Raw genomic sequence first — 57,671 nt, 5'->3', positions numbered from 1 at the left:
TTCTCCTTCTGCTTCTCTGCCTTGTCCTTGTCCAGCAGGGAGCTCCGCGTCTCCTGCAGATAGAGGCTCCCCTCGCCGACGGCCTGGAGTTCGGCCTTCTTCAGGCGAGCCTTCTCCTTGGTCAGGAGCGGCGGCCGCACGGCGCACGTCCTGAGGTCGACGCGGGCGAGATCGCCCTTGTCCGGCACGTAGCCGTAGAGCGCGGAGCCGTACTCGACGATGCTCGTGTTCGAGCTGAAGAGCTCCGAGGTGCTCCCGCTCTCGTCCCCGGTACGTACGTCCACCGTGCGCAGGAAGCTCCCCGTGGCATACGCGACGTACTCCCCCGGCGTGAGGATGCGGACGCCTGTGGTGGAGTCGTAGGGGCCCGTCTTGAGGAGGTTGAGCGACTCGAACGGGCCCACCTTGGCCTTCCACTTCTCCTCCGGCGCCCCTCCCCGCCGTTTCCCGCCCGCCGCCGGGCTCTTGGACGGCCCGGCCTTCGCCTGTGAGCCGTCGGGGCGCAGGGCGAGCCAGGTGCCGCCGCCCGCGGCGGCCAGGGCCAGGACGCCTCCGCCGGTCATGAGCGCGCGTCTGCGCGAGAGGGACCCTTGGGCCTCGGAGCCGGGCTCGGACTCGGGAGCGGGCGCGGGGAGCCGCTGGTACTGGATGTCCCAGACCGCGTCCCCGCGCCGCAGGATCTCCGCGAGGAGCGCGTCGGGGAGGCTGTCGGCGAAGGACGTGGCGTCCGACGCGCCCAGCAGCGCGCGCAGTTCGGCCGTGTCGGGGCGGGCGGCCGGGTCCTTGGCGAGGCAGCGCAGGAGGACCGGGCTCAGCGGCTCCGGGACGCCGGAGAGGTCCGGGTCGGCGTAACGCACCCGGTAGAGCAGGTCCGCGGGCTGTCCGCCGCCGAAGGGGCCGTGTCCCGAGGAGGCGAACACCAGCACGCCCGCGAGCGCGAACACATCGCCCGCCGGGGAGTGTTCGCCCCCGGTCGCCTGTTCGGGCGACATGAAGGCAGGGGTGCCCGCTGCCGCCCCCGTACGGGTGAGCCGGTCGTCGCCCAGGGCACGCGCGATACCGAAGTCGATCACCTTGGGGCCCGTCGCCGTCACGAGAATGTTCGACGGCTTCAGGTCGCGGTGCACCACTCCGGTGCCGTGCAGCTGGGCCAGGGCCTCGCACAGCGCGGCGCCCAGCGCGCGGGCCGCCTCCTGTGGCAGGGGTCCGCACAGGGCCACCGCCTCGTCCAGCGGCGGTCCGAGCACGTACTCGGTGGCCAGCCACGGCACCTCGGCGAGTGGATCCGCGTCGACCACCCGTGCGCCGTGCCACTCGCCGATCACCCGCGCCGCGTCGGTCTCCAGCCGGAAACGCGTACGGAAGTCGGGGCGTTCGGCGAACTCCGCGTGCATCGTCTTGAGCGCGACGGTCTCGCCGTCCGTGGAACGGGCGAGGTAGACGGTGCCCATGCCGCCGCTGCCGAGGCGGGCGATCAGGCGGTACGCGCCGAGGTGTCGCGGATCGTCGTGGGTGAGGGGTGAGGCCATGGTTTCAGTCCACCGGGAGCGCGTAGAGGGATGATTCGGTGGCGACGAGGATCAGTCCGGGGGCCTTCGCCACGACGACGCCGGGCCGTGCGCCGATGCCGTCTTCGTCCCTGGGCGCTCCCCCTTCGCCTTTCTGCACGGCGGCGAGCCGCCAGAGGGGCCTTCCCCCGGCCGTGTCGAGCGCGAGGATCTCCGCGTTGCCGGAGAGCAGCAGGGTCTTCCCCGAGGCGCTGATCTCCATTCCGCCTTCGTGCGGCACCGTTCCGGGCGGGAGGGGCAGTCGCGCACGCCATCTCCTGCGGCCGTCCCGTGCGGCGACGGCGTAGACGTAGTGCTTCTCGTCCACCAAGTACAGCGCGCCGTTCCCGTGGACGGCCTTCGCGTCCACGATGCCGTGGACGGAACGGGTCCAGCGCTTGGCGCCGGAGCGCAGATCCCGGGCCTGCACGCGCCCCTCCGTCGGTCCGAGCACGAGCAGACCGCCGGGAGCCGCCATGCAGAGGCCCGAGGGTTCCACCTCGATCCCCGGGTAGCTCCGCCGCCACCGCTCGCGGCCGGTGCGCATGCTGAGGGCGAGATAGCCGTGGTACTTCTCGTCCGAGTTGCCGAGCGTGTTGGCGTTGGGGAGCAGCAGCTCGCCCTTGCGGACGACGGGAGGCGCGTCGAAGCCGCCGAGGGTGGACGTGGCGCCGTACGCCGGGTGGATGTCCTTGCGCCAGCGTTCCTTGCGGTCGCGGAGGCGGTAGGCCACGACGGCGTACTCGCTCTGGCCTGCCTTCTTCTCCTCGCGTCTCCCCATGAAGAAGAGCGTGCCGTCCTGCACGGCGATCACGGCTTCGAAGCCGAGGGCCCCGTCCTCGTACCGCTTCTCCTGCCACTTCACCCGGCCCGAACGCGTCGAGATCAGGCTGAAGACGTCCATGTCGGCGAGCACCGCCGTGTCGTCCCCGGCGTAGTGGAGCGACCGCGCGGACATGTCGTCGCGCGACCACTGCTGCTTCCCCGTGGCCAGGTCGAACGCGAGGACCCCGCCGTCCGTCGCGAAGAGCGCCCGGCGGGGGCCCGCGAGGACGGGCGGTTCGGTGTCGCCGACGCCGTCCGTCTCGATCTCCCGGCGCCACAGCGGCACGGGCGCCACGCCGGAGACGGCCAACGGGTCGCGCGGCCGTACGGGATCGGCCCGGGTCGCGCGCCAGCCGCCGACCGCCGCCGCGCCGAGCCCCAGCCCGAGCGCGCCGTACGTGGCCCCCGTGAGCAGCGCGCGGCGGGAGGGCGAACGGCGCGGCGCCGCGGTCTCCGCGCCTGTGCCGCCGTCCTGCGGAGGGCCCGTCGGGGCCGGGGCGAGGGCGGGGGCGAGGGCGGGGGCGGCCGGAACGCCCGCGTCTCCGCCCGGATGCCGCGCCGCCTGCTCCTCCAGGGCCCGCAGGACGGATGCGGGCGGCTCCGGCGTGCCGGGGCGGGCGCCGCCGGGTGGGGCGAGCTGCTGGAGGAAGGCGTCGGCACGGGGCCGGGACGCCGGGTCGGGCGCGAGCCCGGAGGTGAGGAGGGGGCGCAGGCGCTCGGGCAGTTGGCGGGGCGCGGGGGCGCGCTGTCCCGTCGCCGCGTACGCCAGCACGGTGGCGAGCGCGTAGATGTCGCCGAGCGGCTGCGGGGTGCCGCCCGTGCGCTGTTCCGGGGGCAGGCTCTCGGGCGCGACGCCGGGCACGGAGTGCCGGGGCGTCCCTTCCGGTGACGCGGCGCGGACGAGGCCGAAGCCCGTGAGCGCCGGGCCCGACGGGGTCAGCAGCACGGACTCCGGCGAGAGACCGGCGTGCACCAGACCGTCGCGGTGCGCCCAGAGGAGCGTCTCCGCGAGGGCCGCGCCCAGCGCCCGTACCGTCTCCTCGGGCAGCGGACCGCCGTGCGCGTCGAGCGCGGCGGGAAGCGGAAGTGCGGGCCCGACGCCGTACGCGACCCAGGGCAGCGGGGACTCGCGGGGCGCCACGTGCGTCACCGGGGCCGTCCAAGGGCCCTTCAGACGCGTGGACTTGCCGGCCTCGGCGCGGAAGCGGAGCCGGTAGCCCGCGTCGTCCGCCACCTCCCCCGGCAGTACGGCCCGGACCACGTCCACGCGTCCGGTCCGGTCGTCCTGGCCCAGGAACCAGCGCGGTCCGTCAGCGGCTGAGGCCGTGTCGAGCGTGGCCACGATGCGGTAGCGGTCGAGCTGGCGCGGTATCTCTCCCTGCGGAGGTCGCATGCGCTCTCTTCTCCTCAGTCCAGCGGGAGCGTGTAGGCGTCGTTGCCGCTGAGTACGAGCGCCAGCTCGCTCGTGAGCGCGACCGTGCGCCGGTGCACGCTACGCCGCGCGCCGGGCCTCAGATCGGTGAAGCGCCACAGCAGGGTGCCCACCTCCGCGTCGAAGGCCTCCACCTCCACGGGGTTCGCGGAGAGCAGCACACGGCCGTCCGGGGCGGGCCGGGCCTCCGGCATGCCCGCCTTCGCGACGTCCCCGAGGTTCTCGAAGGAGACGCCGAGCTCGGCCCGCCACTTGCGCTCGCCCTTCTTGACGTCCACCGCCCACACGTCGAACCCCCCGTCCGTGACGAACACCGTCTCCTTGTGCAGGACGGGCGGCCCGAAGGAGGGGCGCTTGCCGCTCAGGGGCTCGGTTCCCTCCGGCCTCTTGGCGGTCCGCAGGCTCCACCGGGGGCGTCTTCCCGCGCCCTCCAGGTCGTAGCCGCGCAGGTGGCTCCCGTCGGCGACGACGAGCATGCCGTCCCAGGAGGCCACCGCTCCGTCCCGCCCGGTGGCCCCGTCGTACGTACGTGCCCACTCCTCCTCCCCCGACTTCCGGGAGAGCGCGGTGACTTCGGTGCGGCCTTCCCCGCCGTCCTGGGAGCCGGAGGACGAGCGCAGCAGCAGGGAGTCGGGCAGCAGGTGGCCCTGGACGTCGGCGGGCGTTCCGGAGGGAAGGGGCACCCGCCATTTCCGTCGTCCCCGTTCGACGTCGCACGCGACGATGTGCCGGTCCCCTTCGGCGAACCAGACGGTGTCGCCCTCCGTTCCCAACAGGTTCGTCCGCCCCTTTCCAGTCCGCCAGCGGGGCTTGCCCGTACGGGCGTCGAGCGCGGTCAGGCCGTCGCCGGGCACCAGCAGGAGGCCGCCGTCGGCCAGTAGGGCGGGTCCCGTCGCGGCCAGGCCTTCGCGCTTCCACCGCTCGTCGCCCGTGGCCAGTTCCAGCCCGAGGACGCTCTTCTTCCCCAGGACGACGCAGATCCCGCCGTCCCAGATCAGGGGATCCGTGCCCGGTGCGGCGGAGAGGCCGAGGCGGCGGTGCCAACGGGGGTTCGGCGGCATCCCCTCCGCCCGCTTGCGCGAGCGCCGCCCGGCGGCGAGACGCTGTGCGGCCGTCGGCTCGACGGGTTCCTCGCCGGTGGCCGCCCATGTCGCCGTGCCGCCGACGGCGAGCCCGGCCGCCCCCGCTGCCAGCCCGGTGAGGACGCCCCGTCGGCCGGTTCCGTGCGCGGGAGGCGAGGCCACGGTGGTCGACAGAGCGGGTGCCTCGGGCGGCGAGGGCGGGAACTCCGGTTCCTCGGGCGCCCGTTCCCCCTCCGGGATCCGCGCCCCGAGCACCGCGGACGCCTGCACGGAGAGGGCGACGGCGATGCCGCGCGGCAGCCAGCCGGGCCGCAGCAGGTCTTCGGCCCGGTCGGTGTCGGGGTCGAGAACGGTCGCGGGGCCGACTCCGGGCCCCGGTCCCGACGGAGTCCGCCCGTCCAGCAGGCGGGTCAGCAGTTCCGCCGCGGTGGGCCGGTCCGCGGGGTCGGCCGCCAGGCAGGCGCCGACCGTGCCCGCGAGTGCGGCGGGAAGCCCGTCGAGGGAGAGCCGCCCCGTGCGCTCCGTGTATCCCGTACGCCCCGTCGCCGCGTAGGCGAGGAGCGCGCCGAGGGCGTAGACGTCGCCCGGCGGCCGGGGGTGTCCTCCCGCCGCCTGCTCGGGCGGCACGAACTCGGCCGGGAGCCCGGGTATGTGCTGCCGGGCCTCCCCGTCGGGCCCCGCCGCCCGTACGGCGCCGAAGCCGGTGAGCCGCGCGCCGTCCCCCGTCACCAGTACGGCGCGGGGTGAGAGCCCCGCGTGCGCGTGTCCGGCGGTGTGCAGCCGGTCCAGGCACTCGGCGAGGACCGCGCCGAGCGCGCGTACGGTGCGCTCGGGCAGCGGTCCCCCGTGCGCGGCGACGACCTCGGGGAGCGGGATCCCGGGGGCGAAGGGCGAGGCGTACCAGGGGAGTTCCCCGCCTCCGGAGGCAGGAGCCACGTCGGTGACGCGCTCGACGCGCGGGATGCGCCGCTCGCCCACCCCGCGCGCCCGTTCGGTCTCCGCGAGGAAGCGCGCGGCGTCGGCCTCGCGCTCCGGGAGCGGCGTGGTGACCACGACGGTCCTGTGCCCGTCCGTGCTCTTGGCGAGGAACCGCCGCTCGGCGGCCGGGACGGCGCTCGCCTCGCTGTCCAGCCGGAACAGCGGCGCGTACGGGCCCAGGCGGCGCGGGTCGTCGTGGCGAAGGGGTTCCATGCTCTCTCTCGTCGACGGCTGCGGTGGGGGGGGGTGGGGGCGCGGCTGCTGCGGTCGGGGCTCAGATCACCGGCATCGCCGTGAGGGTCTTCCCGTGCAGGACGAAGACGCGGTTCCCGGCCGCCGCGAGGTGCCAACTGCCGCCGCTTCCCTGGCTGTAGGGCCAGGCCTCCTGCCCTCCTCGGGTGTCCGCCGCCACGACGCCCTGCGTGCTGGCGTCCTTCGTCGAGTCCTTCGCGCACCACACCGTACGGCCCTGTACGACCGGTGCCGCGGCACGGGGAAGCTCGCCCGAGATGTTCTGGCCCAGGGTCCACTTCTCCGCGCCGTCCGTCCGCGTACGGGCCTTGAGGAAGGCGCCGTCCACCGCGTACACCGTGTTCCCGGAGACCACCGGCGCGCCCCAGCCGGTCGCCGCGTCCGCGCGGTGCCCCCAGGCGCGCTGGCCGCCGGACAGCGTGAGGGCGGCCAGTTCGCGGCCCCCGAGGTACACCGTTCCGCCGTGCACGGCGGGTGCGAGCGCCACGGCTCCCTTCTCCCCGGCGGCGCGCCGCAACGGGCCCCAGACGGTCTTCCCCGTACGGGCGTCGACTCCGGCGACCCTGCCGTCCGTTCCGCACACGACGAGCCTGCCGCTGCCGGCCGCCGCCCTGCCGGGCCGTTCCGCGGACTGCCGTACGGGCGCGGGCACGGTCCAGCGCGTCTTGCGGGACGCGGTGTCGACGGCGCGCAGCCTGCCGTCGGACGTCACGAGGTACACCGTCGTGGCGTCGGCGGCCAGCAGCACGGCGGCGCGGGCCGGGGCGGCCCAACGGCGCTTGCCGTCCTCCGCGTTCAGGGCGAGGAGCTGCCCGTCCTGGGTGGCGGCGAAGAGGACCTCGGCCTCGTTCCGCCCGCTCCGGCCCTTCACGGGCGCGACCAGGCCCCCGGTCGCCTTGGCGGCGGGCGACTTCCAGCGCTGCTTGCCGCTCCGTACGTCGTAGGCGTGGAACGTGCCGTCCGGCCCGCCGACGACGACGAGGTCCCGTACGGGAAGCGGGGCCGGGGAGTTCTCCCCCGCGGCCTCGACGGGGCCCCACAGCGGGTCGGGCGCGCTGCCCTGCTCGTACGAGGACGCGGACAGCGCCTTGGCGTCCCACGCCGCGCGCCCGTCCCCGTCGCCGTCGCCGCCCTCGCCGTCCGTGTCGTCCCCGCCCAGCAGCCAGGCGGCCGTACCGCCGCCCGCCGCCAGCACGGCGCCACCGGCGACGAGGCCGGTCAACAGCCTGCGGCGGGAGGGGCGGCCGGCGCGGCCGGGGCGGGAGGAGTCGGCGGCCGGGTCCGTCCCGTTCGCCGGGAGCGCCGCCAGCCGGGCGGCCTCGCGCTCCCGCGCGGCGATGTCCTCGGCCAGCGGGCCCGCCGTCCACGCGAGCCCGGCGTCCCGGGGCGGCGCGAGCGCGGTGGCGATCTGCTCCGGAGTGGGGCGTTCCGCGGGGTCCTTGGCGAGGCAGGGCGCGACGTAGGCGCGCAGGTCGGGCGGCAGCCCCTCCAGGCGCGGCTCGCCGTGCACCACCTCGTACTGCACGGCCGCGACATGGTCGCCCGTGAACGCCCGCTGCCCCGTCGCCGCGTAGGCCAGCACGGCCCCGAACGCGAACACGTCGGCGGCCGGGCCGACCCGGCGTCCCAACACCTGTTCGGGCGGACCATAGCCCGGGGTGACGGGCGCCTGCCCGGTGGTGGTGAGCGTCAGGCCGTGCTCGGGGCGGGCGATCCCGAAGTCGATCACGCGGGGGCCCGCCGACGTGAGCACGATGTTCGGCGGCTTGAGGTCACGGTGGACGAGCCCGGCGGCGTGCACGTCCTGGAGCGTGCGCGCCAGCGCCGCGCCGAGCGCCCGTACGCCCGCCGCGTCGAAGGGCCCGAACCGGGCGACGGCGTCGTCCAGCGTCGGCCCCGCGAGGAACTCCGTCGCGATCCACGGCTGCCCGCCCGCGTGCGGGCCCCCCGCCTCGGTCCTGGCGTCCAGCACCCGCGCCACGCCCTCGCTGCGCACGGCCCGCGCCGTCTGCGCCTCGCGGACGAACCGCTGGGCGAGATTCGGGTCGTGCGCCAGCTCGGTCCGCAACACCTTCAGCGCCGCCGTACCCCCCGCCCCGTCCCGCCCCAGGTAGACCTTGCCCATCCCCCCACTGCCCAGCACGCCGATGAGGCGGTAGGGGCCGAGGCGGAGGGGGTCGCCGGTGCCGAGCGGTTTCACGGGGTGGACTCCTTGGACGGGGCGGTCGGGGCGGACGGGGCGGACGGGGTCACTGGAGGGGGAGGGCGACGAGGTACGACTGACCGACCGCGAGGAGACGGTCACCGCGCTTGTGGGCGCGCAGGGCCACGTTGCCGCTGTCGCCGGGTCCCTGGTACGTCCACACCTCACGGCGCCGTTTCAGGTCGATGGCCCGCACCCACTGCGTTCCGCTGCCGGACACGTAGAGCAGCTCCCGTCCCTTCACGGCCTCCGCCAGACCCGGGTCGAGGCCCGTGATCCAGTCGGCCTTCATCTCCCAGCGCAGCTTTCCGCTGCGGCGGTCCAGCGCGATCAGCCCGGTGCCGCGCTCCAGGAGGTACAGGAGATCGCCGTCCACCACGGGGACGCCGTAGCGCCAGTTGCCCTCGTCCTCGCCCGAGTTCTCGCGGCCCTCTCCGAAGGTCCACGCGACCTTTCCGTCGGCGACGCGGACGGCGACGAGCCGCCGGTCTCCGACGAAGAGGAACGGTCCGCTGTGGGCCCGGACCGTGGCCTCCACGTTCTTGAGGCCGGGGTGGTCGGGAAAGTGCAGCTTCCACTTCTTGCGCCCGGTACGCGCGTCCACGGCCAGCAGCGTCGTCTCGTCGCTGAAGACGACCTTGTCGCCCGCGGGTGTCGCGGGTACCCGGATGACGCCTTTCCTGCGCCATCGGATCTTCCCCGAGCCGGAGTCCACGGCCAGCCACTCCTCCCGCCCGGCCTTGTCGTCCTCGCCGCCCTTCTTGCCTTTCTTGCCCTTCTCCTTGCTGCCGCCCTCGCTCGTCCCGCTCAGGTACAGGACGCCGTCGGCGACGCCCACGAGCTGGGCGTCGCCGGTCAGACCCAGCTTGCGGAAGTCCGTGATGGCCGGTTCACGGAAGGAGCATGTCTTCGGATCGGCCTGGAGGACCTTTCCCAGGTTGGCGGCGTACAGCTCCCCGCCCTGCGTGAAGACATCCCCGGACTGGTCAAGTTCCGAGGTCGTCCCGCTCTCCTTACCGCTGCGTACGTCGATCGTGCCGAAACCGCTGTTCGCGGAGTAGGTGAGGTAATCGCCCGCCACCAGCAGGCTGCCCCGCGTCAGGCCCGCGAACTTGAGCTTCCACTTCTCCTTCGGCGCGCCGCCCGGGGCCGTGGGCGCCGCCTTCGGTCCGTCGGGCTTCTTGGCGGACGGCCCGGGCCCGTCGCCGGGGCGCAGGGCGAACCAGGCGCCGCCACCGGCGGCGGCCACGGCGACGGCACCGCTGCCCAGCAGCAGCGCGCGTCTGCCCGGCCCCGAACGGGCCCCGGGGGTACGGGTGGTGGCGGGCTCTTCGGGTCCGGTGTCGGGGAGGGGCGGCGGCAGCCGCTGGTACTCGACGTCCCAGACGGCCTCGCCCCTCCGCAGGATCTCCGCGTGCAGCACGCCGGGGAGCCGGGCGGCGAACGGGGAGGAGTCGTCCCGGTCCAGCAACGTGCGCAACTCGCCCGTGCCGGGCCGCGCCGCCGGGTCCTTGTCCAGGCAGCGCAGCAGCACTCCCGCCAGGTCCGCCGGAACGCCGGACAGGTCGGGTTCCGCGTACCGCACGCGGTAGAGCAGATCGGCCGCCTGGCCACCGCCGAACGGCCCGTGCCCCGACGCCGCGAACACCAGCACACCCGCCAGCGCGAACACGTCACCGGCCGGCGGGTGCTCGGCTCCCGTGGCCTGCTCCGGAGACATGAACGCGGGCGTGCCCGCGGCGGATCCGGTCCGCGTCAGCCGGTCGTCGCCCTCCGCACGGGCGATGCCGAAGTCGATGACCTTCGGCCCGGTCGCCGTCACCAGGATGTTCGACGGCTTCAGGTCGCGGTGCACCACGCCGGTACCGTGCAGCTGTGCCAGCGCCTCGCACAGCCCAGCGCCCAACGCCCGTACGGCGTCTTCCGGCAGCGGCCCGCACAGCGCCACCGCCTCGTCCAGCGGCGGCCCGAGCACGTACTCGGTGGCCAGCCACGGCACCTCCGCCAACGGATCCGCGTCGACCACGCGCGCGCCGTGCAGGTCACCGATCACCCGCGCCGCGTCGGTCTCCAGCCGGAAACGCGTACGGAAGTCGGGGCGTTCGGCGAACTCCGCGTGCATCGTCTTCAGCGCCACGGTCCGCCCGCGCGGCGAACGCCCGAGGTACACCGTGCCCATGCCGCCGCTGCCCAGCCGGGCCACCAGAACGAACGGCCCCAGCCGCTGCGGATCGTCATGTGTGAGAGGAAAGGCCATGGCGTTCAGTCCACCGGGAGTGCGTAGAGGGCGTTCGGAGTGGTGACGAGGACCATGCCGGGCACCTGTCCCACGACAGCGCCCGGGGCCGCGGCGAACGACTCGTTCCTCGAAGGCGGTCCGACGCCCTCGGCGGCCACGGCGGCGAACCGCCACAACAGCTTTCCGTCACTCGCACCGAACGCGACGACCCCCTCCGAGGAGGAGACCAGCAAGACCTTCCCCGAGGCGCTCAGTTCCATGGGGGACTCCCTGGTCCGTCCCGCGCCCAGCAGCATCGGCGCACCCGGCCAGCGCCGCCGCCACTTCCTGCGACCGTCGCGGAGATCGAACGCGTACATCGTCTCGTCGTCGTTGACGACGTACAGGGTCCCGTTTCCCAAGGCACTGGGCGCACTCGCGTGGCCCTGCACCTTGCTCCTCCACCGCACCGAACCGGTGCGGGCGCTCCTCGCCTCCACGTACCCCTTCTTCTTGCCGGTGAGGATAAGACCGTTGGGGGCGAGCCTGTTCAGCTGGGTCGCGGAGACGTTGATCCCACGATGGCCCCGCTCCCATTTCCTGCGGCCGTCGCGCACATCAAGGGCGAGATAAGTGAAGGGCTTCCCGCCGGAGTCGTAAGGGTTGTTGGGGAGAAGCAGCGTTCCCCCGTCGACGAGGGGACCCACGTCCAAGTCCTGGGGATCCATGGACGATCCGTATCCGCTCGGGAGGGTCCGGCTCCACAGCTCCTTGCGATCGCGGAGCCGGTAGGCCACCGCCTTGACCGTGAACTCCGTGTCTGCGGTCTCCGTCCACGTCCGCGTGAGGAAGTAGAGCGTGCCGTCGTGCACGGTGAGAATCCTGTCCACGGAATCTTCGGCCTTGCTGCCGTACTTCTCCTCCGTCCACTTCGCCTTTCCCGTATGAGCGCTGACGAGGGAGAACGAGTCCTCCTCCCGTAGCAGCAGCAGACCGCCCCCCACATGGACCGGTGGCTCGCTGAGGACCATGTCGTCCCGGGACCACAGTCGCTTCCCTGTGACGAGGTCGACCCCGGTCGGCCCGCCGGTCTCCACGACCAGCGCCGCCCGGCGGCGTCCCGCAGGAACGAGCGACACCCACTGCTTGCCGCCGTAGGACGCGAAGCGCCACAGCGGTGCGGGCGGTGTCCCGGGGACGGCCAGCGGATCGCGGGGCGGTTCGGGGTCGGACCGGGTCGCCCGCCAGCCGCCGACCGCCGCGGCACCGGCCCCCAGGCCGAGCGCGCCGTACGTGATGCCCGCCAGCAGCGCGCGACGACCCGGTGAGCGCCGGGGCGACGGCCGGGTCTCCGTTCCGCCGGACGTGGGAGCTGACGGGGTCTGAGCCGGATGACCCGGCTGTTCGGGGACGTACGGAGGTGGCGGCGCCATCGAGCGATGTCGGTTCGCCTGGTCTTCAAGCACCCACAGGATGGAGGCGGGCGGTTCCATGCCGCCGGAGGCGGGCGTGCCGTGCGGCGCGAGTTGCGCGAGGAGCTTGTCGGCCTGAGGCCGCGCGGCAGAGTCCTGGGCGAAAGTGGCCCCGATTACGGGGCGCAGGCTCTCCGGGAGGCGGTGCGCGGCGGGGGCGCGTACGCCGGTCGCGGCGTACGCCAGCACGGAGCCGAGCGCGTAGACGTCGCCGAGGGGCTGCGGGCGGTCCCCCGCGCGCTGTTCCGGGGGCAGGCTCTCCGGTGCCACGCCGGGCACCGCGTGCCGCGCGGCGCCTTCCGGGGAGGCGGCGCGGACGAGGCCGAAGCCGGTGAGCGCCGGTCCGGCCGAGGTCAGCAGCACGGTCTCGGGCGAGATCCCGGCGTGCACCAGGCCGTTGCGGTGCGCGTCGAGGAGCGTCTCGGCGAGCGCCGCGCCCAGCGCCCGTACCGCCTCCTCCGGCAGCGGACCGCCGTGCGCGGCCAGCGCGGCGGGGAGGGGAAGCGCGGGCCCGACGCCGTACGCGACCCACGGCAGCGGGGACTCCGGGGGTGCGAGACAGGTGACGGGCGCGGCGGAACGGCCGTTCAGCCGACGGGACTTCCCCGCCTCCGCCAGGAATCGCAGCCGGTAGCCCTCGTCGTCCGCCTCCGGCCCCGCAGGCACGACCATCAGCACCACCAGTTGCCCGGTCGTGTGGTCCCGGGCGAGGAGGTGGCGCACACCGCCGCCCTCCCCGAGGTGCGTGTCCAATGCCTCGGCGACGCCGTAGCGGTCGAGCTGGCGTGGAAGTTCGCCCAGCGGGGCTCGCATGCTCTCCTCTTCTCGGGTGTGCCCGGTCTCGCCCGGACTTCCTCAGGGCTGCCTACTTCAGGGGCAGGAGGTACGCGTCCCTACCGCCCACGATCAGCGCCGATTCGTCCGTCAACGCGACCTGGTGGCGGCGGAGCGCGCCGTGGGTCCCCGCCCCGACCTGGGTGAAGCGCCACAGCGCGGTGCCCTGCTCCGCTCCGTAGGCGGCGACCTCTGAGCTGTTGACGGCGAGCAGGGTACGGCCGGAGGGGCTGACGGCCGTCACGGGCGGGCCCGTCGTCTTCAGGGTGTTGCCGTACGCGAAGCGGGGATTGGCGGTCCACTTCTCCTCGCCGTTCCGGATGTCGAAGGCCCTCACGATGTACAAGCTGTCGCTGACGAAGACGGTGCTCCCGTGCACCACGGGCCGGGCGAAGTACGGCGGCGTGGTCGGCCCCTCGTAGAGCCCGTCCGCCTTCGGGGCCCGCAGGCTCCAGCGCGGCTTGCCGCCCGGGCGCTGCAGGTCGTAGCCCTTCAGCCGGGTCCTGGCGGCGACGACCAGGGTTCCCTCCCCGGACACCACCGCCTGCTCCCGCGCCAGGAAGACGTCGTCGTACGTGCGCGACCACTGCCGCTCGCCCGAGCGCCGCGAGTAGGCCGTCGCCCTGACGCTCTCGCGGCCGGGGCCCGGTGACCGCACGACCAGCGCGTCGGGCAGCAGATGTCCCCCGGTGTCCTTGGACATCCCGTCGGGCGCGGGCGCGCTCCAGAGCCGACGGCGCCGGGCCACGTCGTAGGCGACGATGTGCCGTTCCCCGTCGAAGAACCAGACGGTGCCGCCGTCCATGCCCAAGACCTGCGGCCGTGCCGCCTTCGCCGTCCCCCGCGTCTCACCCGTACGGATGTCGAGCGCGGACAGCTCCTTGCCGGGGACGAGCACCAGACCGCCCCCGGCGGACCGAACGGGCCCGGAGGCATGGAGATCCTCGCGCCGCCAGACCTCGTCACCACTCGTGAGGTCCAGTCCGACCACGGCGGAGCCGCCCCGTACCACCGCGATCCGGCCTCCCCGGAGCACGGGCTCGTCGCCGGGCGCCGAGGGGAGGTCCAGGCGGGTGTGCCAGCGCGGGTTCGGAGGTGCTCCGGCGAGCCGTTTGCGGGAGCGCCGCTTCGCGGCGTAGCGCTGCGCCGCCGTCGGCTCGGGCGGGTCCTCCGCTGTCGCCGTCCACGTGGCCGCACCGCCGACGGCGAGCCCGGCTGTCCCGGCCACGAGCCCGGTGACCAGGGCCCGGCGGGAGGGGCGGGCCGCGCCGCTCCCCGACCGGGTCAGGGTGCCGTCCGGCACGGCGGCGGGATCCGGCACCGGTACCGGCACCGGCTCCGGCGCGACCGGAGCGACGGCGACGTCTTCGGGGATCTCGGCGTCCAGCACCTCGGCGGCCTGCACCGCCAAGGCCGCGCTCACCCCGTACGGCAGCCACCCGGGCCGCAGGACGGCCTCCGCCCGGCTCGCCTGCTGGTCGAGGACCGTCCCGTCGAACACGGTCGCGACCGGCGGCGGTTCGGCCGGGGCCTGCCCGTGCCCGTCGAGCAGACGGTCTACGAGTTCGGAGGCGGCGGGCCGTTCGGCCGGGTCGGTGGCCAGACACGCGCCGAGCACCTCACGCAGCCCGTCCGGCACTCCGTCGAGGGCGGCTCCGGCGCGGCCGGTCGCCGCGTAGACAAGCAGCGCGCCGAGGGCGTAGACGTCGCCGAGCGGGCGGGGCAGCCCACCGGCTGCCTGCTCGGGTGGCAGGAACTCGGGCGCGAGTTCCGGGGATCCGGTACGCGGCTGCCCCTCGGGCGCGGCGGAACGGACGACCCCGAAGCCCGTCAGCCGCGGACCGCTCGCGGTCAGCAGCACGGCCCGCGGTGAGAGGCCCGCATACGTCTCGCCGAGGGCGTGCAGCCGGGTGAGCGCCTCTGCGAGGGCCGCACCGCACAGCCGTACGGCCTGCTCGGGCAACGGTCCCGAGTTGGCTGCCAGTGCCTCGGGCAGCGGAAGCCCCGGCGCGAAGCGCGTGGCGTACCAGGGGATGTTCTCGGCGCTCGCGGTGCGCCCGGCGATGTCACCGATGTCGGCGACGGGGGCGAGGTCGGCGACGGGGGCGAGCCACGGCACGCGGCTCTCGTTCGCCCGTCGGGCCTGCTCGGCCTCCGCGAGGAACGCGGCTAAGGCGGCCTTCCCGCGCAGCGGGACAGTGATCACGACGGTACGGGTCCCGTCCGTGGCCTTGGCGATGAAGCGCCGCTCGCCCCAGGGAAGCCCGAGGCTCTCGTCGTCCAGCCGGGACAACAGTGCGTACGGGCCGAGGCGGCGGGGGTCGTCGTGGCGGAGGGGTTGCATGCTCTCTCTCAGGGAGGGAGGGACAGGACGCGCTCCGAGGAGGCGACAGGACAGCTCTCTCGCTGTCCCGCCGCCTCACGGCGTCCGTGGGCGACGGACCTGGCCGTGCCGCTCCTACCTCTTCATGAACATGTCGTCCAGGTCGAACAGGCCGGCGGCCTTCTTGTCGGTGGCCCGGTAATCGCCGCTCGCCATCCTGACCGCACCCGCGATACTCGTGAGGCGCCTCTCCAGGTCGTCGGCCTTGGCGTTCCACATCTTCTGGACCCGGAGGTAGTTCTCGTTCGACATACCGTCCCAGCCGTCACAGATCTTCTTGACGACTCCCATGACCTTGGCCAGGTCCGCGCGAAGTTCCCTTGCCTCTCGGTCAAGGTCATCCGCTGCGGCGTCAAGGCTGGCGTATGTGACCTTGAGGTGATCGCCGTGATCTCCCGCCATAGCAACTCCTTCATCGTGACGTGCGTTTCTCGACTCCGCGCCGGACGGAATCGGCACTGCGGGCGCCTACAAGCTGCTACAGGCCGTAGAGCTTTGAATCCTGGATGCCTCCCGCACGGCCTTCCGCCACGGACTGGCGCGTGGAATCGGTCACGAGATCATCGCTCTGGAGCTTCTTCAGCTCGTCAAAAATCGCCTGGTCGTTGCCCGACCCGTACTTGCTCGTGCCCTGCACGCCATCCGTGAAGGCAGCAAGGATGCGGTTGAGGGCAGCCAGGTCGATCTTGAGGCCGTCCTGCACCTTGTCGAACGCGCCTCGACCGATACCCCTCCACTGATTCTCGAGATTGTCGATCATCACGTCGAGCTTCTGCATCCGGGTCCTGACCGACCCCATCATCAGGTCCAGCTCGTCATCCAGCTTCAGAAGAGCGGAATGGCTTAGCTCCTGGCCCTGCCCACCGCCACCGCCTTCAGCCATGGCTACCTCCTCTACGTGTCGACGAGCACGAAACGCCCGTCGTCCGGTTCATTCCCTACGCGCCCGCGCCCAGGCGAACGCGCCCCCGCTGAGAACGATCACCAGCGCGACCGCCCCGAGCGAAATCCACAACACGTTGCTGCTGCCATCATCCGAACTGGAGTCTGCCACCTTCACCTTGTCAGGGGCATCGTCTTTGTCGGATCCCTTGCCCGGCGAACTCTTCTGCCCAGCACGGGAATTGATGGTCTTTTCCCCTGTAAGCGGGCTGATGTCCGGATCGCCGGGATCGCCTTTGCCTTCCAGAAGATTGATCCGGGGCCGCACACCGCCGTACCCGAGGTACTTGCTGCGCCCCTTGCCCTTGTTGGTCCCGCTGGCGGTCTTGATGAGCACGCGCAGCACTTGATTCGCGGTCCAGTCGGGGTGCTTGGCCCAGAGGAGGGCTGCGGCGCCGGAGGTAATTGCGGTGGCCGCGCTCGTTCCGCCATTCCCCTTGACGCAGTACTTCTTCTTCTTGCCGTCGCACCATGCGGGAACGTCGAGGCCCGGCCCGGCGAGGGTGGTGTCGCGACCATGCGTCGAGAAGTCCGCCACCTTTCCGGACTTACCCATCGCGGCGATTCCCGCCACCTCGGGGAGTGCTGCCGGGTATTGCCGGAAGTTCCCCCCCTTTCCCTCATTTCCGGTGCCAGCGAAGACCAACTTCCCCTTGCTGACCGCGTAATCAATGGCTTTCCGTGTGACCTGGTCGGGTCCACCCGCGAGGGACACGTTGATGATCTGGGCATCACTCTCGGCGGCAGCCCGGATGGTTTCGCCCATGAAGAGCACCGCGCCGTTCCCCGCACGCCCCGCGGGGTCGCCGCCCGTCTTGAAGGAGAGAATCTTCGCCTTGGGCGCGATTCCCTTGACCGAGCCGTCCGCGCCGGTTCCGGCGATGAGTTGAGCCATCGACGTCCCGTGTCCGTCGCGGTCCTTCATCTCATCGCGAGGGCCACCGGACAGGTCCTTCCCCGGAAGCACCTGTCCACGCAGAGTCGGGATCGAGGAGTCCACGCCGGAGTCGACGACGGCGACCTTGACGCCCTCGCCCTGGCTGACCTTCCACATCTCCTCGGCCTTCATCTGGTCGAGGTACCACTGCTGGGACTGGATGTCGTCGGCCACCGCCACCGAGGGCGCCAGACCGGTCAGGCACGCGGTCCAGACCCCGGTGGCCGCCGTCGCCGCGAGCAGACGGCGCCATCCGAGGCGCGAGGTCCGTGAGTTCTGTTCCGTCATCGCTCTCATCCGGGCTACTCGATCACCGGCGGCACGCTACCTCGCCGTCCGTTCGTCCACGTCTCGTCGTCCTCCGTCAGGTAGTCCGGACGGCGCGGCCCTTCCCTGTCCCTCTCCTGGCCCCTCGGCTGCGCGCCGGAGACCAGGCCGGAGCCGCCGGGCGTGAACTCCCGTGAGCCGCGCCCCTGTCCAGGCGTGCCGGTACGGGGCGTGCCCACGATGCCTCCCGGCGCCGAGGCGATCCTCCGGCCGGACCCGCCACGCGTTCCGGTGCCCCCCGCGCCCATTCCCGCGGCGCCCGCTCCCATGGCTCCCATCGGCATCATGCCCATCGGTCCGCGCGCCGAGGCGCCGTTCTGGCCGCCCGCCGTGCCGCTGGGGGTGCCGCCGACGATGCCGCCCGGCGCCGAGGCGCGCGACGCGCCGCCGCCGGTGCCGCGCCCGCCACCGGCTCCTTGACCGGCGCCCGGACCCATCGGCGCGTACGGCATGCCGCCGCCCATCATCGGCGTACGGCCCACGGGGCCGGTCCCGCCACCGGTGGTCGTGGGGCCCTGCCCCGTCGGTACGGCACGACCAGGGGGGCCACCCACAGTCCTGCCCTGGGCCGTTGTCGGCGGCGTCACCGGCATCGGGGCGATCGGGGCCCTGCCCGTCGGACCGGGCTGGCCGATGGGCGGTCCGGACGGCACCACGGGTCCGGGGCCGTTCGGCATCGGCCCGATCTGCGACGGGTTGGCCGTCGGCGGAGGACTGTTGGGAGTGACCGGGTCGATGGTGCTCGTCGGCGGGAGGTTCGCACTGTCGATCTCCGTGCCGACCCTGGACGCGGGGGCCGAGGCTCCCACCTCGGAGGGGTCCAGCCTGTTGAGCGGATCCTCGACGGTCCCTCTCGGGGGAAGATCGGTGACGTCCGGGCGACCGCCTCCGCCGATTCCGGCTGACACGTCCTGCGGATCCGCTCTCCCGATCGGTGCGACGCCACCGCCACCTGCCGGGGATCCTCCACTGATGGTCGAAGGGGCGCTTCCTTGCCCCGCCGGAGCGCCGTTCGCCGCCACAGCGCTCGGACCTCCGCCACCCTCCGAAGTCCCCGGAAGGATGCCTCCGCCTGGCAACGGCCCGAACTCCGGCCTGTCCGCCTCCGCCTTCCGGATGTTGTCCAGCGAGATCGCGTAGTACGACCCGAGCTTGTTCAGGTGCTGGATGGCTTCCTGCCGGTCCTTCTCCGCGGCGATGCCCTCCGGCGAGCTCGGGTGCACCGCGCGCTGGCCGAACAGGTTCGGGGAGGCGCCCTGCCCGGTGAAGGTCGGGGTGCTGCCGCCATTGTTCAGGAGCGGGGTGTTGCCGCTGCCCGTCAGCTTGCCGTTGCTGTCCAGCGAGGGCTGGTTGCCGCTCCCCGTCAGCAGCGGGGCCGGCATGTTGGGGTTGCCCGGGACGCGCGCCGGGGCGGGGATGTCGTTGACGGTGACGACATCGCTCCGCTTGGGCATCTGGCTCTTGACCATGGACAGGCCGCAGCCCGCGGCGTTGAGGTGTGTGCCGACCGCGCCCGCGTACTCGCTCAGCTTCCGGGTCTCCGCGCGCAGCTTCCGGCCCCAGCGGGCGAACTCGCTCTTGCTCTCGCCGTCCCAGTCGACCTCTTCGAAGTAGGTCTTGAGCTCCTCTTCCGCCTTCTTGATGGCGCCCGCCGCGTTCCACAGGGCGTCGCCCACGTCGATCAGGTCTTCCGGGATCGAGCTCTCCACCAGATCGACCATGTCGTTGAGCCGGGCGGTCTCGAAGTCCGAACGCTCACCGCCGGAGCCGCGCGGGGCCTGGGGCGCCCGCTCCTTCGGCGGGTTGACGAAGCACTGCATCGTTATGGTCCCGTACTGGTCCGGGATCTTGGGGGATGCGGGCCACTCGTCCGACGAGTGCCCCTTGCTCTTGTCAGCCATCGGTCCTCCTGCCTGCCCGCCCGTACGAGCGGTCACAATCCGCCCCTGTCACCGTCGTTCCCGGCCTTGCTCTCACCCTTGCCCTCGCCCTTGGGGCTGTCCTTGGGCTCGGCCTTGGGGTCGACGCCCCGCATCAACTCGTCCGCACGGGCCTGGATCCGCTCGTACCGCCGCTTCTCGTCCTCCTCCAGGGAGTCGAAGCCATGGTCCGCGATCTTGACGGCGATGCCGATGCCGTCGATCTGTTCGCGGAGGGCCTTCGAGAGGGCCGTGAGGGTGTCGTGGACCTCGTTGTACTTCTGGAAGAGGCCGTCGGCCTCCAGGAACTCCAGGTTGTCGCCGCTCAGCGAGCGCCGGGTCATCTTGCGGGCCGCGGCCACCTTGTGCTGGGCGCCGGGGGACTCGTCGAGTTCCTTGATCACGCCGTCGATGCGCTTCTTGAGCCGTTTGAGCGCGCCGGCCCCGCGCTTCAGGTCCGCCGAGGAACCAGAAGGCACCCCGGCAGGCATGCCCGGCTCCGCCATGTAGATCTCCCCGTTCGCCGCTGCTGTCCCGCGTTGCTGTCCCCGCGTTGCCGCGATTCTGCTGTCCCGCTGTCCCGTTCGGCTGATCCACTCTGCGTCGCGTCCGCGTCGCACGCGGTGCAACATCTCACTCTAGCCACACCATACGACTGTTCCAACTGCAAATCGGCGACGTGGAATTGCTCACCCCTCCGCCATCCGCCGACGGCGCCGGTCACGCAGGACGAGCGTGGTGCCGATGACCGCGGCGACCGCCGTTCCGCCTCCCACAAGGACGTAGGTTCCGATTCTTTCGTTCCGTTCCTGCTCGGTCTCGCCCAACTGGAGCTTGGAAGGGGTCGGTTCCTCCCCCTTTGCGACGCCTTCGCGGGCGACGGGCCGGTCGATGGGCCGCGCGTCCTCGGTCAGCGCGCGCACCGGGTCGACGACGCCCCAGCCGACGAGGCGGTCGTGGCCCGCGATCGAGCGTTCGGCGGTCTGCTCGATCTGGGCGACGACCTGATGCTGCTTCCAGTCGGGGTGCTTGGCGCGCAGCAGTGCCGCCACGCCCGCCACGTACGGGGCCGAGAAGCTGGTGCCGTTGTCGGCGCAGTGGCCGCCGCCCGGGACGGTCGATATCATGTCGACGCCCGGCGCCGCCACGTCCACGAACTCGCCGGACTGGGAGAAGGGCGCGCGCTCGTTGTTCCGGTCGGAGGAGGCCACGGCGAGGACCCCTTGGTACGAGGCGGGGTAGGTCTTCTTCACGTTGCCGCCGAGGCCGTCGTTGCCCGCCGAGGCGACCACGACGACGTCCTCCTCCAGCGCCCGTTCGACGGCCTGCTTGAGCGCGGACTCGGGGCGCAGGGCCTGGGCCGTGTCCTGGGAGATGTTGATCACGTCGGCCTTCGCGTCGACCGCGTAGTCGATGGACCGGGCGAGGGACTCGGCCGTGCCGCTGCCGTTCTCGTCGTTCTGCTGGACGGGGATGACGGTGGCCCGCGGCGCCAGGCCGACGAAGCCCGTGCCGGAGGCGGGGCGGGCCGCGATGATGCCCGCGACCTTGGTGCCGTGGCCGACCCGGTCGGTCGTGCCGTTGGCGCGGCCTCGTGACGTCTTTTCGCCGAACTTGTCCTTCTTCGGCTTCGCCGGAAGGAAGTTCTTGCCCATCCGGGCGTCGACGGCGTCCGTCAGCTGCTTGTTCTTGATGTCCACGCCCGTGTCTATGACCGCCACCCGGATGCCCCGGCCGTGCCCCGTGCCCTGCCACAGCTCGTTCAGCAGCACGCGCTGCAGCGACCAGGGACGTCCCTTGTACGGCTTGGAGGGGAAGCGGCACTCGGTGCTGGTGTCGGCGGCGGCGGGCGTTGCGGTCGTGACGGCCGCGGCGCTCAGGGCCGAGCCCATGACCAGGGCGGCGGCGCACAGGGAGGCGACGCGGCGGCGCGTACGACCCCGCGTGCCCGGCGTACCCCGCGTACCCCGCGTACCCCGCGTACGTGCCCGTGCGGGTGCCGTCGGCGGCATGCTCGTTCCCCCCGTCCTCAGGAGCCCTGCGGCTGCTTGGCGCTGCCCGTCGACAGGCGCGGGCCCGTCGGCAGGAACTGGGACCACTCGGCCGGTACGGGCGCGGGCTTGAGCCCCTCGTAGCCGAGCCGGCGCTGCGCGTTCTGGCCCTCCTGGCCCTCCTGGGACTGTTCGGCCTTCTGGCCGCCGTTGGCTCCGGCGTCCGGCGGGTCGCCCTTCTCCGAGTCGTTGGTGCCCTGCGTCGCGTAGCGCAGCCCCGTGTCGGTCACCAGGAAGATGCCGCCGTCCTTCATGTTCCTGCCCTTGACCTGGCGGAAGAGCTGGCCCGTGCCCGGGGTGACGTACGCGCTGGTGGCGCCGGACGGGAGCTGTGCGGGAGCGGTGTCGCCCGCCCAGGTGCTGAGCGTGGTCTTCCCCGTACGTCTGTCGACGCCGCGCAGGACGTTGCAGACGGTGTCGCGGCTGCCCTTGCTCGCGCCCGTCCGCGCCTCGTTGACCGGTTCGCCCTTCTCCGTCGGCCATTTGAGGTCCTGCCCGAAGCCGATGTCGGACTGGGTGAAGGTGCCCGCGCTGACCTCCATCGCCTTGCCGTTCTGCTTGAGCACGTCCCTGCGGGGCGGGTTGAGCAGCAGGTGGGCCATGAAGTTGCTCACCGGGTGCACGCCGGTCCTGAGCACCACGTAGTGCTGGGTCCCGGCGCCGGACGAGGCGCGCAGCACCATGCCGACCTGGTTGGCGCGGGGGTCCAGGCCGTCCTGGCCCGCGGGCTGGCCGACCGTGCCGCGCACCCGGGGGAAGTCGATGGGGTCGCCGGTGTGCAGGGTCGCGAGCCACTGGCGGGAGACGCGCTGGGGCTTGCGGCCCTCCACGATGAGCCGGAGCAGCAGCTCGTTCTCCGCGAGCGGGTACTTACGGCCCTTCCGGTCCACCACGTACAGCTTGTCGTCCGGCCCCTGTACGTAGAGGAGTTCGCCCCCGCGCAGCCGGTTCCGGCCCTCGACCCGGTGCTCGTCGCGCTCGGCGAGGACGAACGCGGACTTCTGCACGGCGCGCCCGCCCTGGCTGGGGCGCTCGCAGACGGCCCAGCGCTTCCGCTTCGCGGCCTCGTCGGGTCCGGGGAGGCGGTCGGGCGCGTAGGGGATGCCCAGGGTGGCTCCGTGCGGTATGTCGCCCTTGTCGAGCACCTTCTCGTCGACCTTGACGACCTCGCCCTTGCCCGGATCCAGCAGCAGCTTGGCCGAGGCGAGGTTGAGCACCGGGTGGAGCTGGGCCTTCTTGCCCGTCTTGAGGACGACGTAACGGGTGGTCGACTCGCTGCCGATGATGACCTTCTCGCCCGGCTCGTCCCACGCCTCGGGCGCCTTGGGCTTGAACATCCCCCAGGCGCCGAAGCCCGCGAGGATCAGTACGCCGATGATGATTCCGGGAAGGATGCCGCGCAGCGGACGGGGCGCGCCCTCCTCGGTCCCCGTGGGCGAAGGTTGGAGGAATGCCGCAACCAGACGCTTCTTCGCAAAGGTGTAGGCATTCAGCTCGTCCCGCCGTGACGCCATAAGTGACCGCTTCTCCCCTGCCTCGCCTCTGACGGTCCGCGGCGCGCCGCCGCCGGGGCCCGCGAGCCCCACTCTGCCCCGTACTGTGCCCCGTTGCCGCTGCCGGTTGTCGGACCGGGCCCCTACTATGCCGGTTGGGGATCGCGTCGCGCCGCTCAGGTATCGTGATCGCCCGCCCAACGCCCCTGACGAGTGGGGCGAATTCGGACATGAGGGGGCCTTCGGGGATGGGATCTGCGACGCGCGCCCAGGGCGCCGCGGGGCGGCGGGGCCCCGGTGGCGCCCCGCGCGGCGCGGGCGCGCCCGGGCGCCCCGGAAGCCAGCGGCGGGGCGGGACCCCGCCGCGCCGAGGCGGGACGCCGCCCGGACGAGGCACGGGCGGCGCTCCGCCCGTCCGCCCCCGGCCACCCGTATCGGCGACACTGCGCACCGCTTCGCGGGCGAGCGGCCTCGGACCGTTTCAGTTGCAACAACTCGTGCTGCTGGAGCTGGCGCTCGCCGTCCTGGTCGTCGCCGCCGCCATCGACGAGCTGCTGCTGGTCCCCGCGGTCGTGATCGCGGTGCCGCTGGCCGTCGCCGGGCTGATCCGGCGCCGCCAGCAGTCGCTCCGCGACTGGGCGGCGACCCTCTTCGCGCTCCGCACCCGCGCACGCGAGGCCGCGCAGCCGCTGTCCCCCGCGATGGTGGTGGACGCCGCGGGCGAGCGGCTCGACCCGGCGTTCCTGCCCCTGGTGGAGGGCGCCCCCGGGCTGCGTACGTACGGATATGTCGACAAGCACCGCCGCACCGTCGGCATGCTCGGCGACGGCACGTTCCTGACCGCGCTGGTCTCCGTGGACGCGACGGCGGCGGGACCGCTGCGCCCGGTCTCCGGCGCGCGCCCGCTCCCCCTGGACCTGGTGCAGGGCGCGCTGGACGTGGACGGGATAGCGCTGGAGTCCGTGCAGACGGTGCAGCAGGTGCAGCCCGCGCCCGCGCCGCACCTCCCGGAGCAGTCGGTGGCCAGGCAGAGCTACGGGCCGCTGCAGGAGCAGACCGGCGCGCCCGCGCTGCGGCTGACCTGGGTGGCGCTCAAGCTCGACCCCGAGCTCTGCCCCGAGGCCGTCGAGGCGCGCGGCGGCGGCCTGGAGGGCGCCCAGCGCTGCCTGGTGCGCGCCGCCGACCATCTGGCGAGCAGACTCACCGGCGCGGGCTTCCGCGCCCAGGTGCTCGACGAGGAGGAGCTGATCTCCGCGCTGGCCACCTCCGCCTGTCTCAACCCCGTGGCGACGGCCCGCGCGAGCAGGCCCGACGCGCTGCCCGCCCGCCGCACCGCGGAGACCTCCCGGGTCTGGCGCTGCGACGACCGCTGGCACACGACGTACGCGGTGGGCCGCTGGCCCGAGCTGGGCGGCGGCGCGACGCCGCTGCCGCGCCTGGTGGCGCTGCTGACCTCGGCCCCGGCGTTCACCAGCACGTTCAGCCTCACCATGGGCCGTTCGACGCGCCGCAGCGCCGTGACGGTCACCGGGCACGTCCGGCTCACCGGGCGCTCGGACACCGAGCTGATCGCCGCGCGCCGCCATCTGGAGCGCGCGTCACGTGCCGCGCGGGTCGCCCTGGTCCGCCTCGACCGCGAGCAGCTGCCGGGCGCCCTCGCCTCGCTGCCGCTGGGAGGGGTGCGCTGATGCCGGGCGGAGTGCGCCGCATGGCGGGGCTGACGGGCCCGCGCCGCTCCGGGCACGCGGTCGCGGCCGACCAGCTGGCCGCCATGGCGCTGCCGCTGGGCGACGACGGCGTGGTGGTGGGGAACGACGCGGACGGACGCCCCTGGCTGGCAGGCCTCGTGCGCCCCGAGCCGTACGAGGTGGTGCTCGTCGGCGGCCTCTGGACCGCGCAGGTGCTCGCGCTGCGGCTGGCCGGTGCGGGCGCGCGGGTCGCGGTCGAGACTGGCCGCGCCCAGGTCTGGACGAGCCTGGTGCAGGCGGCGGGCGCGGGCCAGGAGTGCATGGCGCTGTACGACGTGGGGCGCGTGCCCCGGCTCGGCCCCAGCGTCAGCAGTCCCGTCGTCGTCGTGCGCGACTGCGGCGTCCGCCCGCCGCGCGGCCGGGTCACCTCGGCGCCCTGGCAGTCCGTGCTGACCCTGCTGCCGTATCTCAGCCCGACCGCGCCCCGGCTGCTGCGCCAGGCGTCGCTCGTCGGGGTGCAGCGCGTCTCGCCGGAGGAGGCTCAGCAGATCGGCCGCCTGATGCAGATCCCCGAGCAGGACGTGCCCGCGCTCTCCACCCTCGGCGACGGGGTGACCCTGTGGTGCACGCGGCGCGACCGGCAGTACGCGCTCACGCAGCCGACCGACGCGGAGTCGGGGCTGCTGGGCAGGGCGAGACGGCTCGACTGACGCGGGGGCAGTACCGCGCGGACAGGGCGCGGACCGCGTGGACCAGCCGACGGGACCGCCTTCAACTTCATCCGGTACATCCGCTTGTGCGGACAGCGGGTGGGGATGGATGGTTCGGTCGGAGAGGGGTGCTTCCCTCCCATTCGTGGGGCCGGACCGCCCTGCCGCAACGGGAGTTGCCTTGATTAGGCTGGGCGGACGCGCGAGGGCGGGCGCGTACGCGAACCGGGGTGTATGACCATGCAGGAGGCATTGTGAGCAGCGATCGGGACGAGATCCGCTTCGGGGGGACCCTGCCCGGGACCGATCGGCTCGATGCGGACACCGACTCCGAACAGGACGTGGAGTCGACGGGCCAGTTCACCATCGACTACACGCCCCCGGCCTGGTACACGCAGGACGCCGGGAGCCAGCCCGAGGGCACGCCCGTCAGCGCCCCCGGCGGGGACGTGACGCCGATGCCGGGTGCGCCCGCCGGTGCCGTCGAGGAACCGCCGGTCCCCGAGGACGACTTCGCGCTGGGCGGCGGGGCCGCGCCCCGCGCGTGGGACGCCGGGGCGACGGCGGCCGAACGTATGCCGTCGGGCCCGGCCCCGACGGCACCGCCCGCGTTCCCCTCCCTGAAGCCGCTCACGGAACCGTCGGCCCCGGTTCCGGCGCCGGCGCCGACGCCGACGCCGACGCCCGAGGTTGAGGCGGAGGTTGAGACGGAGGCAGAGGCCGGGGACGAACCGGACGAGGCCCGCGAGGAAGTCCCCGCAGAGGCCCCCGGAACGATCGCGCAGGAGCCCGGCACGACCTCGTTCCCCCTCGCCCCGCCCCTGCCCCCGGCCTTCCCGCCCGCGGAGCCCACCACGGACACCGAGGCCGAGGCCGAGGCTGACGCCGAGGAGAGGGTGGAGGACGAGGAAGAGGAAGCTCCGGTCGAGGCGTACGAGGCCGAGGTCGAGGTCGAGGCACGTCCGGACGCGGACGAAGAGGCAGAAGCCGAAGTCGAGGCCGACGTTGAGGCCGAGATCGACGTCGAGGCCACGGAAGAAGTGGCCGCAGACGCGGCGACGGACACCGGGGCCGAAGCGGAAGACGAAGACGAAGGCGAAGACGAAGCCGTAGCGGAAGTTGAGGCAGAAGCCGAAGAGGCGGCTTTCGCCCCCGTCGCCGAGCCGCTGGCCGACGAAGCTCCCGAGGCCACGGGCGACATCGAGGACAGCGCCACCATGCGCTTCTCCGCGGCCGCGATGCGCCGCGAGCTGCGCGAGCGCAGGGCCGCCGAGGCAGCGGCCGAGGAGTTGGAGAGCGGGGAGGACCAGGACGCGACCGCCGCCGACGACGACCGGTACGAGTTCCGCGCGGAGGACTCCGGGGCAGCCCCGGACTTCGCGCGCTCGACGGACGCCGACGACGAGCCCCAGGACGCCCCGCCGTCCCCGCTCCCGCCGACGGCCGAGTCCACCGAACCGGCCCAACCCGCCGAACCCGCCGAGGAACCGCACGACGCCGTTCCCGCCTCCTACGCCCGCGAAGCGGAGCCGGACGCACCCGAGCCGAGCGACGCCGTACCGCCGCACCCGCTGGCCCCGGCGACACCGCAGCAGGCCGGACCTTGGCCCGTCTCCCCCGCTCCGGCCGCCGCTGACGACGGCGCAAGCGGCACGAGCGGCAAGGGAGTCGGCGGTCTGCCGCCGCTGCCCCCGGACTTCCAGCCCGCGGCCACCCCGCCCCAGGGCACCCCGTGGCCCGCCACGCCCCTGTCCCCGGCTCCGACACCGGCCCCGGCCCCGATCCCGGAGCAGACTCAGACTCCGGCGGCCGCGCAGCCGACGCAGGAGGCGACCGACGGGGCAGGATCGGCGGACGTCTCTGGCGCCCTGCCGCCCGCGGCGGCGCCGGGCGGTTACGGCTACCCGCAGCCGCCCGGCCAGGCGACGCCCGTACCGCCACAAGCACCGCAGACGCCGCAGACACCGCAGGCGGCACCGAGCCAGGAGCAGCCACCGGCGGCCCCTCCGGCGCAGGGCTACGGCTATCCGCAGCAGGCGGGACAGCCCTTTGCCGCGTCGTACCCGATGCCGCAGCATGCCGGCCCCTACCCCGGCCAGCCCACGAACGAGCCGCCACCGGCGACGCCGCAGCCCCAGCAGCCCGCGCTGCCGCAGCCCGTTCAGCAGCCCCTCGCCCCGACTTCCCCGCCTCAGGCACAGCCCGAGGCCCAAGCTCAACCGCAGCACCCGGCCCCGGCCCCGGCACAGCCCCAACCCCAGCCGCAGGCTCAGGCGCAGCCACCGGCCGCCCAGGCCCAGCCGCAGCCGCAGCCGCAGCCGCAGCCGCAGGCTCAGGCCCAGTCACCGGCCCCGGCGCAGCCCGTGGATCCGCGGCGTCTGGACGCCTCCGGTTCACCCCTGGGGTACACGGCCGCCGTCGAGCTGTCCTCCGACCGGCTGATCAACAGCAAGAAGAAGCCCCGCCCCAATACCGGTAACCGGGGCTCCCGCTTCCGTATCGGCGGCAAGAAGGAGGAGGCCGAGCGTCAGCGCAAGCTGGAGCTGATCCGTACGCCCGTGCTGTCCTGCTACCGGATAGCGGTCATCAGCCTCAAGGGCGGCGTCGGCAAGACGACGACCACCACGGCGCTCGGCTCCACGCTCGCCACCGAGCGCCAGGACAAGGTCATCGCGATCGACGCGAACCCGGACGCGGGCACGCTCGGCCGCCGGGTGCGCCGCGAGACCGGCGCGACGATCCGCGACCTGGTCACCGCGATCCCGTACCTCAACAGCTACATGGACATCCGGAGGTTCACCTCCCAGGCGTCCTCCGGGCTGGAGATCCTGGCGAACGACGTGGATCCGGCGATCTCGACCACGTTCAACGACGACGACTACCGCCGCGTGATCGACGTCCTCGGCAAGCAGTACCCGATCATCCTCACCGACTCGGGCACAGGTCTCCTCTACTCCGCGATGCGCGGAGTGCTGGACCTCGCCGACCAGTTGATCATCATCTCGACCCCGTCCGTGGACGGCGCGAGCAGCGCGAGCACCACGCTCGACTGGCTCGCGGCGCACGGCTACGGCGACCTGGTGCAGCGCAGCATCACCGTCATCTCCGGCGTCCGCGAGACCGGCAAGATGATCAAGGTCGAGGACATCGTGGCGCACTTCGAGACGCGCTGCCGCGGCGTGGTGACGATCCCCTTCGACGAGCACCTCTCGGCGGGCGCCGAGCTGGACCTCGGCCTGATGCGGCCCAAGACCCGCGAGGCGTACTTCAACCTGTCCGCGCTCATCGCCGAGGACTTCGCGCGCGCCCAGCGCGAGCAGGGCCTGTGGACGGCCGACGGCAATCCGCCGCCCCAGCTCGCGCCGCCGCTCCCGGGCCAGGCACAGCAGCAGCCGTCCCCCCAGCTCCCGCCGGGAGCCCAGCCCTACCCCCAGCCGCAGCAACAACCCCAGCAGCAGCCGTACACGCCGTACGCGCAGCCGCCCCAGCCCCAGCAGCCCCAGCCCGGCGCGGGCTGGCAGCAGCAGCCCCCGCCGCAGGGCCAGTAGGCCGGAGCACACGACGAGGCACACGACGGAGGGCCCGTTCCACTTCCCTGGAACGGGCCCTCCGCACGTGAACAAGCGAGTCAGCGGGTCACCGGGTCACCGGGTCAGCTCACGCGCCCTGTCGACGTCCTTCGTCATCCGCTCCAGCAGTCCGTCCAGCGTCTCGAACTTCTCCTGGCCACGGATGAACTCCAGGAAGTCCACCGCGACGTGCAGCCCGTACAGATCGAGCCCCACGCGGTCGATCGCGTACGCCTCCACCGTGCGCGTCTTGCCCTCGAACTGCGGGTTGGTGCCCACGGAGATCGCGGCGGGCATGCGCTCGCCGTCGGCCGTCAGCCAGCCCGCGTACACGCCGTCGTCGGGGACCGCGGTGTACGGCAGCGTCTCCACGTTCGCGGTGGGGAAGCCCAGTTCGCGGCCGCGCTGCGCGCCGCGCACCACCACGCCCTCGACACGGTGCGGACGGCCCAGCACCTCCGCGGCCCCGCGCACGTCCCCCTCGGCTACGAGCCGCCGGGCGAGGGTCGAGGAGAAGGGCGCGGCGTCCGGCGCCTCCCCGGCGCACAGGTCGAGGACGGTCACGTCGAAGTCGTACGTACGCCCCAGCTCGGCGAGCGTCTCCACATCGCCCTCGGCGCGGTGCCCGAAGCGGAACGTGGGGCCCTCCACGACGCCGCACGCGTGCAACTTGTCCACCAGGACCTTCACCGCGAAGTCGGCCGGGGACAGCTGCGAGAAGTCAGCGGTGAAGGGCAGCACCAGAACGGCGTCCACGCCCAGCTCCGCCATCAGGTCGGCGCGGCGGTGGTGCGGGGCGAGCAGCGGAGGGTGGCTGCCGGGGCGCACGACCTCGCTCGGGTGCGGGTCGAACGTCACGACGACCGAGGACACGCCCAGCTCGCGCGCCCGCTCCACGGTCCGGCCCAGGATCCGCTGGTGCCCGCGGTGGACCCCGTCGTACGAGCCGATGGTGACGACGCTGCGCCCCCAGCCCTCGGGAATGTCCTCCAAGCCACGCCAGCGCTGCACGTCCGCTCCTCGTCGATGTCCGGTGTCGCTGCCCCGTCAGGTCCCGGTCCGGGCCCTGTCCGGGCCCTGTCCGGGCTGGATGCCGGGGCCGAAGCCCATGAACGGCGAGGTCTCTCGCCGGTCCAAGGGTGCCATGTCGCACGCGCCGCGCCGCAGCCGCCCGGCCGCACCGGGCACCGCCCCACGGCCCTCCGGCCCCTCCCCCGCAACGCCCGCGCCCGCGCGCGTATGCCCGTCGGAACGACCGCCGAGCCCGTCCGTCCCGGTACAGGACGTACCGCCCGGTTCGTCCTACGTCCCGTTCGCCTCCGCCTCCGCCTCCGCCAGCGTCTCGCACATGCGGCGCGCGCTCGGGCCGATCAACGCCGCCCACTCCCCCGGCGCGCCCGCGACCCAGCCGCGCAGCGCGGCGGCGAAGCCCGGGACCTCGCGCGCCAGCTCGACGAGGGCGCGGTCGAAGCCCGCCGCGCCCTCCGGCGTACGCGCCATCGCCAGCCCGACGCGCCGCACCGTCTCCCCGGCGAGCCGCTCCCGGCCCCGGCCCCCCTCCAGCCGCGCGACCGCGCTCAGCGCCGCGTCGAGGACGCGCAGGTCCCGTTCCCCCGCGAGCAGCATCTCCAGCAGTTCGTCGCGCAGCACGCCCTCGCCCGCGCCGAGCACGCGGGCCAGGCTCGCCCGGAACGCCGTCGTCCGGGAGGCGAGCAGCTCCGCGACGAGCGGCCGCAGCACGCCCCGCGCCGACGGCCCGTGCCCCAGCCGCCGCCGTACGAACCCGGCCACGGGCCCGCGCGCCTCGTCCGGGCGGCACTCGGCGTACGCGCGGACGAGCAGCGCGGCGCGCCGGGCCAGCGCGGGCGTACGCACCTCGGCGAGCGCCCGCACCGCGCGCGCCCGCGCGACGCCGCCCGCGTGGGACTCGTGGGACGCCTGGACATCCTCCGTCAGCAGCGTGTGGAAGGCGGCGAGGACCGGCTCGGGGTGGGTGGCGAGCGCCGTGCCCAGCGCGCTCGCCAGCTCCGGTTCGCCGGTCTCCCCGAACCGGGCCAGCGCCGCGTCGACGAAGCGCGAACGGCTGGCGGGGTCGCGGACGAGCAGGGCCAGCGCGGGCCCGTGCAGCGAGCAGTCGCCGGGGCGGCGCAGCAGCGCGAGCGCGGCGTAGCGCAGCAGCTCACGGTCGGCCTCCGTACGGGCCCTGACCGCGACCCGTACTCCGTACATGGCCGCCGCCGCCCGGCGCTCCACCCGGTCGTCGTGCGCCCAGCGGTCGACAGCGCGGCAGAGGGCCGACGGCTCGTCGTGCACCAGCTCGGCCAGGAGTTCGTCCGCACGCGGGTGCGCGGCGCCGACCAGCGCCTCGACCAGGTCGTCCACGGCGTGGCGCCGGTGCGTGTGCAGCAGCGCCTGCGCCGCGGTGGCCACGGTCGGCGCCAGGCGGCCGTCGACCCCGTCGGCGCCCTCGCCACCCTCGCTCCCCTCCCTCCGCGGCAGCGCCCGCAGATCGCTGAACCACTCGCACAGCAGCGGCTGCACGGCGCGCGGCCCGGCGACGAGCAGCTCGCCGAGGACGTCGAGGAACCGGTCGCCCTCTCCGTACGGGCTGTCCGCGGGCAGCAGGAGCCGCAGCAGCTCGGCCTTCTCGCGGGCGTCGAGCGGCAGACGCCGCCAGAACCAGGGCCCGAACCCGTGCCCGAGCGGCCCCTCCGCGAACCGCGCCCCGTCCACGAGCCCGGCGATCCGCTCCGCCAGCGCCCGCAGCACCGCGGCGTACGGGCGCGCGTCGGGCACCCGCAGCAGCGTCTCCCCCAGCAGATGGGCCGCCCACCACGCGGCCTCCTCGCCCGCGTCCCCCGGAGCGAGCGCGTCCACCAGCGGGCGCAGCCGGGGCACCAGCGCGCCCGGCCCGTCCCGGCGCCCGCACAGCAGCAGGGACTGCACGACGGGCCCGATCCGGTGCCGGGGCACGGGAATGGCCACCGACTGCTCGTCCCTGCGGTGCACGAGCGCGTCCAGTGCCCCGTCCAGCTCCAGATGGCGGCCCTGGATCCAGTCGGCGAACTCCTCGTCCGCGAACCGGTATCCGCCCCCCGCCGGTACGAGCACGCCCTCCCCCAGCACGGCGGACGCCCATCCTCCGCCCCAGGGGAAGATCTCCTCGAACGAGGCCCGGTCCAGCCCGCCCTGTCCCGGCCCCAGACAGCGCCGTGCCGCCTCGTGGAGTTGCCCCGCGACACGCGCGGCCCGCCGCCGCACCCCGCCCGCGCCCGCACCCGGATCGGACCGCTCACCCGCCGCGAGCCGCACCGCGATGCGCAGGCATACGAGGTCGAGGTGCGCGGAGAGGATCTCGGCCCGCACCGGCTGCCCGTCGGGCGGCCCGCCCTGCCGCGGCACCCGGTCCGTCCCGACGTCGCGGGACGCCTGCGCGGCGCGTACCTCCGACAGCATCCGTATGGCCAGCGGATGCCCGGCGTCCGCGTCGGCGAGGGCCCCGTCCGGCAGCCCGTACCCGGCCCGCGCGCGCACCGCCTGCCGCGGCGGCAGGTCGCCGAGCCGCACGCACGGGGGCAGGACCGCACCGCCCTGGCCGGGACCGGTGGGCCCGGACCCGGGCCCCGGCCCGGCCTCCAGCGCCATCGCCCCGCCGCTCCAGGCCGCGCCCCGGGGGACGTACAGCATGTCGCGGGGGAAGAGCGCGCCCGCCTGCTCCCAGTGCTCGGGCCTGCACGCCACCGCCAGCCGTGCCCCCGAGGCACGCAGCCAGCTCGACGTGCCGACGGTCCACTGCCGCAGCCCGTGGGCGAGTTGGGGCGGCATCTCCTCGGGGGCGTCGAGCAGGACGAGCAGCGGACGCCGCGCGTCCCGGGCCAGCCGGGCGACGACGTCCGGGTTGGCACCCGGAGGACGACCGCCGTCGGGGCCCGCCTCAGCACTCGCCTCAGGACCCGCCTCAGGACCCGCTCCACGCGACGCCGCGACGATCCGCGCGGCCTCGTCCAGCGCCCGCCCGACGGCCTCCCGCACGCTGCCGTCCCCGGCCCGCAGATCGGCCCCGCGCAGCCAGACGGTCGGCTCGGGCGCCGTCCCGCGAGCCCTCCGCGCCGCGAAGGCGGCCAGCTCGGTCGTACGCCCCGTGCCCGGGTCCCCGACGAGTCCGGCCACGGAGGCGCCGGACCCGGCGAACTCCGTGAACTCCTCCGCGATCTCCGGACGGGCCACCGCGTGCGCGCACCGTTCGACGGCGCGGCCCACCGAGGTGGCCGTGAGCTGGAGCGCGCCCGCGAGGTTGAGGTCGGGCCCGAAGCCGGGGACGCTCGCGCCGTTGCGGCGCAGCAGCACGCCGAGGGGCCCGTCGGGGGCCAGCACGCCAGCGGAGCAGAGCGGCACCGCGTAGCCCGCGGTACGGCCCGGCACGTGCAGCGCGGTGCCGAGGACGCCGAGGACGGCGCCGGTCGCGACGTCCAGCACGGGCGTGCCCGAGGCGCGCCTGCTGAGCCGGAGCTGCGCGCAGGCCGCCTCCGGAAGGGCGAGTTCCAGCACCTGTTCCAGGGGGTGGAAGCGGTCGGTGGAGGTGTAGGTCGCCGAGACCGTGCCGTTCAGCCGGGCCGTGACCGCGCCGCCCACCCCGAGGACGACCTCGGTGCCCACGCCGCCCGTGCCCCCGGCGCCACCGGTCCCCCCGGTGCGCGGCCGTTCGGCGCCGATCACCAGCGGCGCGAGTCCCAGCCCTTCGGTGCGGACCAGCGCGAGGTCCCACTCGGGCAGCGGCGTGATGTCGCCGCTCTCCGCCAGGAACGTACGCTCCCCCGGCGCGTGCACGACGGCGCGGTTGAGGCCGTCGACGGCCTCGTGGCTGGTGACCAGGGTGCCGAGGTCGTCGGCCATGAATCCGGTGCCCCGCGGCCGCCCCGCCAGGTCGCAGATCCGCACCGGCGCGGGCTCTCCACGCTCCGCAGACATCGCCGAACCTCCCCGCTGGCACGCCCCGCTCCTCGACGGTAGAGCGGAGTTGATCAGCGGCGACAGGCCGCGGAGCGAACGCGCCCCCGTCCGCGCCGACGGTTCACTCCGAGCGCCTGCCCGTTGGGGTGAAACCACGTCTCCGAGTGGATATAGAGACATGGGGGACCAGGAGGGGGATCGTGGGGCGGGCGCCGACCAGGCGCCGGCGCCCTCCCCACGACGGGGAACGGTGTCCGAGGGGTGCCGTCGTCAGACGAAGACGGCGAGGCTCTTCGCCCGCCCCTTCGCCTCCGAGACCAGCGCGACGAACCGGTCGCCGGGGCCGAAGACCGCGACGGGACCGGAGCCCTCGCCGTGCGCGGCGGGCATCCTCAGCTGCGCCCCGTTGCCGATCAGCCGGGCCTGCTCCTCGTCGACGTCCCAGCGCGGGAACGCCGCGGCGGCCGCCTCCCCCAGCGGGAGCAGGGGCAGCGGCGCCTCCTTGTCGACATGTTCCTGGAGCTCGTCGAGCGTGCGCGCCCCGTCCAGCCCGTACGGGCCCACGCGGGTGCGCCGCAGCGCCGTCAGGTGCCCGCCGGTGCCGAGCCCCGCGCCGAGGTCGCGCGCCAGCGCGCGGACGTACGTGCCCGAGGAGCACACCACCGAGACCAGGAGGTCGGTCACCGGCGTGCCGTCCTCGGCGGTGTCCTCTCGCATCTCCAGGACCTGGAAGGAGGAGACCGTGACGGGACGTGCCGCCAGCTCGACCTCCTCGCCCTCGCGCACGCGCGCGTAGGCCCGCTTGCCGTCGACCTTCACCGCGCTCACCTTCGACGGGACCTGCATCAGCTCCCCGGTCAGCTTGCCGACGCCCGCGTCCACCGCCTCACGGGTGAGGCCCGCGGCACCGGCCGTGGCCGTGAACTCGCTCTCGGCGTCCTCGGTGACCGTGTCCTGCCCGAGCCGTACGGACGCGACGTACTGCTTGTCGGTCAGCGCGAGGTGACCGAGCAGCCGGGTCGCCTTCTCGGTGCCGATGACGAGCACACCGGTCGCCATCGGGTCCAGCGTCCCGGCGTGCCCCACGCGCCGCGTGCGGGCCATGCCGCGCAGCTTGGCGACCACGTCGTGCGAGGTGAACCCGGCGGGCTTGTCGACGACGAGCAGCCCGCCAGGGCCGTTCTCTCTCTTGCGTGCCACCGGCTCAGGCGTCCCCGTCCTCGTCCTCGTCCGACTCCCCCGGCTTGCGGTACGGGTCGGCCTCTCCGGCATAGGCGGCCCCGGAGGAGGCCTTGCGGACCTCCTCGTCCGCCGCCTTGGCGCGGGCGAGCGCCTCGTCGATGGTCTTGGCGTTCTCGGGAAGGGCGTCCGCCACGAAGGTCAGGCTCGGCGTGTGCTTCACGCCCGCCGCCGCGCCGACGGCCGAGCGGAGCACGCCCTTGGCGCTCTCCAGTCCGGCTGCCGCCGCCTTGCGGTCCTCCTCGTCGCCGTAGACCGTGTAGAAGACCGTGGCCTCCCGCAGGTCTCCGGTGACCCTGGTGTCCGTGACGGTCACATGTGTGCCGAGCCGCGGGTCCTTGATGCCCCGGTGCAGCTTCTCGGCGACCACCTCACGGATGAGGTCCGCGAGCTTCTTAGCCCGAGCGTTGTCGGCCACTGGTCCGTCTCCTTGGTCATGCGCGCTGGTGCGCTCATTCGTCGCTGTTCGCTGTTGGCTATTCGTCTTCGGATCCGTGGATCCGCCGCCGTACGGACAGCAGCTCCACTTCTGGCCGCGCGGCGACGAGCCGCTCGCAGCGGTCCAGCACTTCGGTGAGGTGCCCCGCGTCGCCCGAGACCGCCGCGAGGCCGATATGAGCCCTGCGGTGAAGGTCCTGATCGCCGGTCTCCGCCACGCTCACCGCGTACTTGCGGTGCAGCTCGGCGACGATCGGGCGGACGACGGAGCGCTTCTCCTTCAGCGACCGTACGTCGCCGAGGAGCAGATCGAAGGACAGAGTCCCTACGTACATGCGATACGGGTAGAGCCACCCGGGGGGCGTGAGATCTGTGTGCGGGCCACTCGAACCGTACACGCAACGGCCGGGGCCGATCGACGGAAATAACTCTCCGCCGACCGGCCCCGGCTCGCGAGGTGGGGTTCAGCCGGGCGGCGTCAGCCGCGCGGCTTCTCCCGCATCTCGTAGGTCGCGATGACGTCGTCGACCTTGATGTCGTTGAAGGAACCGAGGTTGATACCGCCCTCGAAGCCCTCGCGGATCTCGGTGACATCGTCCTTGAAGCGGCGCAGGCCCTCGATGTTGAGGTTCTCCGCCACGACCTTGCCGTCGCGCACGAGGCGTGCCTTGGTGTTCCTCTTGACCTCGCCGGAGCGGATCAGGACACCGGCGATGTTGCCCAGCTTGGAGGAGCGGAAGATCTCGCGGATCTCGGCGGTGCCGAGCTCCACCTCCTCGTACTCCGGCTTGAGCATGCCCTTCAGGGCCGCCTCGATCTCCTCGATGACCTGGTAGATCACCGAGTAGTAGCGGACGTCGACGCCCTCGCGCTCGGCCATCTGCGTCGCGCGCCCCTCGGCGCGGACGTTGAAGCCGATCACGATCGCGTCGGAGCCGGTCGCCAGGTCGATGTCGGTCTCGGTGACCGCACCCACACCGCGGTGCAGGATGCGCAGGTCCACCTCTTCACCGACGTCGAGCTGGAGCAGCGAGGACTCCAGGGCCTCGACCGAACCGGACGCGTCGCCCTTGATGATGAGGTTGAGCTGCTGCACCTCGCCCGCCTTGAGCACCTTGTCCAGGTCCTCCAGCGAGACGCGGCGGGTCCGCTTGGCGAAGGCGGCGTTGCGCTCGCGGGCCGCGCGCTTCTCGGCGATCTGACGGGCCGTACGGTCCTCGTCGACCACCAGGAAGTTGTCGCCCGCGCCCGGGACGTTGGTGAGACCGAGCACCAGGACGGGGGTCGAGGGACCCGCCTCCTTGATGTTCTCTCCCTTGTCGTCGAGCATCGCGCGGACCCTGCCGTAGGCGTCGCCCACGACCATGGTCTCGCCGACCTTGAGCGTGCCGCGCTGGACCAGCACGGTCGCCACGGCGCCGCGGCCGCGGTCGAGGTGGGCCTCGATCGCGATGCCCTGCGCGTCCTGCTCCGGGTTGGCCCGCAGGTCGAGCGAGGCGTCCGCGGTCAGGACCACGGCCTCCAGCAGCTCCTCGATGTTCAGCCCCTGGCGCGCGGAGATGTCGACGAACATCGTGTCGCCGCCGTACTCCTCGGCCACCAGGCCGTACTCGGTGAGCTGGCCGCGCACCTTGGTCGGGTCGGCACCCTCGACGTCGATCTTGTTGACCGCGACGACGATCGGGACCTCGGCCGCCTTGGCGTGGTTCAGCGCCTCGACGGTCTGCGGCATCACGCCGTCGTTCGCCGCGACCACGAGGATCGCGATGTCCGTCGACTTGGCACCGCGCGCACGCATGGCGGTGAACGCCTCGTGACCCGGGGTGTCGATGAAGGTGATCTTGCGCTCTTCGCCGTTCACCTCGGTCGACGCCTGGTAGGCACCGATGTGCTGGGTGATGCCGCCGGCCTCGCCCTCGATGACGTTCGTCTTCCGGATGGCGTCCAGAAGGCGCGTCTTACCGTGGTCGACGTGACCCATGACGGTCACCACCGGCGGACGCGCGGCGAGGTTCTCCTCGCCGCCCTCGTCCTCGCCGAACTCGATGTCGAAGGACTCGAGCAGCTCCTTGTCCTCCTCCTCGGGGCTGACGATCTGAACCGTGTAGTTCATCTCGTCACCGAGGAGCTGGAGCGTCTCGTCGGAGACGGACTGGGTCGCGGTGACCATCTCGCCCAGGTTGAACATCACCTGGACCAGCGACGCCGGGTTGGCGTTGATCTTCTCCGCGAAGTCCGTCAGCGAGGCACCGCGCGACAGCCGGACGACCTCGCCCTTGCCGCGCGGCAGCATCACGCCGCCGACCGACGGCGCCTGCATCTGCTCGTACTCCTGGCGCCTCTGCCGCTTCGACTTGCGGCCACGACGCGCCGGACCGCCGGGACGGCCGAACGCGCCCTGCGTGCCACCGCGGCCACCGGGGCCGCCGGGACGACCGGCGAAGCCGGGACGGCCACCGCCGCCGGGACGACCGCCGAAGCCGCCGCCACCGCCCGGACGACCGCCGCCCGGACCGCCACCGCCGCCGGGACGGCCGCCGAAGCCGCCGCCACCGCCGGGACGACCGCCGCCGCCACCGGGACGGCCACCGCCGCCACCGGGACCACCGCGGCCGGGGCCACCGCCACCGGGACGCGGGCCCGCGGCGGGACGCTGCGGCATCATGCCCGGGTTCGGCCGGTTACCACCGCCGCCACCGGGGCGCGGACCGCCCTGCGGGGCCTGCGGACGCGGCATGTTGCCCGGCGTCGCACGGCCGCCGCCCGGGGCCTGCGGCCGCGGGCCACCGCCCTGCGCGCCGCCGCCGGGGCCCTGGCCGCCAGGCTTGGGACCCTGGCCCGGCTTCGGGGCGCCAGGCTTGGGGGCACCGCCCGGACGGGGCGCCTGCGGGCGCGCCATGCCGGTGGAACCACCCGAGGTGAAGGGGTTGTTGCCCGGACGCGGGCCCGAGGGGCGCGCACCCGGCTTGGGGGCACCCTGGCCGCCCGGCTTCGGGCCACGCTGGCCCTCACCACGGCCGCCCTGGCCCTGACCACCCTGACCGCCCTGGCCACCCGGCTTGGGGGCACCCTGGCCACCAGGCTTGGGCGCCTGGCCCGGCTTCGGGGCACCCGGACGCGGGGCCTGCTGCTGCGCGGGCGGCGCGGTGAACTCCGGCTTCGCCGGGGTCACGGGCTGCGCGGGGCCCGGCTTGGGGCCCTGGCCACCGGGCTTCGGCGCCTGGCTCGGCTTCGGGGCGCCCGGAGCGGGCGCCTCGGAGGTCGTGCCCGCGTCGGCCGCCGGCGTCACCGGGGCCTCGGGCGTCTTGGGGGCGCCCGGCTTCGGGGCACCCGGCTTGGGAGCCGCGCTCGCACCCGGCTTGGGTGCGGTCGGCGCGGCGGGCTTCGCGGCTGCCTGCTGGGGCGCCGCGGGCTTCGCGGCGGGCTTCTTCTTGGCGCCGTTGGCACCAGAGCCCGCGTCGAACGCGTCAGTCAGTTTGCGGACTACCGGCGCCTCGATCGTCGAGGACGCCGAACGGACGAATTCACCAAGTTCTTGGAGCTTGGCCATGACGACCTTGCTCTCTACCCCAAGCTCCTTGGCGAGCTCGTATACCCGGACCTTAGCCACTTCGCTCCTTACGGCCCGGGGGATGTCCGCCGGACCTTCGCTACTTATGCATGGGCGTACTCATCGCGTACTCATCGAGTGCTCATCGCAATCTCGACCTACTTCCAACTCGCGAGGTACCTCTCCCGCACGGCGGTCCCGTGCGGGCCTGTTCTCTTACGGTGCTGCCTGCCCGGCCTGCTCCGCCCGTTCCACCTGCTCGCGCAGATCCGCGATGTCGAACGGACCAGGGCCCCGGAAGGCCCTGTTGAACGCCCGGCGGCGGACGGCCTGCTCGAGGCAGGCCGAGACGGGATGCAGATACGCACCCCGGCCGGGCAGCGTACCGCGAAGATCGGGGATACAGCTTGCCCCGGTCAGCACCACACGCAACAGACCGCGTTTGTCCGAGCGCTCCCGGCAACCCACACATGTTCGCTGAGGGCACGCCCTGGCGCGCGTCCGGCCAGACACCTTTTAAGTCTACCTCCCCGAAGCGCCTGACCCCTTGGGGGGTAAGGGCGTCGTTACTCTCCCGAGTCCTGCGCCGCGCGCGCCGGGGCGCGCGGCGGGTCCCGGGGTCAGCCCTGCTCGGCCGCGCGGTCCTGCGCCGGGCCCGGTTCCGGGGCCCCGCCGTCCGCCGTGTCCGGGCGGATGTCGATGCGCCAGCCGGTCAGCCGCGCGGCGAGACGGGCGTTCTGCCCCTCCTTGCCGATGGCCAGCGAGAGCTGGTAGTCGGGCACGGTCACCCGGGCCGAGCGGGCGGCGAGGTCCACGATCTCGACCTTGCTGACCCGGGCCGGGGAGAGCGCGTTGGCCACGAGCTCCGCCGGGTCCTCGGACCAGTCGACGATGTCGATCTTCTCGCCGTGCAGCTCCGCCATCACGTTCCGCACGCGGCCGCCCATCGGGCCGATGCAGGCGCCCTTCGCGTTCAGCCCCGAGCGCGTGGACCGGACGGCGATCTTCGTACGGTGACCTGCCTCACGGGCGATGGCCGCGATGTCGACCGAGCCGTCCGCGATCTCCGGGACCTCCAGCTCGAAGAGCTTCTTGACCAGGTTCGGGTGGGTGCGCGAGAGGGTCACGGACGGGCCGCGCACGCCCTTGGCCACGCGCACCACGTAGGTACGCAGGCGGGTGCCGTGCGAGTAGTCCTCACCGGGCACCTGCTCCTGCGGCGGAAGGATCGCCTCCAGCTTGCCGATGTCGACCAGCACGCTCTTGGGGTCCTTGCCCTGCTGCACGACGCCCGCGACGACATCGCCCTCGCGCCCGGCGTACTCGCCGAAGGTGACCTCCTCCTCGGCGTCCCGCAGGCGCTGGAGGATGACCTGCTTCGCGGTCGTCGCCGCGATCCGGCCGAAGCCGGAAGGAGTGTCGTCGAACTCACGCGGCTCGGCGCCCTCCTCCAGGTCGTCCGGGCTCTCCTTGGCCCAGACCGTGACATGGCCCGACTTCTGGTTCAGCTCGACCCGTGCGTCACGCCTGCTGCCCTCGGTGCGGTGGTACGCGATGAGGAGGGCCGACTCGATCGCCTCGACCAGCAGATCGAGGGAGATCTCCTTCTCCCTCACCAGCCCCCGCAGGGCACTCATATCGATGTCCACGGCTACGCCTCCTCCTTGCTCTCGTCGTCTGCGGCCGCGGACTTCTGCTGCGCCTTCTCAGCGGCCTTGCGGTTGAACTCGATCTCCACGCGCGCCTTCGCGATCTCGCCGAAGGCGAGGCGGCGCCGCGTGGGCTTGCGTCCCTTGACACCCGGCACTTCCAGGTCGACGCCCTCGTCGTCCACGGCGGTGACCCGGGCCGTCAGCTCCTCGCCCCCGGCCTCCTCGGTCAGCCGGACCTTGATCAGCCGCCCGACGGCGCGGCGGTAGTGCCGCTGCTCGGTCAGGGGTCGGTCGGCTCCGGGAGAGGTGACCTCCAGCACGTACGGCGAGCCGCCCATGGCGTCGGTCTCGTCCAGCACACCGGACAGCTCGCGGCTCAGCTCCGCGCAGGTGTCGAGCTGGACCCCGTCGTCCGCGTCCACGACGACGCGGAGGACCCGCCGCTTGCCCGCCGGGGTCACCTCGATCTCTTCGAGATCGAGCCCCCTCTTGCTGACAAGCGGTTCCAGCAGTCCGCGCAGCCTCTCGCTCTGGGTGGTGCTCATCCGGGTGACTCCTCGGCCGCGTGTGCTGTTGTAGGGGGCCTGTGACGGGGGCGTGTCGCCGCACAAGCCTATCGTCTGTGGCGCGCTGCGCCGACCCGACCGGGAAAGCCGGGAGGTGTGGGACGTCCGGGTACGCATGGGGCGACGCGGGGTGGCCGACGAAGCGGTGGGAGCGCGCCCGGGTACGCTCGCGTGGCGGTGATCACCGCCACGCGACGCTCATATGTACGGGCGAGGCCCACGGCCGGGCCCTTAGCCAGGGAGTGCACCATGCCGCTCACGCCGTTCACGGCCGCCGCGGGTCTCCGCAGACGGTCCCTGCTCGCCGGGGCCCTGAGCACCGCCGGACTCGGCGGATCCCTCCTCGTCGCGGGCTGCACCGGGGACTCCGGGGACACCGCCGACGCCGAGCACACGGCGGCCGTACGGCGCGCGCGGCTGCGGGCCGCGCGCGAGAGCGAGTCGCTCCTCGCGCGCTACGACGGGACGGCCGCGGCGCACACCGCGCTCGCCGCCCGGCTGCGTCCCCTGCGGGAGGCCGTGGCGCGGCACGCCGAGGTGCTCCGCGCGGGCGCCTCGGAGGACGCCTCGCGCTCCCCCTCCGCCTCGCCCTCGGGCTCCGCCTCCCCCGGCTCGCCGCGCCCGTCCGCGACGCCCAGCCCCTCGGACGAGGAGCGCTCCCCGGACAAGGCGGCCGTGCCGGGCGACGAGAAGGAGGCGCTCGGCGCGCTCGCCGGTGCCGAACGGCGGCTGGCCGACTCCCGTACGAAAGCCCTCGCCGACGCCCCGCCCGAACTGGCCAGGCTGCTCGCCTCGATCGCCGCGGCGGGCGCCGCGCACGCCTGGCTCCTCGACGAGGGGAAGCCCGACGAGGACGAGGACAAGGACGAGGACAAGGACGAGAAGGACGGCAAGAACGGGGACGAGGGATGAAGCAGCTCGACGCGGTCCAGGCCGCGCTGCGCGCCGAGCACGCGACCGTCTACGGCTACGGGGTCGTCGGCGGACGCGTCGACGAGGACCGCAAGAAGGAGGCCCGCGAGGCGTACGACGCGCACCGCGCGCGCCGTGACACGCTCCGCCGCGCCGTCCGCGACCTCGGCGGCGAGCCCGAACCGGCCGCCGCCGCCTACGCGCTGCCCTTCGCCGTCCCCGACGGCGCCGCGGCCGTACGGCTCGCCGCCGAGCTGGAGGACCGGCTCGCGGGGGTGTACGCCGACCTGGTGCGGGCAAGCGAAGGGGCGCGGCGCCGGGACGCGGCGGGGGCGCTGCGGGAGGCCGCCATCCGGTCGACGCGCTGGAAGGGGAGCGGCGTAGCCTTCCCTGGGCTCCCCGAGCTCGGTGCCTCGGAGGCGGCGCCGCCCGCCCCTTCGGGCTCGCCCTCCGGAGCGCCCTCGGCCTCGCCGAGCGGCACGGGCGCCCCGGGCACGCTCTGACCCTTCCCTCGAAAGGCCCGTCCAGGAATGGCTTCCGCACTGCCCCTCGATCCGCCGCAGCGGCTGGTACGCGCCCTGGAGGCGCAGCCCGACGCGGGGGCGGTCACGACGGCCGACGCCTGGCTGACGGGGCTGTCCGGGCTGGTGCGGCGCTGGCTGGACCGGTGGGAGCTGACGGCCGAGCGCGTGGTCTCGCCCGGCGGCCGCAGCAGCGTGGTGGTCCTCGTGCGGCAGGCCGACGGCACCCCCGCGGCCCTGAAGCTGGTGGCGCCCGACGGCGCGCCCGTACGGGACCGGGCCCTGCGCGAGAGCGCGGCGCTGACCCGCTGGCACGGGCTGTGCGCGGTACGGCTGGTACGGGCCGAGCCCGAGGAGGGCGTGCTGCTGCTGGAGCGGCTGCACGGCGAGGTCTCGCTGCGCTCGCTCCCGGAGGCGAAGGCCACGCTGGAGTCGCTGTCGGTGATCCGGCGCCTGTGGGTGCCCGCCGCTACGGACGACGGGACGTTCGAGACCGTCGCCGCGCACACCGAGGGCGAGGCGGCGCTGATGCGTACGGCCGCGCCCGAGGAGGTACGGCCGCTCGTGGACGCGGCGCTGGAGGCCCGCGCCGAGCTGCTGGCGAACGAGCCGGAGGACGGCGAACGGGTGCTGCTGCACGGCGACTTCCGGCAGGGCGCGGTCCTCGGCGGGGGCGAGCGCGCGCCCTGGCTGGCCGTCGGGCCCGACCCGCTGGTGGGCGAGCCCGCCTACGACCTGGCGCGGCTCGCCCGCGACCGGCTGCACGACCTGATGGCGTCCAGCGGAGCGGCGTCCTCCTCCCGGCGCCGCGTCCACAAGCTCGCCGACTCGCTCGACGTCGACCGCGACCGGGTACGGGGCTGGACCCTGTACCGGGCGGTCGAGTCGGGCGTCCGCAACCTTGCTTGTGGCAACCGTGAGGACGGGGAGATGCTCCTCGACTTCGCGACCTGGCTGTAGGGCACCCCCTTCCCGGATTTCCGGGTAGCGGGTGCCCCTGCCTGTGCTTCGCGGTCCGCGGGAGCGTCGTCGTTGCTCGCGCAGTTCCCCGCGCCCCTAGGACTCCTCGGCGTACGCCCTCAGCCGGGTGATCGCCTCGTCCAGAGGGAGCTCTTCCTTTTCGCCCGTGCGGCGGTCCTTCAGTTCGTAGAGGCCGTCCTTGATGCCGCGGCCCGCTACGAGGATCTTGGGGACGCCGATCAGTTCCGCGTCGGTGAACTTCACGCCCGGGGAGACCCCGGCGCGGTCGTCCACCAGGACGCGCAGGCCCGCGGCGCCCAGCTGCTCGGCGGCCTCCAGTGCGGCCTCGGTCTGGGCGGCCTTGCCCGCCGCGACCACGTGCACGTCGGCCGGGGCGATCTCGCGGGGCCAGCACAGGCCCTGCTCGTCGGCGGTCTGCTCGGCCAGCGCGGCGACGGCGCGGGAGACGCCGATGCCGTACGAGCCCATGGTGACGCGGACCGGCTTGCCGTTCTGGCCGAGGACGTCGAGCTCGAAGGCCTCGGCGTACTTGCGGCCGAGCTGGAAGATGTGGCCGATCTCGATGGCGCGGTCCAGCTCGATGCCCTCGCCGCAGTTGGGGCAGGGGTCGCCGGGCTCGACCACGACGACGTCCAGGTACTGGTCGACCTCGAAGTCACGGCCGCACACGACGTTCTTCGCGTGCTTGCCGTCCTCGTTGGCGCCCGTGACCCAGGAGGTGCCGGGCGCGACGCGCGGGTCGGCGAGGTAGCGGAACGCCTTGCCCGCCATGCCGTCCTGCGGGCCGATGTAGCCCCGTACGAGGTCGTCGCGGCCGACGAAGTCCTCGGCGGTGACCAGCTCGACCTCTGCGGGGGCGAGGGTCTCGGCGAGCTTGCCCATGTCGACCTCGCGGTCGCCGGGGACGCCGACGGCGGTGATCTCGCCGTCGACCTTCACCAGCAGGTTCTTCAGCGTGGCCGAGGCGGGGACGCCCAGGTGGGCGGCGAGGGTCTCGATGGTGGGGGTGTCCGGGGTGTCGAGCTTCTCGACGGCCGGGTGGCCCTCGGTCGAGGAGGGCGCGACGGTGACGGAGACGGCCTCGGTGTTGGCCGCGTATCCGCACGCGGCGCACTGCGCGAAGGTGTCCTCGCCCGCGGGCGCCGGGGCCAGGAACTCCTCGGAGGCCGAGCCGCCCATCGCGCCGGAGATCGCGGAGACGATACGGAAGTCCAGGCCGAGGCGGCGGAAGATGCGCTGGTACGCCGCGCGGTGCAACTGGTAGGACTCCTCCAGCGCCTCGTCGGAGACGTCGAAGCTGTACGAGTCCTTCATCGTGAACTCGCGGCCGCGCAGGATCCCGGCCCGGGGGCGGGCCTCGTCCCGGTACTTGGTCTGGATCTGGTAGAGGATCACGGGCAGGTCCTTGTAGGACGTGCACTGGTCCTTGACCGTCTGGGTGAAGATCTCCTCGTGCGTGGGCCCGAGGAGGTAGTCGCCGCCCTTGCGGTCCTTGAGGCGGAAGAGCAGGTCGCCGTACTCCTCGTAGCGCCCCGAGATCTCGTAGGGCTCCTTGGGGAGGAGGGCCGGGAGGAGGACCTCCTGGCCGCCGATGGCGTCCATCTCCTCGCGCACGACCCGCGTGACGTTCTCCAGCACCTGCTTGCCGAGCGGCAGCCAGGTCCAGATCCCGGCGGCGGCGCGCCGCACGTAGCCGGCGCGGACGAGGAGCTTGTGGTTGAGCGTCTCCGCGTCCGCCGGGTCGTCCCGCAGCGTCTTCAGCATCGACCGGGACAAGCGCTGGACACGGGCTGCCATGGATTTCTCCTGCTCGGGGCCTGGAAGGGGAGGAATGAGTACGGAGCTTATCCGCCTCCCCCGACCGCACGGAAATGCGTTCCGCTCAGTCCCTCGCCAGCGGCAGCGGGGCCCCCATCACCGCGTACGGATTCGGCGCACTGGGGAACATCACTCTGCGCGCGAGGTCCCGGTAGCCCAGGCTGCGGTAGAGGGCGCGGGCCGGGCTGTCGGTGTCGATGGCGGAGAGCAGGGAGCGGGGTTCGCCCGCGCCGTCGGTGAGGGTGGTGATGAGGGCGCGGCCCAGGCCCCGGTGCTGGAAGGCCGGGTGGACGTGGAGCTCGGTGATGACGAAGGAGTCGCTGAGCCAGCCGTCGTGCCCCTCCTGGCGCAGATAGGGGTGAACGACGGTGGACCACCACTGCGTACGGTCGTTGGGCATGCCGTAGACGAAGCCGACGAGCCGCCCGTTCTCCAGCGTGGCGCCGAGGGCGCGGGCGCCGTGCGAGGTCATGTGGCGCTGCACGATGTGCCTGCGGACGCCGATCTCGTCGTCGGTGAGGCCGAAGGCGAGGGCCTGTACCGCGAGGGCGTCGTCCACGCGGGTGGCGAGGTCGAGCGGGCCGATGACCGGCTTCCGTGGGTCCGGGGGCGGCCCCCCGGATGTATGCAGCATGGCGGGGAGGCTACTTCCTCCGTCCCCCTCAGCACAGCACGTCAGAACAGCACGCTCATGAACGCCCCCACCTCGCGGAAGCCGACACGGCGGTAGGCGGCGCGAGCGGGGGTGTTGTAGTCGTTCACGTAGAGGCTCACGACGGGGGCGATGTCGCGGAGCGCGTAGCCGATCACGGCGGCCATGCCGGTCTCCGAGAGTCCCTCGCCGCGCCGCTCGGGGTCGACCCAGACGCCCTGGATCTGGCAGGCGAGGGGGGTGGCGGCGCCGATCTCGGCCTTGAAGACGACCTTGCCGTCCTCGACGCGTGCGAACGAGCGTCCGGAGCTGACCAGTTCGGCGACGCGCGCCTGGTAGACGAGCCCGCCGTCCCCGGCGAGCGGCGAGACGCCGACCTCCTCGGTGAACATGGCGACGCACGCGGGCAGCACGACGTCCATCTCGTGCTTGGCGATACGGCGCACGAGGGGGTCGGGCTCGATGCCGTCCGGCATCGCCTCGGTGACCATCAGCGGCTGGTTGCGCCGGACCTCGCGGGCCGGGCCCCAGTGCGGTTCGAGGTCCGCCCAGAGCGCGGCCGTGGGCCCGGCGGGGCCCACGACGGAGGAGCAGCGGCGGCCCTGGCGCCGGGCGCGCTCGGCGAAGGCGCGGACGGCCTCGGGCCCGGCGCAGAGCGGGACGAGGTTGGCGCCCGCGTAGCACAGGGCCTCCAGGCGCCCGTCGACGTACCAGCCCCACATCTCGCCGCCGAGCCGCCAGGGGTCGAGCCCGGAGACCTGGACGCGCGAGGCCACGAAGGCGTTGTTGACGGGCTCGCGCCGCAGGACGGCGAGCACCTCGTCGAGCTCAGCCGGCTCGACGACCCGGGTGGAGGTGGTGGTCAACAAGGTGTCGGTGCCTCACCGTGCGGTCCAGGGGAGAGAAGGAACGATCTCTCGCACTGTACCTCCGGGCACGCCGGGATGGCTCGCCGTCGGGACGGCTCGCCGCGTGCTCACCGCGGGCCCGGCACGGGCCCGCGGCGGGGCGGGTCAGCCCCCACGGGTCAGCCCCCGGCGGTCACGACGGGCTCGCCGGAGGCGACGCCGTCCTTCTCCATCTGCTCGGCGATCTTCATGGCCTCGTCGATGAGGGTCTCGACGATCTTGGACTCGGGGACGGTCTTGATGACCTCGCCCTTGACGAAGATCTGGCCCTTCCCGTTGCCGGAGGCGACGCCGAGGTCGGCCTCGCGGGCCTCGCCGGGACCGTTGACGACGCAGCCCATGACGGCGACGCGCAGCGGGACCTCCATGCCCTCCAGACCGGCGGTGACCTCGTCCGCGAGCTTGTAGACGTCCACCTGGGCGCGGCCGCAGGAGGGGCAGGAGACGATCTCCAGGCGGCGCTGGCGCAGGCCGAGGGACTCCAGGATCTGGATGCCGACCTTGCACTCCTCGGCCGGGGGCGCGGAGAGCGAGACGCGGATGGTGTCGCCGATGCCCTCGGAGAGCAGCGCGCCGAAGGCCACGGCGGACTTGATGGTGCCCTGGAAGGCGGGCCCGGCCTCGGTGACGCCCAGGTGCAGCGGGTAGTCGCACTGGGCGGCCAGCTGCCGGTAGGCGTTGACCATCACGACCGGGTCGTTGTGCTTGACCGAGATCTTGATGTCGCGGAAGCCGTGCTCCTCGAAGAGCGAGGCCTCCCACAGCGCGGACTCGGCCAGCGCCTCGGGGGTGGCCTTGCCGTACTTCTCCAGGAGCCGCTTGTCCAGGGATCCGGCGTTGACCCCGATGCGGATGGGGGTGCCGTGGTCCTGGGCCGCGCGGGCGATCTCCTTGACCTGGTCGTCGAACTTCTTGATGTTGCCGGGGTTGACCCGGACCGCCGCGCAGCCCGCCTCGATCGCGGCGAAGACGTACTTCGGCTGGAAGTGGATGTCGGCGATGACCGGGATCTGGGACTTCTTGGCGATCACCGGCAGCGCGTCGGCGTCGTCCTGCGTGGGGCACGCCACCCGCACGATCTGGCAGCCGGAGGCGGTCAGCTCGGCGATCTGCTGCAGCGTCGAGCCGATGTCGGAGGTACGGGTGGTCGTCATCGACTGCACGGAGACGGGGGCGTCGCCGCCGACCGCCACGGTGCCGACCTGGATCTTCCTGCTGACCCTCCGGTCGGCGAGCTTGGCCGGAACATCCGGCATTCCGAGCGAAATCGCTGTCATCAGCGTGCAACCCCAACGGTGTCGTTCAGTCCCGGGTTCTGCGGGCTCCAGGCCACCGAGATTACGGCACCGTTGTACCTCGGGGCACATCGATCCCCGGGGACTACGGGAAAGGATGACGCCCCGCACCGTAAACGTGCGGGGCGCATCCGGACGGGCCTCGCTCCGGCGTGCACCTATCCCGCGAGTTTCACGGGGTTCACCACGTCGGCGACCAGGACGAGCAGGGTGAAGCAGAGGAAGATGCCCGCGACGACATACGCCACCGGCATGAGCTTCGCTACGTCGAAGGGGCCGGGGTCGGGGCGCCGGAAGACCTTGGCGAACATCCGGCGTACGGACTCCCACAGCGCACCGGCGATGTGCCCGCCGTCCAGCGGGAGCAGCGGCAGCATGTTGAAGAGGAACAGTGACAGGTTGAAGCCCGCGACCAGGAAGAGCATGGTCGCGACCCGCTGGCTGGCGGGGATGTCGAGGGAGACGACCTCGCCGCCGACCCTGGCGGCGCCCACCACGCCCATCGGGGAGTCCTGCTTGCGCTCGCCGCCGTCGAAGGCCGCGTTCCACAGGTCGGGCACCTTGCCGGGCAGGTCGATCAGGGCCTGCACGCCGTGCTCCATCATGTCGCCCATGCGGCCCACGGCCTGCGGGAAGTCCTGCTTCACGATGCCGCTGGCCGGGGTGAAGCCGAGGAAGCCCGCTGTGACGTATTCGTCGGGGACGTAGGAGCCGTTCCCGTCGGACTTGGCGACCTTGTTCTCGATCAGGTTCGCGTGCAGGGTCCTGGTCTCGCCGTCCCGCTCGACGGTGAGCGTGGCCTTGCCCGTGGTGTCCCTGATGTGCTGCTGGAGGGCGCCCCAGTCCTCGACCTTGCGGCCGTCGAAGGAGACGATCTTGTCGCCGGGCTGCAGGCCTGCGGCCTTCGCCGGGGAGTCCTTGGCGTCGCCGGGGCACTTGTCGGACTGCGCCGAGGCGGGGATCACACACTTGGAGACGGACGAGACGGTCGTCGTCTGGGTGTTCACGCCGAAGGTCATCAGGACCGTCAGGAAGATCACGACGGCCAGGATCAGGTTCATGAAGGGCCCGGCGAACATCACGATCACGCGCTTCCAGGGCTTGCGCGTGTAGAGCATCCGGTGCTCGTCGCCCGGCTTCAGCTCCTCGTACGCCGCCGCGCGCGCGTCCTCGATCATGCCGCGGAACGGCGAGGTCGAGCGCTGCCTGACCGCGCCGTCGTCGCCGGGCGGGAACATGCCGATCATGCGGATGTAGCCGCCGAGGGGGATCGCCTTGATGCCGTACTCGGTCTCGCCCTTGTGCTTGGACCAGATGGTCGGCCCGAAGCCGACCATGAACTGCGGCACGCGCACGCCGAACATCTTGGCGGTGCTGAAGTGCCCCAGCTCGTGCCAGGCGATGGAGAAGAGCAGGCCGACGACGAAGACGACTATGCCGAGAATGGTCATGAAAGTCGTCATGCGCGGGCCTCCGCTGTCTGCGCTGTGTGCGCCTTCTGCGCCAGTTCACGGGCGCGCCTGCGCGCCCAGGTCTCGGCTTCGAGGACATCAGGCAGCGTCAGCCCGGTTCCGTCCGGGGTGCCGTGCTCCTCGACCACAGCCGCCACCGTATCCACGATGCCTGTGAACGGCAGCCTTCCGGCGAGAAAGGCCTCGACGCACTCCTCGTTCGCCGCGTTGAAGACCGCGGGGGCCGTGCCGCCGAGATTTCCCACGTGGCAGGCGAGCGGGACGGAGGGGAACGCCTTCTCGTCGAGCGGGTAGAAGTCCCAGGACATCGCCTCGGTCCAGGAGAAGACGGGTCCCGCCTCGGGCACCCGTTCGGGCCAGCCGATGCCGAGCGCGATGGGGAGCCGCATGTCCGGGGGGCCGCACTGGGCGATCGTGGAGCCGTCCGTGAACTCCACCATCGAGTGGACGGCGGACTGCGGATGGACCACGACCTGGATGCGGTCGAACGGGATGTCGTAGAGCAGGTGGGCCTCGATGACCTCCAGGCCCTTGTTGACCAGCGTCGCCGAGTTGATCGTGATGACGGGGCCCATGTCCCAGGTGGGGTGGGCCAGCGCGTCCTCGGGGGTGACCTCGGCCAGCTCGGCGCGCGTACGGCCGCGGAACGGGCCGCCCGAGGCGGTGACGAGAAGCTTCCGCACCTCGCCGCGGGTACCCCCCATCAGCGCCTGGAAGAGCGCCGAGTGCTCGGAGTCGACCGGCACGATCTGGCCCGGCGCCGCGAGGGCCTTGACCAGGGGGCCGCCGACGATCAGCGACTCCTTGTTGGCGAGGGCCAGCGCTCTGCCCGCCTCCAGCGCCGCGAGGGTGGGCGCGAGGCCGATGGAGCCGGTGATGCCGTTGAGCACCGTGTGGCACGGCGAGGCGGCCAGCTCCGTGGCGGCGTCGGGGCCCGCCAGCACCTCGGGCAGCGGCTCCCCCGGTCCGTACGCGGCACGCAGCGCCTCGCGCAGCTCCCCCGCCTTCTCCTCGCGGGCCACGGCCACCGTCGCCACCCGCAGTTGACGCGCCTGCTCCGCCAGCAGCTCCACGCGCCCGCCCGCGGCCGAGAGGCCGGTGACCCGGAAACGGTCCGGGTTGCTCCGCACCACGTCCACGGCCTGGGTGCCGATCGAGCCGGTGGAGCCGAGGATCACGATGTCACGGGGCGCACCGGCGGCGGGTCCGGCAGAGGCGGGGAAGCGCAGGTGCGGGTCAGCGAGGGAGTCGGTCATGCCCCCATTGTGTCCGCTCCCCCGACCGGGCGGACAGCGAGGATGCCCCCGAGGGGCCACGCCCGTACGCGCGTACGACCGCGGCCCCTCGACGGCGCTCCCGCGTCAGCGGACCGACCGGTGCACGTTCTCCGTCGCGGACGGTCCCGGGAGGGCCTCGGCGATCCAGGGGCCCTCGGTCGAGGGGTCGGTGATGCCCTCCTCCAGCCAGGTGTAGGAGCCGGCGAGGACCTCGCGGACGACCTTGCGGTCGAGGTCGTCGGTGTTGTTCCACAGGCGGCCGAACAGCTCCTCGACGCGCAGCCGGGACTGGCGGCAGAAGGCGTCGGCCAGTTGGCGCGCGGCCTGCCCGTCCTCGCCCGAGACGCGCAGCTTCTCCGCCCGTACGCAGACGGCGCTCATCGCGAACAGCTCGGCGCCGATGTCCACGATCCGGCCGAGGAAGCCCTGCTTGGTCTCCATCCGGCCCTGCCAGCGCGACATCGCGTAGAAGGTCGAACGGGCGAGCTTGCGCGCCGTCCGCTCCACGTAGCGCAGGTGCGGCGCGAGGGTGCCGAACTCGTCGTACGCGCGCGGGAGCTGGCCCGGCCCGGCGACGAGCCTGGGCAGCCACTTCGCGTAGAACGTGCCCGCCGCGACGGCCGCCTTGCGCTTGTCGGCGAGGGTCTTGTCCGGGTCGATGAGGTCCCCGGCGACGGACAGGTGCGCGTCCACGGCCTCGCGGGCGATCAGCAGGTGCATGATCTCGGTCGAGCCCTCGAAGATCCGGTTGATGCGCAGGTCGCGCAGGACCTGCTCGGCGGGGACGCCGCGCTCGCCGCGCGCCGCGAGGGACTCGGCCGTCTCGAAGCCCCGGCCGCCGCGGATCTGCACCAGCTCGTCGGCCATCAGCCAGGCCATCTCGCTGCCGTAGAGCTTGGCGAGCGCTGCCTCGATACGGATGTCGTTGCGGTCCTCGTCGGCCATCTGGGAGGAGAGGTCGAGGACGGCCTCCAGCGCGAAGGTGGTGGCCGCGATGAACGCGATCTTGCCGCCCACGGCCTCGTGCTTCGCGACGGGCCTGCCCCACTGCACCCGGGTCTCGGACCACTCGCGGGCGATCTTCAGGCACCACTTGCCCGCGCCGACGCAGGTGGCGGGGAGGGAGAGCCGCCCGGTGTTGAGGGTGGTGAGGGCGATCTTCAGGCCCGCGCCCTCCGGGCCGATCCGGTTCGCCGCGGGGACGCGCACCCGGTGGAAGCGGGTGACGCCGTTCTCCAGGCCGCGCAGGCCCATGAACGCGTTCCGGTTCTCGACGGTGACGCCCTCGGCGTTCCCCTCCACGACGAACGCGGTGATGCCGCCCCTGTGCCCCTCGGCCTTGCGCTCCTCGCTCTTGGGGACGCGCGCCATGACGACGAGGAGGTCGGCGACGACGCCGTTGGTGGTCCACAGCTTCACGCCGTCCAGCACGTAGTCGTCGCCGTCCGGCACGGCGGTGGTCGCCAGCCGCGCGGGGTCGGAGCCGACGTCCGGCTCGGTGAGGAGGAACGCGGAGATGTCCGTACGGGCGCAGCGCGGCAGGAACGCGTCCTTCTGCTCCTGGGTGCCGAAGAGCTTCACCGGCTGCGGGACACCGATCGACTGGTGCGCGGAGAGGAGAGCGCCGACGGCGGGGCTGGCGGAGCTGACGAGGGCGAGGGCCTTGTTGTAGTAGACCTGCGTGAGGCCCAGGCCGCCGTGCTCGGTGCCGACCTTCATGCCGAGGGCGCCGAGGTCCTTGAGGCCGTTCAGCACCTCGTCGGGGATACGCGCGTCCCGCTCGATGAGGGCGCCGTCGACCTTGGCCTCCACGAACTCCCTGAGCCGGGCGAGGAACTCCTCACCGCGCTCGGCGTCCTCGGGCGCGGGCTCGGGGTGGGGGTGGATGAGGTCGAGGCGGAAGCGGCCCAGGAAGAGCTCCTTGGCGAAGCTCGGCTTGCGCCAGTCCTTCTCACGCGCGGCCTCGGCGACTTCACGTGCTTCGCGCTCGGAGACGGTCATCTCGCTCACCTCGCGGCGATCTGGGAGGGGTCGGCTACCGACGGGTGCTACTCGGTCGTATGTACCCGATTCATCCGGTGCGTACCAGACGCCGCGCACGGTTCGGTGCGCGTACGGCTTCACTCCCCCGCGCCGCCTGGGGCCCGGCCGCCCGGGGTGACCAGGCCCGATTCATAGGCGAGGACGACGGCCTGGGCGCGGCTGCCGAGGTCGAGTTTGGCCATGGCGCGGTTGAGGTGGGTCTTGACGGTGGACTCGCTGATGACGAGTTCCCCGGCGATCTCCGGGTTCGACAGTCCGCCCGCGACGAGCCGTAACACGTCGGTCTCCCGGGACGTGAGCGCGCCGAGCAGCTCCGGGGCACGCGTCTCGGGCTCCGCGCGCGGGGCGTACGCCTCGATCAGGCGGCGGGTGACGGCCGGGGAGAAGAGCGTGTCCCCCTCGGCGACGGCGGCGATCGCGGTGAGCAGCCGCTGCGGCCCGGTGTCCTTGAGCAGGAAGCCGCAGGCACCGGCGCGGAGCGCCGCGTACACGTACTCGTCGAGGTCGAAGGTGGTCAGCACGAGGATGCGGGGGCTCGGCTCGGTGACCGACTCCAGGATGCGCTCGGTGGCGGTGATGCCGCTGGTGCCGGGCATCCGGATGTCCATCAGGACGACGTCGGGCCGGTGTTCGACGGCCAGCCGCACCGCCTCGTCGCCGTCGCACGCCTCCCCGACGACCTCCGTCCCCGGCGCGGCGCGGAGCAGCGCGGCGACCCCGGCCCGGATGAGCACCTGGTCGTCGACGACGAGCACCCTGATCGGCACCGCTGTGTCTCCCTCAGCCCGTGAAACTCGTGATGCCTTGTGGCGTCAGACGGGGAGAGTGAGCCGTACCTCGTATCCGCCGCCCGTCCGGGGGCCCGCGCTCACCCGGCCCCCGTAGATCCTTGCGCGCTCGCGCATCCCAATCAAGCCGTGGCCGCCCGCGGGCGCGGGTTGGTCGCCGCCGCGGCCGTCGTCGGTGACCGTGACGACCAGTTCGCGCGGCCGGTGCTCGACGGTGACCTGGGCGCGGGCCGGATACGCGTGCTTGAGGACGTTGGTGAGCGCCTCCTGCACCACGCGGTACGCGCACTGGTCGAGGCCGGGCGCCGGCGCGTACGGCTCCCCCGTCACCGTGACCTCGACGGGGACGCCCGCGGCCCGTACGCGCCCGGCGAGTTCGGGCAGCCGGTCGAGGCCGGGCGCGGGCACGAACTCGGCCTGCTCGCCGTGCGGCCCGCCCACCAGGCTGTCGCCCTCCTCGACGCGCAGCACGGCGAGCAGGCGGCGCAGCTCGACCAGGGCCTCTCCCGAGGTGTCCGCGATGGTGCCGAGCGCGCCGCGCGCGGTGCCGGGGTCGGAGGCGAACACGTAGTCGGCGAGCCCGGCCTGGACGGAGATCACGGACATGTGGTGGGCGACCACGTCGTGCAGCTCGCGGGCGATACGGACGCGCTCCTCGGCCACCGCGCGGCGCTCGGCCCCGGCGCGCTCGCGCCGCAGCTGCTCGGCCAGTTCGGCGAGCCGGACGTTGCGCCGCGCCGCCTGGCGGGCCAGGTGGCCGAAGCCGCAGATGACCGTGGCGTAGACGACGCTCTGGCCCAGCACCGTGGCCCAGGAGCTCTCCTCGCCCGTGGTGCCCGCGTAGTTCCACACGCCCGCGAGGAGCAGGGCGCAGCCGACGGCGTCGCGCAGCGGCCGTACGGAGGCGACGGTGTAGAGCCCGAGGAGCGGGCCGAGGGTGTTGACCACCGGCCAGTAGTCGAGCGCCACGTATGCGGTCCACAGGGCGAGCGTGCCCAGGCAGATCAGCAGCGGCGCGCGCCGCCGGAACGCCAGCGGCAGATTGACCGCGCAGGTCAGCAGCGCGCTCCGGGTGTCGCCCCCGGACCAGCCCGCGGGCACCCGGTCGTGGCTGAGGGAGAGGCTGATCGCGGTGATGCCGAGCGCGATGGCGAGATCGTAGGCCCAGGACGGGACCTTCTCCGCCCGGCGGCGCAGTTCACGCCACCCCGTCACGCTCCGCATCGGCGCAGCGTAACCGGAGCGTCCCCGCCCCAACATCCACCCGGCGGCTGCCTGCTGGCGGGCGCGACTACCGCGCGGGTACGAGGCCGACGGCCGGGACTACCGCAGAAGGACAGCGTCCGCTTCCAACCGTGCGGTGACGACCGGAGGCCGCCGCTCGCGTAGCTTCTCTCCCAGGAAGAGCGCCGCGCCCCGGGGCACGGGGGGAACGGGGCCCGGTTCGGGGGAGACGGGCCGGAAGGGGCCCCGGGCGCGGCGCTGTTCGACCCGCTCGCGGCGGGCCTACGGGACGACGCGGAAGTGCGTCGTCAGCCGCCGCTCGTCGTCGTAGACGTGGAAGGCGAGCATCGGCGGCAGCTCGTAGTCGATCGGGCCGCCGCTCTCGCCCTCCCACGGCATCTTCAGCGTGGAGACGACGCCGGGCGCCGCGACCAGGGGCAGCCCCGCGAAGGTGGTGACGGCCGGGGTGTGGCTGTGCCCGCACAGCAGCGCGGCCACCTGGGGGTGCCGGGCGACGACCTCAGCGAGCCGCTCCTCGCCGAACTGCCGGATGGGGTCGACGTACTGGCCGTGCAGCGGGACGGGCGGGTGGTGGAAGCAGACGAAGGCGGGCTGGTCCTTCGGCGAGCCCGCCAGCGTCTGGTCGAGCCAGCGCAGCGTCGCGTCGTCGAGGTAGCCGTCCCCCCTGCCGGGGATGCTGGAGTCGCACATCGCGAAGGTGGCGCCGATGAGGTGGTGCGCCTGGTTGACCGGGGAGGTGTCGGCCGCGTCGCCGCCGAGCAGCGCGGCGCGGTAGGGGCCGCGCGCGTCGTGGTTGCCGGGGCAGATCAGGGGCAGATGGCCGTGGTCGGCGAAGAGCTTCGCCGCCGCCGCGTACTCGTCGCGCGTGCCGTGGTCGGCGATGTCGCCGGTGAGCAGGACGGCGTCGAGCGTGCCGGGGAGCTGGTCGAGGTAGCGGAGCACGCGCTCGGCACGCTCGTACGCGCGTGCGCCGCCGTCGTTCCGGTCCTGTCCCAGGTGAATGTCGCTCACGTGCGCGAAGGCGAACATGCTGTGTTCCTCATCCGATCGGTCCGTAGCGGGGTCGTGCCGCTGTCCCTGTCCACTGTCCTGAACGACGCTGGCGGGCACCCTTCCGGGTGCCCGCCAGCGGTTCAACTCCGACCGGAAACAGTCACAGATCCAGTCCGGTCAGGATCATCACACGCTCGTATGTGTAGTCCTCCATGGCGAACTGGACGCCCTCGCGGCCCACTCCGGACTCCTTGACGCCGCCGTACGGCATCTGGTCCGCGCGGTAGGACGGGACGTCGCCGACGACGACGCCGCCCACCTCCAGGGCGCGGTGCGCGCGGAAGGCGGTCTGCACGTCGTGCGTGAACAGGCCCGCCTGGAGGCCGTACTTGGAGTCGTTGACGGCGGCGAAGGCCTCCGCCTCCCCGTCGACCTTGGTGAAGGACATGACCGGCCCGAAGACCTCCTCGCAGCCGATCTGGGTGTCGGCCGGGACGTCCGCCAGCACGGTCGGGGCGACGGTCGCGCCCTCGCGCTTGCCGCCCGTGAGCAGCGTGGCGCCGCGCGAGACGGCCTCCTCGATCCAGGACTCGACGCGCTTGGCCGCGTCCTCGCTGACCAGCGGGCCGACGTCGGTGGCGCTGTCGGACGGGTCGCCGGTGGCCAGGGACTCGACGGCCGCGACGACCTTGGGCACCAGCCGGTCGTAGACCGAGGCGTCGGCGATGACGCGCTGCACCGAGATGCAGGACTGGCCCGCCTGGTAGTTGGAGAAGGTCGCGATGCGCTGCGCGGCCCAGTCGAGGTCCGCCTCCGTGGAGTAGTCCGCGAGGACCACGGCCGCGCCGTTGCCCCCCAGCTCCAGCGTGACGCGCTTGCGGGGCGCGGAGTCGAGGATCGACCAGCCGACCGGGGCCGAACCCGTGAACGAGATGATCGGCAGCCGCTCGTCCTGGACCAGGCCCGGCATCTGGTCGTTCGGCACCGGCAGCACCGACCAGGAACCGGCCGGGAGGTCCGTCTCCGCCAGCAGCTCGCCCAGCAGCAGCCCGGAGAGCGGGGTGGCGGGCGCGGGCTTGAGGATGATCGGCGTACCGACGGCGATGGCCGGGGCGACCTTGTGCGCGCACAGGTTCAGCGGGAAGTTGAACGGCGCGATGCCGAGCACCGGCCCGTACGGGAAGCGCTTGGTGTACGCGAGGCGCCCCGTGCCGCCCGCGTCGGAGTCCAGCCGCTGCGCCATGCCGCCGTTGAAGCGGCGGGCCTCCTCGGCGGCCCACCGGAAGACCGAGATGCACCGGCCGACCTCGCCGCGGGCCCACTTCATGGGCTTGCCGTTCTCGGCGGAGATGAGCTGGGCGATCTCCTCGGTGCGCTCGACGAGCCGGGACACGACGTGGTCCAGCGCCGCCGCGCGGACGTGCGCCGGGGTGGCCGCGAACTCGTCGGCCACGGCCGCGGCGGCCGCCACGGCCTCCTCGACCTGATCGCCCGTGGGAATGCTGACGG

40 protein-coding genes (2 of these 40 only partly in view) are annotated in these 57,671 nt (G+C 73.3%); 6 read left to right on the top strand and 34 right to left on the bottom strand.

What is annotated here, in order from left to right:
- The 14 genes from ACGF3A_RS08410 to eccB all read right to left on the bottom strand — a co-directional run.
- Positions 1–1,529, bottom strand: partial view of a PQQ-binding-like beta-propeller repeat protein gene (locus ACGF3A_RS08410; protein ID WP_393727023.1) — the 5' portion only. 691 nt of this gene lie to the left of the window's left edge; only the first 1,529 of its 2,220 coding nucleotides appear in the window; it begins with the start codon at positions 1,527–1,529; the stop codon falls past the left edge of the window.
- Between the two features lie 4 nt (positions 1,530–1,533).
- Complete coding sequence (locus ACGF3A_RS08405; protein WP_393727021.1) at positions 1,534–3,765, bottom strand: PQQ-binding-like beta-propeller repeat protein; 2,232 nt, start codon at positions 3,763–3,765, stop codon at positions 1,534–1,536.
- A gap of 14 nt (positions 3,766–3,779) precedes the next feature.
- Complete coding sequence (locus ACGF3A_RS08400) at positions 3,780–6,077, bottom strand: PQQ-binding-like beta-propeller repeat protein (protein WP_393727019.1); 2,298 nt, start codon at positions 6,075–6,077, stop codon at positions 3,780–3,782.
- Positions 6,078–6,138: 61 nt separating this feature from the next.
- Complete coding sequence (locus ACGF3A_RS08395; RefSeq protein ID WP_393727017.1) at positions 6,139–8,316, bottom strand: serine/threonine-protein kinase; 2,178 nt, start codon at positions 8,314–8,316, stop codon at positions 6,139–6,141.
- A gap of 49 nt (positions 8,317–8,365) precedes the next feature.
- A complete protein-coding gene (locus tag ACGF3A_RS08390) occupies positions 8,366–10,576 on the bottom strand; it encodes a PQQ-binding-like beta-propeller repeat protein (protein WP_393727015.1) in 2,211 nt (736 codons plus the stop codon).
- Positions 10,577–10,581: 5 nt separating this feature from the next.
- A complete protein-coding gene (locus ACGF3A_RS08385) occupies positions 10,582–12,822 on the bottom strand; it encodes a PQQ-binding-like beta-propeller repeat protein (RefSeq protein WP_393727013.1) in 2,241 nt (746 codons plus the stop codon).
- 52 nt (positions 12,823–12,874) lie between these two features.
- Complete coding sequence (locus ACGF3A_RS08380; RefSeq protein WP_393727011.1) at positions 12,875–15,187, bottom strand: PQQ-binding-like beta-propeller repeat protein; 2,313 nt, start codon at positions 15,185–15,187, stop codon at positions 12,875–12,877.
- Positions 15,188–15,301: 114 nt separating this feature from the next.
- Positions 15,302–15,628: a WXG100 family type VII secretion target gene (locus tag ACGF3A_RS08375; protein ID WP_393727009.1), complete on the bottom strand. Its 327-nt coding sequence runs from the start codon at positions 15,626–15,628 to the stop codon at positions 15,302–15,304.
- A 76-nt stretch (positions 15,629–15,704) separates the two neighbouring features.
- The gene (locus ACGF3A_RS08370; RefSeq protein WP_393727007.1) at positions 15,705–16,109 is read right to left on the bottom strand and encodes a hypothetical protein; all 405 of its coding nucleotides are present in this window, start codon (positions 16,107–16,109) and stop codon (positions 15,705–15,707) included.
- 48 nt (positions 16,110–16,157) lie between these two features.
- Positions 16,158–17,393: a S8 family serine peptidase gene (locus ACGF3A_RS08365; protein WP_393727005.1), complete on the bottom strand. Its 1,236-nt coding sequence runs from the start codon at positions 17,391–17,393 to the stop codon at positions 16,158–16,160.
- A 14-nt stretch (positions 17,394–17,407) separates the two neighbouring features.
- Positions 17,408–19,333: a hypothetical protein gene (locus tag ACGF3A_RS08360; RefSeq protein ID WP_393727003.1), complete on the bottom strand. Its 1,926-nt coding sequence runs from the start codon at positions 19,331–19,333 to the stop codon at positions 17,408–17,410.
- 32 nt (positions 19,334–19,365) lie between these two features.
- On the bottom strand, positions 19,366–19,842 hold the full coding sequence (locus ACGF3A_RS08355) for a hypothetical protein (protein ID WP_393727001.1): 477 nt from the start codon (positions 19,840–19,842) through the stop codon (positions 19,366–19,368).
- Between the two features lie 198 nt (positions 19,843–20,040).
- Complete coding sequence (mycP, locus tag ACGF3A_RS08350; protein ID WP_393727228.1) at positions 20,041–21,243, bottom strand: type VII secretion-associated serine protease mycosin; 1,203 nt, start codon at positions 21,241–21,243, stop codon at positions 20,041–20,043.
- A gap of 137 nt (positions 21,244–21,380) precedes the next feature.
- Positions 21,381–22,916 (bottom strand): type VII secretion protein EccB, encoded by a 1,536-nt coding sequence (gene eccB, locus ACGF3A_RS08345; protein ID WP_393726999.1) that lies wholly within the window; start codon positions 22,914–22,916, stop codon positions 21,381–21,383.
- Positions 22,917–23,380: 464 nt separating this feature from the next.
- Here eccB and eccE point away from each other — a divergent pair, with 464 nt between their 5' ends.
- The 3 genes from eccE to ACGF3A_RS08330 all read left to right on the top strand — a co-directional run bounded on the left by eccE (position 23,381) and on the right by ACGF3A_RS08330 (position 28,841).
- Positions 23,381–24,583 (top strand): type VII secretion protein EccE, encoded by a 1,203-nt coding sequence (gene eccE / locus ACGF3A_RS08340; protein ID WP_393726997.1) that lies wholly within the window; start codon positions 23,381–23,383, stop codon positions 24,581–24,583.
- Complete coding sequence (locus ACGF3A_RS08335; protein WP_393726995.1) at positions 24,583–25,293, top strand: hypothetical protein; 711 nt, start codon at positions 24,583–24,585, stop codon at positions 25,291–25,293. The genes eccE and ACGF3A_RS08335 overlap by 1 nt, the downstream gene beginning before the upstream one ends.
- A gap of 254 nt (positions 25,294–25,547) precedes the next feature.
- Positions 25,548–28,841 (top strand): SCO5717 family growth-regulating ATPase, encoded by a 3,294-nt coding sequence (locus ACGF3A_RS08330; protein ID WP_393726993.1) that lies wholly within the window; start codon positions 25,548–25,550, stop codon positions 28,839–28,841.
- 96 nt (positions 28,842–28,937) lie between these two features.
- Here the strand turns inward: ACGF3A_RS08330 and ACGF3A_RS08325 are convergent, their stop codons facing one another.
- The 9 genes from ACGF3A_RS08325 to rimP all read right to left on the bottom strand — a co-directional run bounded on the left by ACGF3A_RS08325 (position 28,938) and on the right by rimP (position 41,236).
- Positions 28,938–29,873 (bottom strand): bifunctional riboflavin kinase/FAD synthetase, encoded by a 936-nt coding sequence (locus ACGF3A_RS08325; protein ID WP_393726991.1) that lies wholly within the window; start codon positions 29,871–29,873, stop codon positions 28,938–28,940.
- Positions 29,874–30,164: 291 nt separating this feature from the next.
- Positions 30,165–33,830, bottom strand: a complete 3,666-nt coding sequence (locus ACGF3A_RS08320; protein ID WP_393726989.1) for a trypsin-like peptidase domain-containing protein — start codon at positions 33,828–33,830, stop codon at positions 30,165–30,167.
- A 252-nt stretch (positions 33,831–34,082) separates the two neighbouring features.
- Positions 34,083–35,012: a tRNA pseudouridine(55) synthase TruB gene (gene truB / locus ACGF3A_RS08315; protein WP_393726987.1), complete on the bottom strand. Its 930-nt coding sequence runs from the start codon at positions 35,010–35,012 to the stop codon at positions 34,083–34,085.
- 4 nt (positions 35,013–35,016) lie between these two features.
- Positions 35,017–35,469 carry a 30S ribosome-binding factor RbfA gene (gene rbfA, locus ACGF3A_RS08310; protein WP_393726985.1) on the bottom strand — a complete coding sequence of 151 codons (453 nt, stop codon included), beginning with the start codon at positions 35,467–35,469 and terminating at the stop codon, positions 35,017–35,019.
- 58 nt (positions 35,470–35,527) lie between these two features.
- On the bottom strand, positions 35,528–35,824 hold the full coding sequence (locus tag ACGF3A_RS08305; RefSeq protein WP_393726983.1) for a DUF503 domain-containing protein: 297 nt from the start codon (positions 35,822–35,824) through the stop codon (positions 35,528–35,530).
- Between the two features lie 143 nt (positions 35,825–35,967).
- Positions 35,968–39,099, bottom strand: coding sequence for a translation initiation factor IF-2 (infB, locus tag ACGF3A_RS08300; RefSeq protein WP_393726981.1), 3,132 nt, complete (start codon positions 39,097–39,099; stop codon positions 35,968–35,970).
- Positions 39,100–39,255: 156 nt separating this feature from the next.
- Positions 39,256–39,552 carry a YlxR family protein gene (locus tag ACGF3A_RS08295; RefSeq protein WP_393726979.1) on the bottom strand — a complete coding sequence of 99 codons (297 nt, stop codon included), beginning with the start codon at positions 39,550–39,552 and terminating at the stop codon, positions 39,256–39,258.
- Between the two features lie 107 nt (positions 39,553–39,659).
- Positions 39,660–40,688: a transcription termination factor NusA gene (nusA, locus tag ACGF3A_RS08290; RefSeq protein ID WP_393726977.1), complete on the bottom strand. Its 1,029-nt coding sequence runs from the start codon at positions 40,686–40,688 to the stop codon at positions 39,660–39,662.
- 2 nt (positions 40,689–40,690) lie between these two features.
- Positions 40,691–41,236: a ribosome maturation factor RimP gene (rimP, locus tag ACGF3A_RS08285; protein WP_393726975.1), complete on the bottom strand. Its 546-nt coding sequence runs from the start codon at positions 41,234–41,236 to the stop codon at positions 40,691–40,693.
- Positions 41,237–41,506: 270 nt separating this feature from the next.
- Between rimP and ACGF3A_RS08280 the strand changes: the two genes are divergently transcribed.
- Genes ACGF3A_RS08280 through ACGF3A_RS08270 form a run of 3 tightly spaced genes read left to right on the top strand, consistent with a single transcriptional unit; the run spans position 41,507 to position 43,650 of the window.
- Entirely contained in the window at positions 41,507–42,169 is a 663-nt protein-coding gene (locus tag ACGF3A_RS08280) for a hypothetical protein (protein WP_393726973.1), read from the top strand.
- The gene (locus ACGF3A_RS08275) at positions 42,166–42,672 is read left to right on the top strand and encodes a ferritin-like domain-containing protein (RefSeq protein ID WP_393726971.1); all 507 of its coding nucleotides are present in this window, start codon (positions 42,166–42,168) and stop codon (positions 42,670–42,672) included. The genes ACGF3A_RS08280 and ACGF3A_RS08275 overlap by 4 nt, the downstream gene beginning before the upstream one ends.
- A 27-nt stretch (positions 42,673–42,699) precedes the next feature.
- Entirely contained in the window at positions 42,700–43,650 is a 951-nt protein-coding gene (locus tag ACGF3A_RS08270; protein WP_393726969.1) for an aminoglycoside phosphotransferase family protein, read from the top strand.
- A gap of 96 nt (positions 43,651–43,746) precedes the next feature.
- Here ACGF3A_RS08270 and ACGF3A_RS08265 read toward each other — a convergent pair whose 3' ends face one another.
- From ACGF3A_RS08265 to ACGF3A_RS08215, 11 genes are all read right to left on the bottom strand, one after another.
- Complete coding sequence (locus ACGF3A_RS08265; protein WP_393726967.1) at positions 43,747–45,468, bottom strand: proline--tRNA ligase; 1,722 nt, start codon at positions 45,466–45,468, stop codon at positions 43,747–43,749.
- Positions 45,469–45,553: 85 nt separating this feature from the next.
- Positions 45,554–46,123, bottom strand: a complete 570-nt coding sequence (locus ACGF3A_RS08260) for a GNAT family N-acetyltransferase (protein ID WP_393726965.1) — start codon at positions 46,121–46,123, stop codon at positions 45,554–45,556.
- Between the two features lie 41 nt (positions 46,124–46,164).
- Complete coding sequence (locus ACGF3A_RS08255) at positions 46,165–47,010, bottom strand: GNAT family N-acetyltransferase (RefSeq protein ID WP_393726963.1); 846 nt, start codon at positions 47,008–47,010, stop codon at positions 46,165–46,167.
- 158 nt (positions 47,011–47,168) lie between these two features.
- A complete protein-coding gene (gene ispG, locus ACGF3A_RS08250; RefSeq protein WP_393726961.1) occupies positions 47,169–48,326 on the bottom strand; it encodes a flavodoxin-dependent (E)-4-hydroxy-3-methylbut-2-enyl-diphosphate synthase in 1,158 nt (385 codons plus the stop codon).
- A gap of 176 nt (positions 48,327–48,502) precedes the next feature.
- A complete protein-coding gene (locus tag ACGF3A_RS08245) occupies positions 48,503–49,807 on the bottom strand; it encodes a M50 family metallopeptidase (RefSeq protein WP_393726959.1) in 1,305 nt (434 codons plus the stop codon).
- Positions 49,804–51,072, bottom strand: a complete 1,269-nt coding sequence (dxr, locus tag ACGF3A_RS08240) for a 1-deoxy-D-xylulose-5-phosphate reductoisomerase (RefSeq protein ID WP_393726957.1) — start codon at positions 51,070–51,072, stop codon at positions 49,804–49,806. The genes ACGF3A_RS08245 and dxr overlap by 4 nt, the downstream gene beginning before the upstream one ends.
- A gap of 105 nt (positions 51,073–51,177) precedes the next feature.
- Complete coding sequence (locus ACGF3A_RS08235; RefSeq protein ID WP_393726955.1) at positions 51,178–53,094, bottom strand: acyl-CoA dehydrogenase family protein; 1,917 nt, start codon at positions 53,092–53,094, stop codon at positions 51,178–51,180.
- Positions 53,095–53,213: 119 nt separating this feature from the next.
- On the bottom strand, positions 53,214–53,903 hold the full coding sequence (locus ACGF3A_RS08230; protein ID WP_393726953.1) for a response regulator: 690 nt from the start codon (positions 53,901–53,903) through the stop codon (positions 53,214–53,216).
- A 45-nt stretch (positions 53,904–53,948) separates the two neighbouring features.
- Positions 53,949–55,148: a sensor histidine kinase gene (locus ACGF3A_RS08225; RefSeq protein WP_393726951.1), complete on the bottom strand. Its 1,200-nt coding sequence runs from the start codon at positions 55,146–55,148 to the stop codon at positions 53,949–53,951.
- Positions 55,149–55,430: 282 nt separating this feature from the next.
- Entirely contained in the window at positions 55,431–56,198 is a 768-nt protein-coding gene (locus tag ACGF3A_RS08220; protein ID WP_393726949.1) for a metallophosphoesterase, read from the bottom strand.
- Positions 56,199–56,322: 124 nt separating this feature from the next.
- A protein-coding gene (locus ACGF3A_RS08215) for an aldehyde dehydrogenase family protein (protein ID WP_393726948.1) crosses the window boundary here: on the bottom strand, positions 56,323–57,671 show its 3' portion. 106 nt of this gene lie beyond the right edge of the window; 1,349 of the gene's 1,455 nt are visible here — the last part of the coding sequence; its start codon lies off the right edge, out of view; it ends in the stop codon at positions 56,323–56,325.

It is taken from the genome of Streptomyces sp. NPDC048172, assembly GCF_043202595.1.
Classification (GTDB): Bacteria; Actinomycetota; Actinomycetes; order Streptomycetales; family Streptomycetaceae; genus Streptomyces.
The sequence above is the reverse complement of the archived record's forward strand: the minus strand, read 5'-3'. Positions and strand labels throughout refer to the sequence as shown.

What these genes read in the sequence shown, in the direction of transcription:
- ACGF3A_RS08220 (WP_393726949.1), bottom strand. Translation starts at nt 56,198, where the DNA reads ATGTTCGCCTTCGCGCACGTGAGCGACATTCACCTGGGACAGGACCGG.
- ACGF3A_RS08355 (WP_393727001.1), bottom strand. Translation starts at nt 19,842, where the DNA reads ATGCCTGCCGGGGTGCCTTCTGGTTCCTCGGCGGACCTGAAGCGCGGG.
- ACGF3A_RS08320 (WP_393726989.1), bottom strand. Translation starts at nt 33,830, where the DNA reads ATGTCTGCGGAGCGTGGAGAGCCCGCGCCGGTGCGGATCTGCGACCTG.
- ACGF3A_RS08375 (WP_393727009.1), bottom strand. Translation starts at nt 15,628, where the DNA reads ATGGCGGGAGATCACGGCGATCACCTCAAGGTCACATACGCCAGCCTT.
- ACGF3A_RS08275 (WP_393726971.1), top strand. Translation starts at nt 42,166, where the DNA reads ATGAAGCAGCTCGACGCGGTCCAGGCCGCGCTGCGCGCCGAGCACGCG.
- eccB (WP_393726999.1), bottom strand. Translation starts at nt 22,916, where the DNA reads ATGGCGTCACGGCGGGACGAGCTGAATGCCTACACCTTTGCGAAGAAG.
- ACGF3A_RS08305 (WP_393726983.1), bottom strand. Translation starts at nt 35,824, where the DNA reads ATGTACGTAGGGACTCTGTCCTTCGATCTGCTCCTCGGCGACGTACGG.
- ACGF3A_RS08260 (WP_393726965.1), bottom strand. Translation starts at nt 46,123, where the DNA reads ATGCTGCATACATCCGGGGGGCCGCCCCCGGACCCACGGAAGCCGGTC.
- ACGF3A_RS08270 (WP_393726969.1), top strand. Translation starts at nt 42,700, where the DNA reads ATGGCTTCCGCACTGCCCCTCGATCCGCCGCAGCGGCTGGTACGCGCC.
- rimP (WP_393726975.1), bottom strand. Translation starts at nt 41,236, where the DNA reads ATGAGCACCACCCAGAGCGAGAGGCTGCGCGGACTGCTGGAACCGCTT.
- ACGF3A_RS08400 (WP_393727019.1), bottom strand. Translation starts at nt 6,077, where the DNA reads ATGGAACCCCTTCGCCACGACGACCCGCGCCGCCTGGGCCCGTACGCG.
- ACGF3A_RS08235 (WP_393726955.1), bottom strand. Translation starts at nt 53,094, where the DNA reads ATGACCGTCTCCGAGCGCGAAGCACGTGAAGTCGCCGAGGCCGCGCGT.
- ACGF3A_RS08370 (WP_393727007.1), bottom strand. Translation starts at nt 16,109, where the DNA reads ATGGCTGAAGGCGGTGGCGGTGGGCAGGGCCAGGAGCTAAGCCATTCC.
- dxr (WP_393726957.1), bottom strand. Translation starts at nt 51,072, where the DNA reads ATGACCGACTCCCTCGCTGACCCGCACCTGCGCTTCCCCGCCTCTGCC.
- ACGF3A_RS08335 (WP_393726995.1), top strand. Translation starts at nt 24,583, where the DNA reads ATGCCGGGCGGAGTGCGCCGCATGGCGGGGCTGACGGGCCCGCGCCGC.
- ispG (WP_393726961.1), bottom strand. Translation starts at nt 48,326, where the DNA reads ATGACAGCGATTTCGCTCGGAATGCCGGATGTTCCGGCCAAGCTCGCC.
- mycP (WP_393727228.1), bottom strand. Translation starts at nt 21,243, where the DNA reads ATGGGCTCGGCCCTGAGCGCCGCGGCCGTCACGACCGCAACGCCCGCC.
- ACGF3A_RS08405 (WP_393727021.1), bottom strand. Translation starts at nt 3,765, where the DNA reads ATGCGACCTCCGCAGGGAGAGATACCGCGCCAGCTCGACCGCTACCGC.
- ACGF3A_RS08280 (WP_393726973.1), top strand. Translation starts at nt 41,507, where the DNA reads ATGCCGCTCACGCCGTTCACGGCCGCCGCGGGTCTCCGCAGACGGTCC.
- ACGF3A_RS08385 (WP_393727013.1), bottom strand. Translation starts at nt 12,822, where the DNA reads ATGCGAGCCCCGCTGGGCGAACTTCCACGCCAGCTCGACCGCTACGGC.
- ACGF3A_RS08365 (WP_393727005.1), bottom strand. Translation starts at nt 17,393, where the DNA reads ATGACGGAACAGAACTCACGGACCTCGCGCCTCGGATGGCGCCGTCTG.
- ACGF3A_RS08265 (WP_393726967.1), bottom strand. Translation starts at nt 45,468, where the DNA reads ATGGCAGCCCGTGTCCAGCGCTTGTCCCGGTCGATGCTGAAGACGCTG.
- ACGF3A_RS08245 (WP_393726959.1), bottom strand. Translation starts at nt 49,807, where the DNA reads ATGACGACTTTCATGACCATTCTCGGCATAGTCGTCTTCGTCGTCGGC.
- ACGF3A_RS08380 (WP_393727011.1), bottom strand. Translation starts at nt 15,187, where the DNA reads ATGCAACCCCTCCGCCACGACGACCCCCGCCGCCTCGGCCCGTACGCA.
- ACGF3A_RS08390 (WP_393727015.1), bottom strand. Translation starts at nt 10,576, where the DNA reads ATGGCCTTTCCTCTCACACATGACGATCCGCAGCGGCTGGGGCCGTTC.
- ACGF3A_RS08225 (WP_393726951.1), bottom strand. Translation starts at nt 55,148, where the DNA reads ATGCGGAGCGTGACGGGGTGGCGTGAACTGCGCCGCCGGGCGGAGAAG.
- ACGF3A_RS08360 (WP_393727003.1), bottom strand. Translation starts at nt 19,333, where the DNA reads ATGGCTGACAAGAGCAAGGGGCACTCGTCGGACGAGTGGCCCGCATCC.